This is a genomic window from Flavobacterium supellecticarium (assembly GCF_004801375.1).
In the GTDB taxonomy this organism is placed as follows: domain Bacteria; phylum Bacteroidota; class Bacteroidia; order Flavobacteriales; family Flavobacteriaceae; genus Flavobacterium; species Flavobacterium supellecticarium.
On sequence record NZ_SSNZ01000010.1, the window covers coordinates 57,672 to 115,342 of the forward strand.

Sequence of the window (57,671 nt, forward strand, 5' to 3'; positions counted from 1 at the left end):
GTGATAGCAGCGGTATTGTTTTGAATTGTTTTCATAGGTTTGGGTTACCGCAAACGGGTAACAGGTGATTTATTACTATTATGTTTGATCCTATACATCCGGTTTAAAACCGGGCATAAAACGATCGGAACTAATAATAATTAGTACACAGTAACTTGTAAAAACATCGGGTAAAACAACTTGGAACGGTCATATTTGTAGTGTCTTAAGGAACAGTACAAATGTCCGAATAGGGGAAACGCCAGGCGAGGAGTTAGGTCACCGTTTTTTTGTGAGGTAGATCACACTGTTTAGCTTTTAAGTCGGCTTAGGGTTTCGCGGGTTACGCCCAAATAGGAGGCCAGTAGTTTTTTAGGAACGCGCTGAATGAGTCGGGGTAATTTTTTGATCAGGTTATTATACCGTTCCTCTGCGGTTTCCGTTAGCAATGACATAATACGTTGTTGCAGCGCGATATAGCCATAATTGGCTTTGATTCTGAAAAAATTCGCCATCGCTGGAATCTCATGACAGATTTTTTCCCGGTCTTCCAGTTTCAGACAAAAAAATTCCGAATCTTCGATACAATCCATATACATACAGGCGGGAACCTGATTTTGAAAGGCGTGAAAATCGCTGGTCCAGTATTCTTCCATGGCAAATTGCAGGATATGTTCCTTTCCATCGCAATCGATCGCATAGGTTTTTACCAGGCCTTTAATGATCCAGAATTCGCAGGGAACCATTTCGCCTTTTTGAACCAGAAACTGATGTTTGCGTAGTTTTCGAATTGTAAAATGTTGAGCTACATAGTCCCATTCGCTATCCGAAAGCGGACAAATGGAAGCGATATGCTGGCGTAAAAGGTCGTATTGGGTCATACTAAGGCAATTGTACTACAAAAATAATAGATTTCTGCAGACGATAAACCACTTTAAAATAAAACACCCCGGAATTTTCCGAGGTGTTTTTCCCAAATTTTAATATAGAACGTTATTCGTCTTGTTCTACTTCTTCTATTTGTTGATGGAAAGGGCAACCCTTTGCCATTTTTTTCTCTTTTTGAACCTCTACAGGTGTCGAAACCGGTCGGCGACGGTGCTGATCCTGAATAGTAGGGAATACCGAAGTAAAGAAGTTTGTCCAACCTCCGGTACGTACGCGAAGCAGGTCGTATTGTTCCGGCGAGCCTACTGCATCGGCAAAGGTATCCGGATTAGCAACGGTAATGGTCAAAATGTTAGACGATTGTCCGTTGGCAAATTGTTGCATCACCTGAATCAGTTTTTCGGCCGGGAAGTCTTCATCGATATTATAATCGGTAGGAGCACCATCGCACATCAACTCGGCACCGATACCGTCAAAACCGGCAAGGGATTCTTCGAACCCGGCATATTGATGTTCGATTGGTAAATCGGCAGGGCTAGGCATAGCACTCATATCGGAAGCAACGGTAGTTCCCAGACGACGACCATCGGCACTGGCTCCGTTCCAGGCACCCATTTCCACGTGGTTTTCGAAAGTTCCGACACCCGGCTGAATTTGAAGTCCGAAAGGAAACTCTTCCGTTCCATATCGGGTTGCCATATTTTTCATGGTTTCATACAATTGCGGCCAAGGTTCGGTAAAAGTTGCAATCGATCGACGGGCAATACCCGCTACAATCTCATTTCCAAAGGCATCTATATCGGGATTCCCTCGTCCGTAACGCGGTTGTGCCAGAGCGATTTCTCTCAGACGTTTAAAACGATCGGAACGAGACGCAATGCGCGATTCTCCGGCCAGATCACTAATAAACGGTTCGGTCATTTTATAACCCCAGTCACAGCACAAACATTCCAGTAATTCCGGTAATGTAGTAACCGCATTTTTATCATCAAAAACCATTGTTTTAATTGCATATAGCGAATTAATCGCTGCACTTAACGAGATGTAACAAGGCCCGTAAATATTGTATTTGGTTCCGCCGCTATAAAAATCAAGTCCTCTGGCAAGACAGTCATCCATCAGAACGTTAAGAATAGGAGATGGACAAAATTTGGTATTCGCGCCATATCCCATTAATTGACCGTTAAAAGCTTTACGGTTGAGCCATTCGAAATGTTGGAAGTAAATGTCCACCAGTTCCTGAAACGATTTGATTTGATCTGCCGGTTTGGAATTTAACGAAACTACCTGACCAAATAAATAGGATTCTCCGGCCGATGAATACGTACGTCCCTGGTTTAGCGCGCATTCCAACGGTTGTAAGGTAGAAAATCCACCCAGTGAAAACCAGTTTTCACCCGGGAATTGCGGTTCGTAGCAGCCATCGCAGGCATAATTCTGAGCCGATTCCACGGTTACATTCGAGTTCCATTTTTTGGTTTCGCTTCCCAATTTACCGCCAACGCCATCACCGCTGTGATGAAGTCCTTTAATTATTTTTTCGTCATTTAAAAGAATCGGATGCGCCCCACCGGAAAGCAGCGCGTGAGCAGCATCTTCCAGGATTTCTCTTGGCATATCTTTACGGGTTCGTAACGATAAACAAGGTGCATTAAGTGGTAATCGTCCGGAAGCGTGTATAAACAATCGCGTCATATGGTTATAAGCCGGTTCTGTTTCTTCAAAAACAGGATTGCCATTGACTTTAGTACCGCCAACGGTAATTTGCTGAATCCATTGTCCCAAAGAAGCACCTTGCGGATACGGCCCGGAAGCCCCCCCCATAGCCAGATTTCCAAACGGCTGATGGTCTTCCATAAAAATACGGTTCTGCTGTATCTTCTCGTCCAGTTTAATATAGAACGCATCGATAACTTCCTGTGCTTCGGCTTTTTCGGCCTCGTTACTACTGTCGTAATAAGGCTGTAAAAGCTGGTCCATACGACCAATAGCGGTTGGTTCGCCGTTGAGGTGTAAACAAGTGTGTAGGGTAAAGATAAACTGCACTGCTTCAATTAGTGAGTCTGGTTTTTCGGTAGCTAATTTGGTCATCCGATAAGCAATCGATTCCAGATTTTCCCTTTCCCAGGCTTGTCCGGGATTGTTTTTCATGCTGGCAGCCATTTCGCGCGCCAGTTGGGCATAATTCAAACAATATTCTGAAATTCCTTGTAAAGACAGATAAGCCGATTGGTATAATTCTTTTTTCTCCTTATATGTTTTTGCTTTAGCGGCTTTTTCCTCATCCGTTTTTCCCTTATCTTTAGTGTATTCTTCGGTGATTTTCTTTTCGTACTCCAATATATCCTCCATCAAGGTTTTTAAACCTTTTTTCAGGGCTTTTTCATAATTCGGAATTACGTGTCCCACACCGGAAGCCTCGCTCAGATTGGCCAGGAAGCCATCCAGACGTTCGGATTCCGATAAATAACGCATCACATAACGGCCTTCCCCTAACGATAGATTCGGCATGGCACCTACGATAATTTCCTCCGGAGAAATGCGAAACGTATCTGAACCGTAAACAATTTCGCCTTCTCTTTCACGGAACGAAGAGTAGGGAACCAGCGTACCATCTTTAAGTCGGATCTTACGTCCTCTAAAACCATAATCGGGTGAACTGAATAATTGCAAACTTAAACGGATCGCCCAACCTTTACGAATCATAATGGATTCGTCCATAATATTGGCCGGTTTATCGCTTCCGTTGTAGCGATCAATATAAAAACGAATATCCTCTTTAATTTCTTCCTGTTTCCGGTTAAAGTACCAGTTATCCTGCCAAAGGGAGAAAATGTTTTCCAGAAGGCTTAAAATACGATTTGTCGGTATTGAAAAGTAACGATCTTCCGGCAGCCCGATTCGGGTCGACATGGTAAACAGGAAATTCTGATGGTTGTAATACATCAGTCCGTTTTTAGAAGCGTTTTGGTAATGACGATCCAGACGTGTCCAGTCGACACCTGGGAAACGCGACCAGTCTTTCTCTGTAGCAAAAGAGAAGTCATTTCGGTATTTTTTAGCTACTTCCTCGTCATCTAATCCCAGATCCTGGATACTTGGAATATAGAAAACGCCACCCAGATCCGATCGCAGGTGATTAAACAAACGGTCGTTCATAAAACCACTGTCGGGTCCGATCTGGTTACTCATGATATTTTCCAGAATTCCTACTTCTTTACTAAACCCGGCGAAATAGATTCCTTCCTCGTCCGATAACGTAATTGATTTTGGTGTACGGAATCCGGAATTGCCGTGTTGCTGGTGTTTAGCTCTTCCAAACGGAAGTCCAAGGCGTAATACCGGCGTGGTATTGCCATTCGCATCCTGAATTCTGGCTGATTTGATATGCGAACGCGAATCGCGGTCGGGAATAATAGTATCGTTGGTTTTACGGCCAATAAGGTCTTCAATTTGATCTTCGGTCATCATATTGATCTGATTCCAGTTGATCAGGAAGCGTTGTGCCAATACAAAAGACCCTCCAAAATGCGTCATATCGTCGCAACCGATTAGCGTATGTTTTGCGATAGAAATCGGATCGGAAGGATTGTTGAGGTTCTCGGAGAAACGACAACCCAGTACTTTGCCGCGATGGCCGTCTGCTTCGTTCGATTTGGAAGCGGCTTCCTGTGAATAATGTTCTTCTGTAATACTGTCTAAAGCCTTTATTAATAAGGAATTCACAATTTCACAAGCTTCTTTACTGTCACTCTTAATGTGAAACCAAAGATCGCCATTAGAATCTACAAAGGCGCCGTTTGAGGCCCGGAATACTTTCGATACATAAGGATCATTATGTTCCGGAAATTGTAACGTCATTCCTTTAGGATGTGGTATGCCTTCTTCGTCACAGATTTTAGCCCAGTTTTCAAATGAAACCCCCAGAATAACAGACGTATTACGATCTTTCAGATCTTCGTGAGTGTTAATTTTCGATCGGATCTCTGCCATTACTTTAGCGAACTGTGTTTTATACTCCACCAGCTTTTTACTGTCTGGTTGTTTGTTGGCTTGCCAATTACCTCTTTTTTGGAACCAAAAAGTGGTAAAAATGGCAAAGGGCGACGGGTATACCAATCCTCTTTGACAGTGTTTCCACACTTCGGTAAACCGATTTTCAAAGTTAAGAGAGCTCCCGTTGTTAGACGGGATGTCAGACTTGAGTGTTTTTTCCATGTGAGTTGTTTGTTAGTTACTGTTTGAAAATGTTTGCTGTGATTGTTTTGTTTCCTTTACAGATACAAAGAGTTACCTTCTATAACAATCTGGATGTTATGAAGTTACAATTGAAAAAAAACAGAAGATTTATAGTGGGAAATCGATCTGTATCAAAAATAGTGAAAGGAAAGCAACAGCTTATACGTACAAACACCTGTTTTTAGAGAGGAAAGAGGAAAGAGGAAAGAGGAAAGAATTACGATAGTGGACGTAAACGCTCATTAAGTTCGCGACGGAAGGTAATTCCTAATGGGATTTTTTCTTCGTTGATCACTATATGTTCTTTTTCGTGAGCGTCGATTTTATGAATGGCAATGATATACGATTTGTGTACCCGCATAAACTTGTCCGACGGCAATTCCTGTACCAATTGATTCGTAGTCATTGCGGTTACAAAGGTTTTGGCCTTAGTAAAAATCTTAACGTAATTCCCGTAACTCTGAACATATAGAATATCATCCAGTCGGATATCGATGTTTTTACCGTTTACCTTTACGTTGAGAGAAACCGGAATAGCCGTTTCTTTTTCGATAAATTGTACCGAAAGATAGCGCTCGATCGACTTTAGAAAACGTGGAAAATAGATTGGTTTTAACAAATAGTCGATCACACCGTATTCGTAGCTTTCGAGTGCAAATTCCGAATAGGCGGTTGTTAATATGGTTTTTGGTGGGTTTTTTAGCGTTTGCAACAATTCCAATCCGGTGATTTCCGGCATGTCAATATCCAGAAACATCAGATCCACCACGTTTTCCCGTAAATACTGCAAAGCCTCAATACCGTTATAGCATTGCGCAGCGAGTTCCAACTGCGGATTTTGGCGGATATAATTTGTTAGTACATAATGCGCGGCCGGTTCATCATCGACAATAATGCATTTTTTTGGAGTGATCATCATAATAAATCCATTTCGAGTAACACACGGTATTGTTTGGCTTCCTGCTGTATTTCCAGGTTGTGTTTTTTGGGATAAAGAATGCGCAGTCGTTCCGTTGCATTGCGCAATCCGATTTTGGTGGAAACGATTTTCCGTTTTTTATCCGGAATCGAATTTAAGGTTTCCAGACGTAATTTACCATTATTTACCGAAAGATTGATCTTTACAAAGCAATTTTCGATCGCACAGGTACCGTGTTTAAAGGTGTTTTCCACAAAAGGAATCAACAACATCGGTGCGATCATATAGTTGGAATCGGCATCGGTTTTATAGTCAAACTCAATTTCACAGCGATACCCTACGCGTTCTTTTTCCAGTTCGATATAGCTGGAGATAAAGTCGATCTCATCTTCGAGCGAAACATATTCTTTTTGTGAATTTTCCACCTGATACCGGAGCAATTGGGAAACCCGCATGATCATATCGGAAGTCCGTTCCGGATATTGCAGACTAATACCGTAGAGCGTATTAAACGTATTAAACAGAAAATGCGGATTTAATTGTCCTTTTAGCGCATTTAACTGGATTTGATTGTAGAGTAATTCTTTGTTGGTTTTTTTCTTCTGATCGCGGTAATGTTCGATTAGCTGGATACTTCCCAAGATGCAAATTAAGGTACCGACCAAGGTTCCCAATTGGAAGTGATAGGTCTTTTGCATGGAGGTTTTATATAGGAAGCAATTCTTATAAATGACTTCAATTGCTACTTCATGTAATATTACTGAAAATACTAATATTAATATAATTGAAAATAGAATATAGGTTAGTGGTTGGTGTTTTTTAAGTAGAATAGGCAGTAGAAAAAAGCGGTTGATCTGGGCATGACCGTATAGGAGTAAAAAATATACGATACCCATCCAAAAGCCTTTCCAGCTTAAAATTAAAATCCAGTCGTTTAATGTGAAAAGAACAAACGAAAAGACAAGAATTGCGAATTCCTGAAGCCATTTGTTCTCTAAGATCTTCCTCATATTCATTTCAGATTATAGCATACAAAATACGTATAAAAAAACGAATAAACCGGGAAGTTAAATGATCAATTGAATTGGTCATTTTTTATAGCGAATTAATCATTTTTCATAGGCGCTGCTGCGGATTGTGTTGTAGTTTCGCGTTGTTAAAAAACCTTACCACAATAATGATAGTACGAAAATTGCCATTGCTGTCGCTTTTAATGTGTTTTTCAGGAGCTTTTTCCCAATCGCTCACCCTGAAAGATGCTATTGATCAAGGGATGGCTAACTACGGCACACTTAAAGCCAAAGAGAAGTATGCTTTGGCGGGACAGGAAACCGTCAAGCAAAACAAAAGGGATTATTTGCCCAATCTGACGTTGGCCGCGCAACAGGACTACGGAACCGTAAACGGACAAAATGGTCCGCTCTATGGTTTTGGAGGTCTGGGAGTTGCTTCGTCGGGATTACCCTTGCCGGAACAAAACTGGAACGCTGCTTTCGGCGCCTTGTATCTGGTGAATATGAACTGGGATTTTTATAGTTTCGGTCGTATCCGACAAAAGATCGCTTTGTCTAAAGCCGATGCCGATCGTTTGCAAAAAGATTCCGAGCAGGAACAATTCCAACATAAAATTCGCATTTCTGCGGCCTATCTAAACCTGTTGGCAAGTCAGCGGCTGGAGATTTCCCAAAAGAAAAATCTGGAACGGGCAGAGGTGTTTTTAAAACTGGCTGCTGCACGGGTTAAAAACGGATTGCTGCCGGGCGTCGATTCGACTTTGGCTTCTGCGGAAGTATCGCGCGCGCGTATCGCGCTGAACCAGGTGAAAGATCAGGTAAAGGAACAGAATAACAAACTGATCACTTTAATGGGAATAGATATTTCTGATATTAAAGTAGATACTACTTTGGTAATCAAATCTCCAAATGTGATTGGTAAAAGTGAAGCTTCAGGTATTGAATCCAATCCGGTATTACAATTTTATAAGAGTCGGATGGAATATGGTGCGCAACAATTACGCTTATTTCGGAAAGAATATTACCCGACATTTAGTTTGTTTGGGGTCTACCAGACCCGTGCTTCGGGATTTAATTCAGACTATGCAGTTGATCAATCTTCGTTTACCCATAACTATTGGGATGGCGTAGATCCGACCCGTCAGAATTACCTTTTTGGAGTGGGTGTAAGTTGGAACCTGACGACTCTGGCGCGTACCGCTAAAAAAGTCAGCGCGCAGAAATTTACTTCCGAAGCCCTGGAAGACGAATATAAGGTGATGGAACAGCAGTTTAAAGCACAGTCGGATGCAGCCGATGTTAAAATACAATTGGCCTATGAAAGCGATAAAGAGGCTCCTAAACAAGTAAAAGCAGCTGCTCAGGCGTATTTGCAAAAAATGACACTCTATAAAAACGGACTGACGAATCTGGTGGATGTTACCCAAACCCTATATGCGCTAAACCGAGCGGAAACCGACCGTGATATTGTTCATGTAAACTTATGGCAATCGTTGTTGTTAAAAGCAGCCGCAACCGGCGATTTCAACTTATTTATTAATGAATTATAACCCGTAAAAGATGAATTTAATACGTTTTGCACTTCGTAAACCGATTTCGATTATCGTTTTGGTAATGGGATTGATCATCTTTGGAATCGGTGCTGTAAAAAGCATCAAGGTGGATATTCTTCCAAAAATGAACCTGCCGGTGATTTATCTGGCGCACCCGTTCGGAGGATATACGCCCAACCAGATGGAATCCTATTTTGCCAAAAACTATGTCAACATCATGTTGTTTGCGAATGGCGTTAAATCAATAGAAACAAAGAATATACAAGGGCTTACCTTAATGAAAGTTTCGTATTATGAAGATACGAATATGGCACAGGCTGCGGCCGAATTAAGTGCGCTTTCCAACCGGATTCAGGCAGCTTTCCCTCCAGGATCGCAACCGCCGTTTATCATTCGTTTTGATGCCTCTTCCTTACCGGTAGGGCAATTGGTACTCAGTAGTGCGACCCGTTCAAATAACGAGTTACAGGATTTGGCCAACGTTTATGTGCGGGCTTCGTTTACGTCGATTCCCGGATTATTGTCGCCGCCGCCGTTTGGAGGTAGCCCGAGAACCGTAGAAATTAACGTGGATCCGGATTTATTGCGTTCACATAACCTGACACCCGATCAGATTGTAGAAGCGATCCGACTTAATAACCAGACGGCACCATCCGGAAACGTTCGCGTAGGAGATAAAAACTATATCACGCCGACGAATAATACGATCAAAGAGATTAAAGATTTTGAAAAGATTCCATTGTTTAAAGGTGGTGTACAAAACCTGTATCTGGGCGATGTAGCGACTGTAAAAGATGGAGCCGATATTACGGCCGGCTATGCTTTGGTAAATGGAAAACGTTCGGTATATGTGAGTATTGCCAAGGCCGGAGATGCTTCGACCTGGGATGTGGTACAAAAGTTAAAAGCGGAGTTGCCCAAAATCCAGAGTACGCTACCGGAAGATGTAAAGTTATCGTACGAATTTGACCAGTCGGTTTATGTGATCAACTCTGTTAAAAGTTTGATTACCGAAGGAATCATCGGGGCGATATTAACCGGTTTGATGGTATTATTGTTCCTGGGCGACCGTCGGGCGGCGTTAATTGTAATCCTTACGATTCCGATTTCGATTATATCCGGGGTTTTATTTCTGAAATTATTCGGACAAACGATCAACCTGATGTCGTTGAGCGGATTGGCATTGGCGATCGGTATTTTGGTTGATGAGAGTACGGTTACGATCGAAAACATCCACCAGCATCTCGACATGGGCAAACCCAAGGCACTCGCGATATGGGACGCCTGTAAGGAAATCGCCTTACCGAAATTATTAATTTTATTATGTATTCTGGCAGTATTTGCGCCGGCCTTTACGATGAAAGGAATCCCGGGATCGTTATTCCTTCCATTGGCGTTATCGATAGGATTCTCGATGATTATATCATTCCTGTTATCGCAGACATTTGTGCCGATCATGGCCAACTGGTTGATGAAAGACCATGCTAAAGTGCCACATTCAGCGGAGATTAGTGATGATGAAGCGGTTTTTCTGGCTTCGGGCTTAACGCCGGAATCGGAAAAAGACACGATGGATCAGAAAAAGATACTGGTGGAACGAAAAGATTTTAACGGCGATGGAAAAATCAGTCCGTTTGAACGTTTCCGCAACCGCTTTATGAAGTTGATCAACCGTTTGTTTGTATATAAAAAACCGATCACGATCCTATATCTGGTTGGGGTAACCGCATTGGCTGTTTTATTGCTAAATGTAATCGGGCAGGATGTGTTCCCGAAAGTAAACTCCAGTCAGTTCCAGATGCGATTAAAAGCACCGGATGGAACGCGTTTGGAACGAACGGAAGAAAAAGCCAAAGTAGCTTTAGCCGAACTGGAAAAACTGGTTGGAAAAGAACACCTTTCAATTTCGTCGGTTTATGTAGGACAACACCCGTCGTTGTTTTCAGTATCGCCGATCTATCTTTTTATGGCAGGTCCGCACGAAGCGGTGTTTCAGGTGGCTTTAAAGGAATACCATCGCGATATGGATGATTTTAAAGACGAATTCCGTCAGCGATTGAAAAAAGTATTACCGGATGTTAGCGTTTCGTTCGAACCGATCGAATTGACCGATAAAGTATTGAGTCAGGGATCGCCAACACCAATCGAAGTGCGTATTGCCGGTAAAAACAAAAAGAAAAATGAGGAATACGCGAATAAGCTGATGGCCGAATTGCGTCAGAAACCATATTTTAGAGATATTCAACTGGCACAACCCATCAAATATCCGGCATTGGATATCAATATCGACCGGGTTCGCGCGGCACAATTGGGTGTGGATATGGGCGAGATTTCCCGATCGCTGATTGCTTCGACTTCCTCGTCCCGTTATACGGAAAAGAATACCTGGATCGATGAAAAGGCCGGATTGTCGTATAACGTACAGGTTCAGGTTCCTTTAGACAAAATGACCGATATCAAGCAAATAGGAGAGATTCCGTTGCTGAAAAATACAGCCCGTCCGGTATTGAGCGATGTGGCTACAATTACGCCGTCGTTTACCTATGGTGAAAACGATAACTTAGGTGCGATGCCGTATATTTCGATCACTGCAAATATTGATCATAAAGATTTGGGATCGGCTTCGAAAGATGTACAGCAAGCGATCACTTCGTTGGGTGAATTGCCAAGAGGTTTGTTTATCGAACAGATCGGTTTGGGGAAAGTGTTAAGTGAAACGATGAGCAGTCTGGAATCAGGCTTATTGGTAGCGGTAATCGTAATCTTCCTGATGTTATCGGCTAATTTCCAGTCGTTCCGTATTTCACTGGTTATTTTAACAGCTGTTCCGGCAGTAGTTTTGGGATCGTTGTTGTTATTATTGGCAACCGGATCGACCTTAAACCTACAATCGTATATGGGAATCATCATGTCGGTAGGGGTTTCGATCGCCAATGCCGTGTTATTGATCACCAATGCGGAACAACTGCGGAAACACAATAACGATGCGTTGGTTTCGGCACGGGAAGCCGCTTCGTTGCGATTACGTCCTATTATCATGACCAGTATCGCGATGATTGCCGGAATGTTGCCAATGGCAATCGGACATGGTGAAAGTGGCGAACAGGTTTCCCCATTAGGAAGAGCAGTAATCGGAGGACTTTTATTTTCTACTTTTACAGTATTGGTAATCCTGCCGGTTATTTTTGCCTGGGTGATGGGTAAAACCGGAACCCAATCGGTATCTCTGGATCCGGAAGATAAAGAAAGTAAACATTATATAGCGGCATTAGCACAAACAGATGAGAAATAAAGTAATACAAGCAATTGCATTTTTAGGATCGGCAGCCTTAGTGGTAGGCTGCCAGACCAAAGCAAAGGAAAGTGAGAACCCGGTAACGGAAGCTGCGGCACCGGTATTGGAGACTTTTGTACCGAAAAAAGAAATATTGTCAACCGAATTACGTATGCCGGCCGAAATCAGCGGTTTCCAACAGGTTGATGTTTATGCGAAAGTGAGCAGCTACGTAAAAGAATTAAAAGCCGATATCGGTACGGAGGTTAAAAAAGGCCAGTTGTTAATGGTACTGGAAGCGCCGGAATTGAGCGCACAATTAGCCGCGGCCCAATCCCGTTTAAAATCACAGGAAGCGGTGTATACGGCGAGTAAAAGTACGTACAACCGTCTTTTTGAAACCAGTAAAGTAGAGGGAACCGTTTCCCGTAACGATCTGGAAGTAGCGGAAGCACGTAAAAATTCCGATTTTGCACAATATCAGGCAGCAAAAGCATCGTATAGTGAAATTCAGACCTTATTGGGTTATTTGCAAATCCGCGCTCCGTTTGACGGTGTTGTGGCCACGCGTAACGTCAACCACGGCGCTTATGTAGGACCGGCCGGGAAAGGTTCGGAGCAACCGTTGATGACCATTCAGCAACAAAACAAACTACGTCTTTCGGTATATGTGCCGGAGCAATATTCGGGTTATCTGAAAACCGGAGAAGCTTTGAAATTTACGGTAAAATCGTTACCGGGACAGGATTTTTCGGCTACCATTGCCCGTATGTCGGGCGCCTTGGATAGCCGACTTCGTTCGGAGCGCGTGGAAATGGATGTGATCAACAAAGGAAATAAATTGTTACCGGGTATGGTTGCCGAAGTACAATTACCGTTAACCGCAAAAGACAGTACGTATGTCGTACCGAAATCGGCTGTGGTTACTTCGAGTGAAGGAACGTTTGTCGTATCGGTAAAAGACCATAAAACTAGTCGACTACCGGTTCAGAAAGGGCGTATTTTAGAAGATAAAATCGAAGTATTCGGAGCGATTACACCGGATATGCTTTTGATCAAACAAGCTACTGAAGAAATTCCGGATGGAACACCGGTAAAATAAGTGATACCGAAACTGTAGGAATGCAGCTAAACCTGTCAGGTCTTTAAAACCTGACAGGTTTTTTTATGTTTTATGATTAAATTTGAAAAAGAAAAAATGGCGGTACCAACAGATAAAACAGCTTTAATTGATGCGATACAAATCAATTATGGAAAACTCAAAAAAGAATTGAGTACAATTCCTGTTGAATTAACGGTTAGTAAAGAATTGGAAGGGCATTCCAAAGGAACCCAAATGAGTTTGCATAATCTGGTAGCTTATCTGGTAGGATGGGGCGAACTGGTTTTAAAATGGAATCAGAAAATGGATGCTGGTGAAGCCGTTGATTTCCCGGAAACCGGTTATAAATGGAACGAGTTGGGAAAGCTGGCACAGAAGTTTTATAGTGATTACGAAGAAATTGAATGGACTACATTACTTCAGCGATTGGATCAAACGGTAGATCGGATTTTAGCGCTCATCGAAAGCAAAACCAATGCAGTGCTTTATGAGCAAAGTTGGTACGAAAAATGGACACTTGGTCGGATGATACAATTCAACACAGCATCACCTTATACCAATGCCAGAGGACGAATCCGCAAATGGAAAAAAGAGCGTAAGCTGTCATAAAAAAGGAGGGAGATAACCCAAACTCCCTCCATACTTATGAAATAGAAATTACCCCGCCATCTCGTTTACTTCCTTAGGAAGTGCCGATCTGTGCGTGATGTTGTTATAAATTTTGGTGAACAATTCGGCGATAAACGTCGGACGCGCATATTCCGTATAATCGAGATAAAGGATATTCGGAAAATAACCGTTTGTATTGGGTTGCAAATACGACATAATCCGGCCAAGGTTGCTATCAGGTTCTTTGGCGAACAACCAAACAGCGGTTGGCGGAGTTAACGTCCACGATAGCAAGAAAAGATCACAAGGGGTTTGTGAAAACTCCTGACATTCCCAACTGTCATTTTTTTGTTTGCTACAACATTGACCGTTAAAAGCATTGAATTTTTGCAGCTGATCGGTTTCCATAGTGCTGTAAAACATCGAATTGGAATAAATATCAAAAACGGTCAGATCGCCTAGATTTGCCGTGTTATCCTGCCAGTCACGGTATACCCAGAAGCCCTCTTTTGGTTCATCGGTTACCGCCCAATTATCGTCGATTACCACTAAAATTTGTCCGCTGTCTTTGAGGTAGGTTCCCATCGGAATATCGGCCAATCGTTGGTATCCGTCTGGAATCGAACGAAACAACCACGGCCCGATGGTGTCATTGATCATTGTTTTTAACGTCTCATAAATAGCGGATGTAAACCCATCGAAATGTGAAAATTTCAGTATAGCCAGTTCGCGATGGCCTTCTTTATAAAAAAGCTTTACGTCATCTAAAACTTCCTGTACCGAAGGTCCGGTAAATCCATGATAAATATTCAGATTTTTATCCGGGCGCAAGTCAAAATAGCGTACGCCGGCCTCTAATTGTTGATACAGATTGAGATCCTGTGTTTTGCCAAGAGTTTCCAAACCATGAGTGTACATTCCGGCATCGTGGCTGGCCGGGAAAACCATTTTTTTTAACGGAAGATCCTGTGTTAAGGGGAGTAAATCCCTCATAAAATCGGCGGTATTCATTAATCGGGAAAGGGAATACCACAATCCAAAAGAAAGTCCTTCGCTGGCATGTACCTGTACGGCAACTTGTCCGCTGGATGAAATCGCGGCTTTTGGAGTCGAGCCGGAATCGAAGTTTGTTGCTTTCGACCATAGGATTGACGTGCCGTTTATCACACCCGACATTTGCCATAGTCCTGTAATACCCTGTGATTCGTGTACTTCGATAATACGACCGTCATCGGTAATCGCAATACTCGGATTAATACCATCCTGATACGGAATACTATTGCTCCAATTAATAGAATCGCCATTGATATGGCCCACTCTGTAGTGTAATTTAGCAGGACTTTCCGATTGATGTACTTCGACAACCCATCCGGAGTTGGTAATGGCAACCGAAGGCTTACTGCCTTTTTCGTAGTCATGACTCTTTCCCCAGCTAATGGTTTTGCCATTGAGTTTTCCAACACGGTAATAAAGGACGTCATGCGATTGCGATTTATGCACTTCCACCAGCACGCCATAATCGTTTATCGCAATGCAGGGTTGGACGCCGGTATCGTATTTTTCATCTTTTCCCCACCATTCGATAGTAGAACCGTTTACAAGTCCGACTTTAGCATACATCGAATGCGTAAGGATGTTACTGGTTTCGTGTACTTCGACAACAATGTTCTTATTGTTAATTGCAACCGACGGAGAAAAACCGTCGCTATAAGGAGTGCTTTCGCCCCATTCGATAGTTGCTTTATTGATCAAACCGATATGGTACCACATTTTTCCGGAACTTTCCGAGTTGTGTACTTCGATGCTGATCCGTTCGTTGGTTGCGATGGAGTTATAGCGACCACTATCGTAATTGTTGGCCAATCCGAATTGAATACTTTCCATAATGTTACAAATTAAGTTGAGATAGGTTTGGGACCTTATTTCTCAAAGTTCGGAATAATTTTGTAACGTTGTATGGATGAAATTACCTGTTTTTCAAATAAATAGGTTAAATCATTGGAAGTTCCTCCACACTGATGATGTTATTCTGAATGGCATAAATAACCAGTCCGGCTATATTTTTAGCCCCGGTTTTAACAAAAAGATTGTTTTTATGACCTTCTACGGTTCGGGCGGTAATAAAGAGTGCATCACCGATTTCTTTTGCTGTTTTCTGTTGACTGATCAGGCGTAATACATCGATTTCGCGTTTGGAAAGTTCAGTACCGTTGTCAAAAATTGACTTTTGGTTTGTTTTGGCAGCTGCTTGTTCGCGAATGGCTTCCATCTGATCTTCCATAAAAAAGATCCCTTTCTGGTGTACAATCGGAATAATTTCGGCCAATAAAATAGGGGAAACCCCTTTTGGAAGAAAAGCCGAAGCACCGGTTTTGAGCATAAAGTTCATAAACGACCGCTGGTAATGCGACGACACGATAATCACCTTGATATCCGGGAAGTTAGCTTTAAGATGGCGTGTCACTTCAATACCATCCATACCTTTCATTTTTAAATCCAATAGTAAGACTTCGGGTAAAATCTCGGCTCTTTCGAGGTACGACAGCAAAACGTCACCACTTTCGGCGGTGTAGACCACTTCGAATCCCGGCTGCATGCTCAGGAAGTTTTCCAGTAGTTTTACAATTAAACCATCATCGTCTGTTATGGCAATTCGAATGGTACTCATATCAGGTTTTTATAATCTTCAAGTAATAGTAAGGCCGAGGTTCCTTTGCGGAGCGGTTTGATACTGTGTTTACCGTTTAGGTAAAGCATCCGTAGCTCAATGTTTTGTAGTCCGAGTCCTTTTTTATTCTGATTCGGATCAAAACCTTTACCGTCATCTTTCACCAAAAGGCAAAGCAATCGATCGCTTTGTCGCAGGTGAACAGTAATTACGGAAGCACCGGCATGTTTGTAAATATTGGTAATCAATTCCTGTAAAACACGGGTAAACTGAATTTTAATACTATTGGGTAACGCAACATCAGTACGTACATCATGATAAAAGTCGACCGCAATGTTTTTTTTCCAGGGGGTAATAATTCCGTCAATTAATTCATACAAAGATATGAATTCTAACATAGGTGGACTCAAATCGTGTGAAATTCTTCGCGCATCGGCTATGCTTTCACTTAATAAATAGTCCATTTCGTCACTATTGTAATCCAGTTGGTGCTTTAATTTAAGCGAAGTGAGTTTTCCGATAAGCGAATCATGCAAATCGGCAGCAATACGCGTACGTTCCTGTTCCTGAACCAAAATACCGTTTTCAAGTAGTTTTTTTTGATGCTCCAGCTTTAAACGGGATTCTTCCAACTGGGCTTCCGCCATTTGCTTAAAGTTGAGATAGGCAAGCCGTATAAACGAAAAAACCAGTATGAAAACCACCGTAATGGCAATGATAATCCATAGCATAATGGTTTTGGGATCTAGCCATTTTTCCATATTTCCCAGTTTATAAAAGCATAAAAAATAAGTGTAACGACCAGATTAGCCATCCAGAAATAAAACTTAAGTCCGGAACTTACATTGATCAGGAAGTTAATGGGCAGAAAAAACAAAAGGTGTAATGAAAAAAAGAGTAAAATGGCGGCATTAAGCCGTAATTCTTCCTTTTGCGTGGTTTTGTATTTTCCTACTTTCTGGAAAAAATAAGCCAGTGCAAATAATATGATCACAAAGGCATCCATAACTTTGGAATAGGACTGGAATTGTTGAGGAGCGATGGTACGTAATGAAAAAAGCTCCCAGACAATAAATCCACTGGCAACAAACGTAAGCGAAAAAAGAGTTCTGCTTTTCTTTTCAAAAAAGCAGAACTGGTATAAAATTGTAAAAATGATCAGTTCCAATAAACTGAACATAATGATGAATATCAGGTTGTTTCCAAACAAATGACCATAAAGGCGGCTGCTAAGATCCGTGCAGAGTGCCACACCGATATAGAGCAACAGCATTTTATGAGAAAGGGCGAGCGATTTGTAACGATACATGCCAATCCCAATCCCGGTGAGCAGAAGCGCCGGTGATAAATACGTCAGATAGTCCAGAAACTGATAAAACGTCATATATTAGTTTTCGGCCAATTGTAATAAATAGAAATCACCTTCCAAAGGAGCAAATGGTGGAACCGGTCGTACCGTATCATAGTACACCGATTTTTTAAGTTCTTTATCCACGATAACCAAATCGGCTACATAACCGGAAACAGCTGCAGTACTGGCTCTAAGTGCAAAATCCGCATCATATGGAATCGCTACTTTTTCTTTGATATAATCGGTTGGAATGGCAAAAGCCTGGAAAATACCTTCCGGTGCATCGATTTGTACCGAAACCCATTCTTTTACGTTATTATCCCAGTTGTCAATTCGTTCTTGTGCCTCTTTTTCAGGAAGCTCCTGACCTCCGTTGCCCATTCCAATATTTACCGGAGTAGCGTTAATATGCGCATCGATATCGGCAACCGCTTTCGAATCCGGGGAATCAAATTCCGAAGGGATCAAAAAGAAATATAAGTGGTTCTCGTAGATACCCGGATACGCATGCAGGTATTTTGAAGTCCCTTTGTCGGCACATTCAAAAGAGAAATAACGAGCGGTACTTAAATAGAAAGTTGCTAATTCACGGTCTTTACGGACTTTGTTCCACTCACGGATTCCATCCAGAATGTCTTGTAGAGGTAATTTCATAATTCAGGCTTTTTTGAGTTAATATCAAATGATTGATTCGTTCAAAATTAGATTTTTGACACTAAAAAAACAAATAATATCGCGGGTAAGTTAGAATACTTTAACAAGATAATTTTTAAGATAAAGTAAAGAAGGGATAACCGCTTTAACACCAACCGCTAAAGCAACCGTTACAATTTTATTTTTGTCTTCCGGAAAGGCTGAAAACACTAGTAAATACAGCTTTTTTTTAAGACGATTAGGCAAATCCTTTTTGAATTTTGCCGGATTGTCGCTACTTTGCAGTAGGAATCTTTTTAAAAAATAATGTCCATGCTCATTTATTCTTTTCCTTCCGTATCGGAAACTAACGCCCGGATATTGATTTTGGGAACCATACCCGGTGTTGCTTCTTTAATGGCAAAAGAATATTATGGCAATGCCCGGAATCATTTTTGGAAATTGATGTTTACCATTTTTGAAGCTTCTTTTTCTAATGATTATGCCACCAAAAAAGCATTGTTGTTACAAAATAAAGTTGCGCTATGGGATGTATTGCAGGCTTGTAAAAGAGAAGGAAGTCTGGATAGTGCGATCGAACAGGAAGTACCTAATGATTTTAATGATTTTTTAGAAAAACATCCCGAAATCACGCATATTTTCTTTAACGGACAAAAAGCAGCGGCATATTTTAAAAAATATGTAAAAACAACCAAAGCCTATCATTTACAGGTATTGCCATCGACAAGCCCTGCGAATGCCGGTAAAGGTTTTGAAGCCAAATTAACCGAATGGAAAGGGATACGAATACCGTTGGAATTATAAAAACAACATACGACACAATCAAAAAAGACTGCCTATTCTGGCAGTCTTTTTTAGTATAAATATAAATTGTAAGATTAATTTCTTCGGCTCATCAGGATGCGTAATACATACCAGAATAAAAGCATTACGGATGAAAATAATTGTAATGCAGCACCTACATATTGTTGCGTACCATACTGATTTTTAATTTGATGTGTTTGGTATAGGATACTGACAGAAGCCAGGATTACCATTCCGACAGAAAACCATAATCCGAGATTAAATCCGAATAAGGCTCCGGCAACGATTAATCCCAGTGAAATAAAACCACCAATAATAATGGCCGTTCTAAGGAACGAGAAATCGGCTCGGGTAAAAAATACCACAGCGGTCAATCCGGAAAACATAAACAGGGTAATGATTGCAGCCTGAGTGATCAACTCGGCACTATTAGTAAGCGCTACAGCAATAACAATCATCGGTAGGAAAATAATAGCTTCCAGAATTACATACAATCCCAGTCCTAAATATTGTTGTTCGCGCGACGGGTTAAAACTCATTTTTTCGGATAGGGTGGTACCCAACCAAAAAAGTCCGATGATAAACAACCATACGAATTTTCCACCAACCATTGCAGCTATCCATTCCATGGGAACGGTATGAATTAAAATCGTTTCTACAATAATAAAAGCAAGAATGGCAATTGCCACGTGTAGATAAGTTTTTTTGTAGAAAGTAGCTTTTTCCAGTTCGGAAGCGTAAGCTACAATAGTGTTTTCGGATTGCATATTTAGGTATTAAGGTTTTACAAAACAAATATAATCTTTTTTTTAAATTATCCCGATTATAGGAAATATCCCGCCCCTTTTAAAGGCGTCGCTTCCAAAACGGCGAATCGGTCCAACGTTGTTCCTGTCGGTATTGGTTGTGTAACATGGCAACCGATTTATTAAAAAGTACCATTTGTTTCGAGAGGTAATCGCTGGCAGCAGTTCCGTCACCATTGCGTAAACCGGTAATGGCTTTGGCAGCGGCATAACCGGCTGTCAGTGCATTGGTAATACCAAATGAGGTCAGTGGATCATAGGAACACAACGCATCACCAGCCGCGAGCCATCGGTCGCCACCGGGAACTTCCAACAGGGAAGTAGAAGCAGTTTTAATTCCGGAATGCATCAGGTTATCAAAAGCATTTTCTGAAACTAAAGCCGAAAAATGCCGCGTTTGTTGTATTTTCTGTCGCAACCAGTCTTTGAGTAGTTCTGGTTTGACCATATGCAGGTCACTGTCCGACATAAAATTGACTACAGTTTTACCATCGTTGACTGGGGCCATGTACCACCAGCCATCAGCAACCGATTCGATATAGGTCATTCCTTTTAAAACGGTTTCCGGTTTTGGAATCATAAAATGATAGGAAACCAGATTATCCAATGTTGTTCTTTTTACACCGGATTTTTTGGCTACAATACTGGCTCTTCCACTGCAATCGAGAATAAAATCGGTTTCGATTACGGTAAAATTTCCGGCAGGAGAAAGACATTCCAGAAACATCTTGTCGGGAGTTTCTGTAATATTTTTGATCTGATAATTAAGAAATAAAGAAATACCGCGTTCAATGGCCGTTTCGAGTAACTGATTTTCAAAGACCACACGGTTTAGGTGTAATCCGTTACCATAGGGTTCATTTAAGAAATAACGTTGGCGGGGCATAGTATCGCCCCACACAACGTTATTACCTACATATGTATTGTGAAAACCGGAAGCTGGTATCTTGTGAAGTCCGAGTTTGTCCAGGATAAAGTTGGCACCCGGCGCTAAAGATTCCCCAGGTTTAAAAACGTTTTCCCGACGATAGTCGATAACAGCACAGGTTACGGATTCTTTTTGTAAGGTCAATGCTGCGGCCAATCCGGCCGGGCCAGCTCCCACAATAACAACGGGTATGTAATATCGGTTTTTTATAATTCGTGACGTTTTAACGGTTGACTTTCACGTGGTGCTTCTTCTGCCATTAATCCTCTTGCGGTAACGATCGGATCTTGTTCGGCATGACGTACCTGTACCAATGTCGGATCAGTACCAGTCGGACCTTTGCGATCGGTTTCCACCCATAAGGCTTCCGGAAGGAATTGGGACGGATTTTCCAGATCATGTCTGGTAATGATTCCCAGTTGATGCCATTTGGCAACCATATTGTTGATACGGGTTACATAGGTAGTGGTGAAATCACGCATCCAGTCCACACGGTAGGAGAAATGTTTTAATTTTTGACCGTCGCTGGTTGTGGAAACATTCAAACGATCAAAACTATCTTTCGAAAGTACGGTATTCGGAACCCTAACCGACCAGAATGACGGTAACGGAAGGTATAAGGTTAGGTCATATCCGGAAAGGCAACTCGCTTCGTCGGTTTGCCACGGAACACCCAACCAACGGGTTACTGATCCCGGACCACTTCCGTCCAGCGGACCATTAGGCGACAGTGCAATTTCGGAGGTTAGCATACCACCGTAGTCGTCGCGAACACCGGAATCTTCCGGAAGGACTTTTAATCGGTATGGCTCACTCCACATCATCAGGTGACGGAATGGCCATGTAATTTCAATTCCCGGATGGAAAGGTCCGCCCAGGCATTCTTCCAACGGAGCTTTTAATAACGCCAATACTTGTGAACGCACGGGTAATTCGTCAAAAACAACCGGTTTCCGGAGTTCTCCGGTTGTAAAATCCCCTTCGGCCCAACGGCGCAGCATGTCGTATTGCGTATCGGTTACCGCCAGATCTACAGCGGGAAGATCGTTGTAGTCGCCAAATAAATCGCCATAGTGCGGTGGAATTTTGGCCGGTTCGTATACCGTCGAATTCCGGTCGCGGAACCATTCGAAAACACGTCTGCGTTCGGCTTCACGAGCCGGGTCCGGACTTTCCAGCTGGGCAATAAATTCCGGATTTTCAAAATCGCTAGGCGAATTGGTTCCAAACAACATAAAAAAGCCTTCGTTTACCCATTGCGTACTACTCATACGGGATAGTATCGGATAAATATCCCGGTAAAAGATAATCTTTTCTTTAGGAGGGAACCAGCCTTCGCGGATGTATAAATCGTCAACCACATCCAGCATACTCACTACCGGAAACAAACCTTGTCCGAAGTTGGGAGGCGTACAAACCACAATAGAAGGTTTCGCCTCGAAGGTTTGTCCGCCAATGGTAACGGTTGCTCTTACGGTACCGTCGGAAGTATCGTCGTGCCAGTCGTCGTTATTGGCAAATGTAATGGCTTTTATTCCCAATCGGGATTCGCTTTTTCCATCACCACCAAAAAACAACAAACGTCCTTTATCGTCGGTACGGATTTCGCCCAGGGATACTTTTTTATCGTAGAATTTCCCGGAGTCAAAGTGATATTTTGGTCCGGATATGTTTTTTCCGCTAATGGTTCGCGGTCCGGGATCGATCACCAGTTGATTCCGATCCGGATCGGGAACAGCGCCGTTACGTTTGGTACTCGGAATGCTGTATTTGCCCAAATCCAGGGCATTATTAAACTGATACCAGGCGGCTTTTCGGTTGGCCACGTGTACGCGCCATTCAATATTCACATTGTCAGTATCGGTATTGATTTCGCCCAAGGGTTCGTTATTTTCGTCCAGGGCATAAATACGAAATCGCGGCACCTGTTTTTTGAACAAGTTGTCGTTATCTTTAAAACCGCCTTCCGCTACGGGAGCCACACCCGGTAAATCGGAAGCCAGATAATATTCTTTTGAATTTCCGATGCGCGCCACACCGATGGCCGGGTAGATTGCTACACTTTTTATTGAGTTGATATCCATAGCACTATTTTATTTAAGGTTAAGGGGTCTTGGTGTATTCGGTTCGATAGCCGGAACACCATTTTTAAAACGTCTCAATTCGGCACCGGCTTCATATACTACTTTACGGGCAGCACTGATACTACCTTGCGGTTCGTGTACTTTTAAAGTACGCCACGGGTTAAATGACAGGTTTTCGCCATATTCGGCCTGTCCCTGATTGGTAATGTCCTGTTTTTGAATTACAAGAGTGGCGATATGTACCGGTTTGGATTCCGTTTCGCTCCAGGGTGTCATGGCTTTATCCAAAGGCATTGTTTCCGGGTTGGTTTGAAACTGTACCATAAAATTAAATTGCGCTTCACCCATATTGAGGCGGGCTTGTAAATCGGCCTGTAGGTAATCGGAAGTATTTTGCGATGGCGGCACACCGAATGGTGGTCCGATCGGTTCCAGTTTGTATTTTACAAAGCGATCGCCAAAAGCATAGGGTAGTCCGCTCCAGTAAGGAGTTGTCAGGCAGCTATCTACGGTTTTAGCCATTTCGTCCAGAATTTTTTGTGTTTCCGGGTGGTCTTTCAGATAGAGATCATAATTGTGATCCACCACACCGGCTTTCGTGAATTTGCACATTTCGGTGGCATTGTCTACAAAAAAGACGTTCATGTTTTGCAATAGAAAATCGGCAGTGGTTGCGTGTTTACTGGATTCCAGCAATTTTTCACCCGGAACATCAAAAAGTTTGATTCCGATTCCGACTGTCGATTTCATATCCGGAGCATGCGGCTGAGTATCGCTCGAAAAGCGAACCCAGGCACTAAAACGCTCGTGCGCAAAAATCCCAACTTTATACTGTTCCGGTAATCCCGGTACCATAATAAAATCGGCTTTGGCCACACCATGAGGTTTTAAAAATACAGCACGTCGCACCGGACATTGCCCGGCCATAATACGGTTGCCCATAGTACTGTCGATAAACATTTTCTTGAGGGAAGCAGTCGGATTAGTTTCGCAATCCATAGCCGCTTTGTGGGGTAGGTCATTTTGCATGGTAGTTTGTTTGGTGGTTTATTATTGCAATTTAAAAAACCAGAATTGTTAAAATTCAGGTAGTACTACGTGATTTTCAGATAAAAAAAATAAAATGTTATACTTTGAAAAAAGCAATTGTTTTTAATGTAGAATTGTTTGAAATAAATAGTGTACTAAAAAAATATAAATAAAGCTTGTATTTATGTGTTTTTTATGTACATTTACGATAATTACAATTCACGTGATTACTACCAATATTATTACAGTTACAGTTAGTAGCATTATCGCAGTTAGCGCTGATGCAGGAAGGGTATAGTAGTAATATAAAAGATGAATCATACAAAGCCGTTCCGATTTTGGGGCGGCTTTTTTTATTTTTAAATGTATACTAAATGAAACCGGAAGTTACACATACAATTTCAAACACTATTATACTTTTACTATCGTGAGTAGGAAGCTATACATCATATTGGTATATGATTCAGGCCCTTCTCACATCGGGAGGGGCTTTTTTTTGAACTAAATTTAAAAGTATTTACTATGTATTATGACAACGACACCATTATCTATTTCGACGGAAACTTTGTAAAAGCCACAGAAGCTAAAACCGATCTTTACGGACAATCGCTTCATTACGGATATGCTGTATTCGAAGGTATAAAATCGTATAAAACCCCAAATGGGACACAGATTTTTAAAGTTGCGGAGCATTACGACCGTTTGCGGTTTTCGGCCGAAACGATGCACATTCCGTTTTCGTATACTATTCCGGAATTGATTGAATTATCCTATGAAGTACTCAAACGGAACAATCTTAGCGATGCTTATATACGCCCTTTGGTAATCAGCTCACCCAATATGGGCCTTTCAAAAGCAAAAGAAAGTCAGCTGGTTATTGAAGCATGGGAATGGAATAATGGCTATCTGACCAACCAGTTACGGGTAATGACCTCATCGTATCGCCGACCTAATCCGGAAGCTTTTCATGTCAAAGCCAAAGTAAGTGGTCATTATGTTAATTCAATATTAGCTTGTCAGGAAGCCCGGGATAAGGGATTCGATGAAGCCTTATTGCTCGATAGCAATGGAAATGTCGCGGAAAGTTCCGGAGCGAACGTGTTTTTCGAAAGAAGCGGAATATTATTCACACCGCCCAAAGACAATATTCTTCCGGGAATAACCCGTGCTGTGGTTATTGAAATCTGTAAAAAACTGGAAATTCCGGTAGTGGAAAAATTTTTTAAACCGGAAATGATGAAAGGTGCTGATGCTGCTTTTTTTTGCGGTACGGCAGCCGAAATAGTCACGTTGGCTTCTTTAGATGCTGTTCCGTTTTGCAAAAAATGGGTTGATACTTATAGTAATCAGATACAAAAAGCATACAGCAGTCTGGTTTTAGGGAAAAGCATGGATTCGATTGGAAATAAACTAAAATGAAAAAAAATAAATATTCAGCGCTATTAACGCAAGGTGACAATTATCCGGCAGCCAAAGCCATGTTATACGGGATCGGTTTTACCGATGCTGATATGGCCAAAGCACAGGTAGGGATTGTCAGTATGGGATATGATGGAAATCCATGTAACAAGCACCTGAATGATCTGGCGCAACTCGTAAAAAAAGGAAGCTGGGAGGAAGGATTGGCCGGATTGGTTTTTAATACGATTGGTGTGAGTGACGGTATAAGCAACGGTACCGACGGCATGCGTTATTCACTGGTAAGTCGGGAAGTAATTGCCGACAGTATCGAAGCGGTATGTGGTGCTCAATATTACGATGGTTTGATCGCATTACCGGGTTGTGATAAAAACATGCCGGGGAGTATTATCGCCATGGGACGACTTAACCGACCGTCTTTGATGGTTTATGGCGGAACCATAGCACCGGGTTATTATAACGGAGAAAAACTAAATATTGTTTCGGCCTTTGAAGCGTTTGGAAAAAAAATAGCCGGTCAATTAAGTGAAGCAACGTATAATGGTATTATCAAGAATGCTTGCCCCGGACCCGGAGCCTGTGGTGGAATGTATACGGCCAATACGATGGCTTCAGCAATAGAAGCACTGGGCATGAGTCTGCCGTATTCGGCTTCCAATCCGGCGATGAGTTTCGAAAAGCGACAGGAATGTCTGGATGCCGGATGGTATTTAAAAAGGCTCCTGGAACAGGATATTAAGCCAACGGATATTATGACCCGTAAAGCCTTTGAAAATGCAATGCGCCTAACGATCATTCTCGGCGGAAGTACCAATGCTGTATTGCATCTGATAGCCATGGCCAAAAGTGTAGGGATATTATTGACTCCGTATGATTTTCAGAAGATGAGCGATAAAACACCGGTTCTTGCCGACTTAAAACCTAGTGGGACATATCTCATGCAGGATATACACGAACAGGGAGGGATACCGGCAGTAATGAAATATCTACTACAGGAAGGTTTGCTTCATGGGGATTGTCTTACCGTAACCGGAAAAACGGTAGCCGAAAATTTGGAACAGGTTAAAGGACTCGATTTTACCCGACAATCGATCATAAAACCGTTAACAGATCCGATTAAGGCCACCGGGCATTTAAGAATTTTATACGGCAATCTGGCCCAAAACGGAAGTGTTGCCAAAATCAGTGGAAAAGAAGGTACTTTTTTTAACGGTCCGGCACGGGTTTTCGAAAGCGAAAAAGAACTGATTGCCAGTATTCAAAATGGAAAAATACACCATGGTGATGTGATTGTGATTCGCAATGAAGGACCAAAAGGTGCGCCGGGTATGCCGGAAATGCTAAAACCAACCAGTGCCTTAATCGGAGCCGGTTTCGGAAAAAGTGTTGCATTATTAACAGATGGACGGTTTAGCGGTGGGACCCACGGTTTTGTTGTAGGACATATTACCCCCGAAGCTTATGAAGGTGGATTGATCGCTTTTATTCAGGATGGCGACCGTATTGCTATCGATGCGGTTAACAATACACTGGAATTACAGGTTTCAGATAAAGAAATCGAAATCCGGAAACAACAATGGAAAAAACCGAAATTAAAAGTCACAAAAGGATTGTTGTATAAATACGCATTAACGGTATCATCGGCCTCGGAGGGTTGTGTGACAGATGCATAAATTGTGATTGATATGATGGAAAAACGACATATAGAGTCGGATGAGGTAAGCTTATCGGTAAATAGAACCGGTAGCCAGGTTATACTCGAAATATTTCGGAATGAAGGAGTTACAACCCTTTTTGGTTATCCGGGTGGTGCTATTATGCCATTATATGATGCTTTGTACGATTATAAAGGAAAATTAGAACACATACTGGTACGCCATGAACAAGGAGCTATTCACGCAGCTCAGGGCTATGCACGGGTATCCGGAAAAGTTGGTGTCGTATTGGCAACCAGCGGACCGGGTGCAACTAATCTGGTTACCGGGCTTGCCGATGCCTTGTTAGACAGTACACCTGTAGTTTGTATTACCGGTCAGGTGTATGCCCATCTTTTAGGAACTGATGCTTTTCAGGAAATCGATGTGATTGGGATTACCACACCGGTAACCAAATGGAATTGTCAGGTAACCGATGCCGAAGAACTTCCGGTAGTATTAGCCAGGGCATTTTATATAGCCCGATCCGGAAGGCCGGGACCCGTTGTAATTGATGTTACCAAGAATGCCCAATTACAAAAAATAGTTTTTGATCACTATACACCATGCAATTTTCTCAGAAGTTATAAACCAATAGCCGTTCCGAATATAGAATGTATCGCGCAGGCAGCTATGTTAATCAACATGTCAAAGCGTCCTTTTGCAATTATCGGACAAGGGGTTTTACTGGGAAAAGCAGAAATTGAGTTGCGGCATTTTATTGAGAAAACCGGTATTCCGGTAGCGTGGACAATACTGGGGATGAGTGCGATTCCAACGGATCATCCACTGGCGGTAGGGATGGTTGGGATGCATGGAAATTATGGCCCCAATTTGTTAACGAATGAATGTGATGTGTTGATTGCGATCGGGATGCGTTTTGACGATCGCGTGACAGGCCGTCTGGATCGGTATGCCACCCAGGCAAAAGTAATTCATCTGGATATTGATCGTGCCGAAATCCATAAAAATGTAAAAGCTGATATTCCGGTGTGTGGTGACTGTAAAGAGACGCTATCATTACTAAGCGGACTTGTTATTTCCAATACACACAAGGATTGGTATAAACGCTTTAAAGATTGTGCCGTGATAGAAAATAAAAAAGTAATCCAAAATGAAATTTACCCTTCCGGGGATGTGCTAACAATGGGAGAGGTAATTCACAATCTTAATAAACTAACCAAAGGTGAAGCGATTATGGTTACCGATGTCGGACAGCATCAGATGATAACCTGTCGTTATGCGCATTACAAACACTCGAAAAGCAACATCACCAGTGGCGGACTCGGAACGATGGGATTTGCTATTCCTGCTGCTATCGGGGCTTATTACGGAGCTATGACACGTCAGGTGATCGCGATTATGGGGGATGGAGGTATTCAGATGAGCATACAGGAACTGGGAACAATCATGCAATTTAAGCCCAATGTAAAGTTACTAATCCTGAACAATAACTTTTTAGGGATGGTACGGCAATGGCAGGAGCTTTTTAACGAAAGTCGCTATTCCTGCGTGGCTATTGAAAGTCCGGATTATGTTCAGGTAGCCCGAGGGTATAAAATTCCGGGAAAACGGGTGGAAAAAAGAGAAGACTTGCAAAATTCATTAGAACAAATGCTTCATCATAAAGGGAGTTACCTGTTGGAAGTCGTAGTAGGAAGAGAACATAACATCTTCCCGATGGTACCACAGGGAAAAAGTGTATCGGAGGTTGTATTCAATAAAAATGAAATTTAAAATGCTATAGAAATGAATCGAAAACAGGAATTTACGATCACAATTTATACCGAAAATGCTAACGGACTTATCAATCGTATTGCGTTGTTATTTTTTAAAATGAAAATCAATATCAATAGTATCAATGCCGGACCAACCGAAGTTTCCGATATTCAGCGGTTTACGATTGTTGTTGTGGATACCGATGATACTATCCGCAAACTAGCTTATTTATTAGAAAAACAGGTAGATGTTTTAAAAGTCTATTACTATACCAATGAGGAACTTATCTGGCAGGAAATGGCTTTATATAAAGTACCGACAAAAATAATGGTTTCCAGGACACAGGGGATACAGATTTTACGGGAATACAAGATCAGTATACTGGTCATACGTAAGGATTATACAGTATTTGAAGTCACCGGACACCGGGATGAAATTAACGAGCTTATGGAAGTTTTAAAACCATTGGGACTGGAAGAATTTTCAATAAGTTCCCGGATTGCAGTAGCTAAAAATGGATATGGATTACATCGGATAATGGGGAAATAAACAAAGAAAATAACAATCTAAAAAGGGAATTAATATGGCAACATTGTATTTTGGAGGCGTAGCAGAGCAGGTCGTTACACGGGAAGAGTTTACTTTGGAACATGCCCGTGAAGTATTAAAAGATGAGGTGGTAGCAATAATTGGGTATGGTGTACAGGGACCCGGTCAGGCACTGAATCTGCGGGACAACGGGATAACGGTTATCGTTGGGCAACGGAAGAATTCAAAATCCTGGGATAAAGCGATACACGACGGATTTGTGCCCGGAAAAACCCTGTTTGAGATTGAAGCCGCATTGATTCTGGGGACGATTATTTGTTATCTGTTAAGTGATGCCGCCCAAATTGAATACTGGCCAAAAGTAAAAAAACACCTCACATCGGGTAAAGCCTTATACTTTTCACATGGTTTTGGTATAACTTTTAATACCCATACCGGAATTGTTCCACCGTCGGATGTAGATGTTTTTCTGGTGGCACCAAAAGGTTCGGGAACGTCATTACGCCGAATGTTTTTAGAAAACCGGGGATTAAACAGTAGTTATGCGCTCTATCAGGACGCCACCGGAAGGGGAAGGGAGCGGGTTGTAGCTTTGGGTATTGCGATTGGAAGTGGCTACCTGTTTGAAACAGATTTTAAAAAAGAAGTCTATAGCGATCTGGTGGGTGAACGGGGCACTTTAATGGGAGCGATTCTGGGACTTTTTGCGGCACAATATGAAGTATTGCGAAAAAACGGGCATAGTCCATCGGAGGCATTTAATGAAACCATCGAAGAACTGACTCAGTCGTTAATGCCGTTGGTGTCCGAAAACGGAATGGACTGGATGTATGCCAATTGCAGTACAACGGCCCAAAGAGGAGCGTTGGACTGGTGGAAACGTTTCCGGGATGTGAACCTGCCACTTTTTGAAGCCTTGTACGAGAGTGTAACCACCGGACAAGAGGCACAGCAGGTTATTGACAGTAATAGTAAATCTGATTACAGAATCCGACTTGAAGCGGAATTATCAGCGTTACGGGAAAGTGAAATGTGGCAGGCAGGAAAAACGGTTCGCAGCCTGAGACCAGAAAACAATTAGTTATGAAAAGCAATGCGTATTTTCCAAAACTTGAGGCTATTCGTATGGCAGCGGGTAATTTAAAAAAAGAAATCCACAAAACACCATTGCAGTATCATACGAATTTATCGACGGCATTAAAAGCCAGGGTAAGTCTGAAACGGGAAGACTTACAACCGGTACGTTCCTATAAAATAAGAGGTGCTTATAATAAGATGATTTCGCTTACGGCGGAGGAGTTGCAAAAGGGAATCGTATGTGCCAGTGCTGGCAATCATGCTCAGGGAGTGGCGCTGGCTTGTAAGAAAATGAGAGCCAAAGGAACCATTTTTATGCCGCTAACGACTCCAAAACAAAAACTGGAGCAGGTAAAAATGTTTGGAGAAGAGTATGTCACGATACTTTTATCGGGAGATATTTTTGATGAAGCCAAAGAAGCCGCACTGACTTTTTGCAAGGAACACGACGCTGTTTTTATTCATCCTTTTGATGATCCGGCTGTTATCGAGGGACAAGCGACCATAGCATTGGAACTACTCGAACAAGCTAAGGAACCGATCGACTATGTTTTTGTGCCAATAGGAGGCGGTGGACTGGCAGCGGGTATCAGTGCCATATTTCAAATGCTTTCGCCGGAAACCCGAGTGGTGGGTGTCGAACCGGAAGGAGCAGCCAGTATGTTAAAAGCCGTCGAAAGCGGCAAACCGGTACGCTTAAATACGATTAGTCATTTTATAGACGGAGCGGCCGTGCAACAGGTCGGTAATTATACATTCGGAATATGTAAGAATACCTTACACGACATTATAACCGTTCCGGAAGGATTGGTTTGCGAAACGATACTTTCGCTTTACAATAAAGATGCGATTGTAGTGGAACCGGCGGGTGCTTTATCGGTTGCGGCACTTAAAAGTTATGATACGGAAGAACTGGCCGGTAAAAATATTGTATGTATTGTTAGCGGAAGCAATAATGACATCACCCGTATGGAAGAAATCAAGGAAAAAGCGTTGTTATACAAACAGTTGAAACATTATTTTCTGGTGAAATTTCCGCAGCGACCGGGGGCTTTACGTCATTTTGTAATGGATGTACTGGGACCGGACGACGACATTACTCATTTTGAATATACCAAGAAAAACTCAAAAGAAAAAGGAATAGCGATAGTTGGGATTGTGGTCAAACAGTATGAAGATTTTGAACCGTTACGATCTAAAATGAAAGAATATGGCTTTTATGCCAATTATTTAAACGATAAGCCTTTATTAATGAATTTGCTGGTTTAAATTTGTCTAAATAAACAATCCTGATTTTTTACGATCAGGATTTTGAGTTTAAAATAGTATATGGAAACAAATTATGGCCCCATTTTTTTAACATCCGGGTAAGAGTAACGATTTGTGTTTTTCCGAATCAAATAATCTGAGGTAAAAATAACCGGTTCCGGCAATTCCCATCATCAACCCCGGTGTATATTGACCACTATTGACACCCGTTGGCCACGGAAGCCGGTTTGTTTTGTATTTATAAATTCCCGCTGTTCCTACCGTTTCTGCCAGTTGATTGCATTCCGGACTGCAGTCCAGCAGTATTTCGGCATTTCCGGCAATACCATGACATAACGAATAATTGGTATGGTGGAGATTATCCATAAGATTGTGGTAGACATTGTCTTTTGTGGTCGTCAGTGCGACAAACATTTCCTGTTCAAAAGTACTATCCGGTTTTATCTGATTTGCTTTTAATCGGGATAAAGCAATACCCGGCGCGCCATGACACCAGGCCAAACCGCAAACCGTATTGTAGGTTGTCGATACGCCATCCCTAAAATCCGGCCAGTTGTGTTGCGTGGCATCAAACGATTGTCTTTCGTAATTGAAACCACCTGTCGCAGCTTCCAGAAATTGCGGGTTTTCTGTTGCTTCATATAATTGAAGCAGTGCCAGTGCAATACCTGACGATCCGTGTGAAAAACCGGTAAGGCTCTTTTGCGACGGAACGGTACGCCAGGACCATACGTCCTTATTTTTTTCAGCGGAATGATAGAGCAAATCACCAAGTGCGATGGCCTTATTCAGAAGTACAGGATTAGTATAAGTCTTGTAAACATCCAATAATACAGGGATCGTACCGGCAGCACCGCTAATCACGTCTATTTCATATGATTGTAATGCAGTGGTTGGAATACTTTCGAGTAATTTGATCCCCGCGGCAACAATTTCGCTTCGCTCCAGTTGACTTCCAATTTTGATCAATGCGGCTGCAATACCCGGTTTCCCGGAATAAAAACCGTGATCGGGTGCGGTATGCATCAATGATGTCATCTGCGACAAACAACCTTCGATCGTTTTTAAAAGTATGGGATCTTTCTTTTCCGAATACAAAGCGGCTAAAAACAATGCGATACCGGAAGTTCCGGAATAGATATCGGCACCGAATGTCCGTAAAATGCCTTCGTATTTTCCGTTAACGGCTTCCATCGAATAACCTTGCCAGGTACAGGAATCGCCCTGCCATATACTGCTTTTGATAAGTTCACAGGCAATGTCCCAGGCGGTTTCCAGAAAAATGGTTTTATCGGTTGTATTCATGCTCTTTGTTTTTAATTGAACAGGATTTTGGATCCTTTATTAAGGTGAGTTGTCAATGGATTAATCCCTTTTTTCTGAAAAGCAATTGCTATTTCGCGAAGGATGGCCTCAGACGGTAATTTTTTTGATGCGGTTTTAAGTAATGTTTCCGCCACGATAGTCATGCGATTCATACCAAAGCTTTCCTGTGCGCTTGGGTTTTCGGCTATACCTACGCCTTTACTGTGGCGATAGGAAAAAAGCGGAACATCTTCTTCAAGATACGGTTCCATAGCGGTAACCAGTTCAGGCAGTACCCGTTCCAGAAGCGGCATAAGACTGTCGTCGATATATAAAACGGCGGCATCACGACGAAAATAATGTTCCGGATGACTCAGGCATTTAAAAAGAAAAGGAATGTTATACTGATTCAACCGGGTTGTCAGAATGTCAAGCAATACGGGAGCACCTTCACACGTACAATTCCAGTAAATGCGAACCAGTTTTGTGATCGTATCCATAGGCGCATTACTAAAAGCATAATAAAAAGTTGGTTGCCGGTAACGGTCTTCTTTTGGGAAAAGCACCGAAACGGTTTGTTCTCCGGGAGCAAGCTTTTTTATAGCGGACGCATTTACGATTTGTTTTTCATTGTTTCGGACGATCCCGACATAGCCGTTTGTATAGGTTTGTTGCACTTCCCAACCCTGTTCCAGTTTTTCTTTGGTATGGTTGTTTTGGGAAAGAAGATGCATAAAACCACTGGCATCCTTTTGTAGAAGATCAAAATTTTGTAGCGGTTGTAACTGATAGCGTTCTTTTAACATATAGCATTCTGAATAAAGCAAACTGGTTAGTACGATAACAGCGTTTTCAGACGTAACCGGAAAAGATTTTCCATTGTAATGGATAAGCATAGCTTCGATTTTGATTTGATCAATAATCCGGGTTAGCTCTTTAAGTATTGTTTTATCTTTAAACATGATGAAATGATTTTATAGTAAAAAGTTCGTCCAGTGCAGTCATTGGATCTTTCATAATGTTATAAGCCAGTTGGATACAACGCATATAATTGGCTTCAATCTTACTGTTAAAAGTAGTTGCTTCCACGCTGGTTTGAATAATCCTTGCGGCAGTGAGTCGCATAACTTTGTCGTAAAAATAAGGGTGGTATTCGGTTGGATAGCCTTGTAAGGTTATATATTCCTTTAGAAAAGCCTCTGCCGAAGGTTGCAATTCCCGCATATCAAAAGGTTTCATATAATCGGGTAGTGTATTCGAGTAAGGATTGGCATTGTCAAAACCCAACACCCATATGGAAATATAGGACTGCAGAAGACCGGCAACATCCCAAAGCGGATCGCCAATATCGGCCAGTTCCCAGTCGATCAGTTTTTGAGTCAGTTGATTGGTATCATTTGTTGTTACCAAAAAATTGATCCATTTGATATCCCCGTGAATCAGATGGGTATATTGCCAGGAATTGGCCAGATCGATAAGAGCATTTTGTAAAACGCTGTTGTCTTTGATCAATTGTATTATTTCGGTACTAGCCTGGTTTCCGACAAAAAAGTCAGTGGCTCTAAATTGATGTAGCCGGAGTACCCAGGGTAATATTTTGGGAAATCCGGAAGTGTCGGTTTTGACATCGGGTACAACATGACATGCCGATAGTATATGGGCTTGCTCGCGCGGAAGCGCAAGATCGAAATTTTTAGTGAGCATATAATACTCGGATAGATTTTTAGCGTCGGGTAGCAGCCTTGTAATCAGAATGTTGTTTTCATCATCATAATCGAGCATATCCGGAACAAGATGGGCCAGCGTCGAAAATTCGGTATTGTTTTTAAATAGGGCATAGGCGTTTATTTCCCGTTGAAACTGACTTACAGATACCGGATCTTTTTCCATTTGTTTGGCAAACAGAGAGTTGTCTTTTTCAATCATTATTTTTAAAATCGTATTGCGGGTATTGGCGGGAATTACCATAAAATTTCCTTTTACAACGGCATCATTATCAATAAGCTGTCGTTTGTGTAAAAAGCGGTATATATTTTCGGGTGTTAGTTGCATAAGTGGGGACATTTAAGTAAAAGGGTATAATACCGCGGAGCAAAGCTCCGCGGTAAGAAAGCAAAAGTGTATTAACAAACAATTGGAATTCCGGTACAGCTCATTGTTGGAACACAAGGCAATGACGGAACACAACCTGCTGTATTTACACAGGAACTAACGGGTAAGGTTGGTAAGGCGCCAGTATTTACGTCGCCTGACTGACAACCCGGGATTAGTGTTGTAGGGTGCAAACATCCTGGTATCAGAGTTGTTACATGCTGGCAACCCGGTAGTAAAGTAGTTGGGAAACCACCTTGCTGGGCACCGTTACAAATAAACGGGATACCGGTTACACACGAAGTGATGGTAGGTACACACTGTCTGGTTGGGATACAAGACGCTACGGGAATCGTAGGAACGTTGGCTGTACCTTGTACACCACCTGACTGACAGCCTGGTAGTAAAGTCGTAACGTGCTGGCAATTTGGAAGCAATGTTGTTGGGAAACTTCCCTGTAAAGCACTGTTACAAATAAACGGGATACCGGTTACACAGGAAGTGATTGTAGGAACACATTGTCTTGTAGGAATGCAGGATGCTACCGGAAGGGTAGGAACAGCGGCATCGGCTACGTTTGATTTGGACAACATTACCTGCGAATCGTCCGACTGACAACCTGGTAGTAATGTTGTAGGATGCTGACAACCCGGTAATAGCGTAGTAACGTGCTGGCATCCCGGAAGTAATGTCGTCGGATAGCCTTGTACGGCACTGTTACAAATAAACGGGATACCGGTTACACACGAAGTGATCGTAGGCACGCACTGTCTTGTTGGAATACAAGAAGCTACCGGAAGTGTTGGTACCGATGCATCTACACCACCACATACCAATGGCGGTAGGGTTGGCATACAAGGTCTGGTTGGTCCGCATACCGGAGGAATGGTAAAGATATTCCCCTGATTCAGGTAATTGTTGTAAATATCCCCTTTTAATAAAGAAGAACCACTTGCTTCATCGAAACCATTTCCGGAATGGAAGGCCAGAATGCTGGCAAATTGACTGTCGTCGATATCATTTTGGATACCTGTAAGTACTAGTGGCACTTCAAAATGATGGCTAAACATAAAACATTTCCATCCCATAATCGGAACTTCCACACATGGGTTTGCGCCCAGATCAAAACTAAAAACACCACCGGCTTCGTTAAAGTTGGTGATGCTTATCGTTAGTTTAAAGCGGCTTAAAGGCTGCCAGGTGTAGCTAACATTTGAATTAAAATTAAACGTTTTGCTAACATTTCCAAAAGGCGTATTAAATCCAACGGAAATGGTAACCATTCCTTTAACGGCACTGGCGCTTACACAGACGCTACAGCCTAAAAAGGAAGGTGAACACCACTGAATGGCGTTTATGCTGTCGTATCCTTCATATACGGCACCATTTTCTACGATTGCTATTTTTGACATGATTTGTTGGTTATATAGTTGCCTACTCTTTTTTAGGGTTTTTCGGCATACTTCCCTGTACGTTATTTCGGTTGACTTAGTAGAAGATGCTTCCTGTGAGCTGGCATAAACGGGTTAATTATATGCAGAATGGACAGGAATAACATTGTTTCATACCAGTTCGGAACACAAAATCTGCTAGCTTTCTTTTGTTTTCGATACTAAAATTACGGTTGCGGGATAGCGCTTTTTAAAGAAATGATATGAGGACGGGAATTATTGACATGAAAGCCGGAAATCACTGTATGGAAAATCGAGCCATAAAAAAACGCCTCCGGTTTGGGAAGCGTTATCGATATAGCGTCGTAGTGTTTATTTCAGGATGTTGAATTTTCTAAGGAAATCCTTGTGCTTATCGCTAAGGGTTACTTTGTGGTTCCCTTGCAGAATCAGCAGGTTTTCGGGAAGTACGATCTCTTCAATCTTACTTGTATTTACAATATAATTCCGATGCGTGCGTACAAATTTGCTGCTTTCCAACAGTTCGCTTAACTTGGTGAGCGAAATCATAATAACAAACTTTTCGTGTTCGGTAATGATATTGCAATAGCGTTCTTCGACTTCAATATAGATAATAGTGTCAATGCGTACTTTTTTGAGTGTGTTTTTCTTTTTTATAAAAAGTGAATCAGTACTCACCACCGTATCCTGATCGTCACTAAGAAAAACATTGGTTTGCCCGTAAAATTTTTCGATGGCAATTTCCAGGGCATATAAGATTTCCAGTTCGTTAAAAGGCTTTAGTAAAAAACTAAAAGGCTTGGTCAGTTTGGCGCGATCAAAGATTTGCCGGTCGTTCGAGCTCGTCAGAAACACAAACGGTCGGACGGCATCAGGCGTAATGTTTATCGTTTCGGCAAAGGCGATACCGTCGGGATTTCCGTTTAGGAAAACATCAATGATCACAATATCGACCGTCTGTTGATAAAACAACGCTAAAGCCTCACTAAAAGTTCGGGCCACACCGGCAATGGTATAGTTGTTTTCGGTCAGTACCTGTACCAGTGCCTCGCTTTCCGCCGGAGTATCTTCTATAATAAGGACGCTTACATTATTCATTTGGATTCACTTTTTGTAACTGTATACGGATGGTAGTTCCTTTATTTTCGGTGCTTTCAATTAGCATTTTTCCATCGTTTTTACGGATCATATCGCTACAAAGCTGCATTCCCAGACCGGTACCGGTTTTTTCATGCGTTCCTTTTTTAGCAGCACTAAAGGTTTCATTATTCAAATGATTCAATAGTTCTAGAGGTATTCCCACACCGGAATCTTCGATACAAAGGATACAATGATCCGCTGTAACCTCAGCCGTAATAAAGATACGACCCTTTTCGGGAGTAAACTTTATCGCATTATCCAAAAGATTTCGCAATACGATTTTTAACGAACTTGGATCGGCCAAAACAAAAGCACTTTTTGGGACCTGATTTTCAAAATGAATGTTTTTATCGGTCAGCAGCGGCTTATAATTAAAAGCAACCTGTTGTACGATCGAAAGTAGGTGTACCGATTCCTTATGGAAATAAAACTGTTTGGTTTGCAACATGGCCCAATGAAGCAGATTGTCCAGTAAGTTATAGGAACCGTTGGCGATGGCACTGTTGTGATGTAAGAGTTTATCCAGTTCGTGATACTCTTTATTTTCGAGGCTTTTTAATAATTTGTCATTGCTGTTTTTTAAGGCATTTACCGACGAACGCAAATCATGACTAACAATGGAAAATAGTTGGTCTTTTGAGGCATTTAGTGCATCCAGTTCATTCTTTTGCGATAAAATGATTTTATTGGTTTTACTCTTCTGACGGTAAAAGTAGATACCCGTTCCAAATAGGATCAGCAATAGTACGGAAGAATAAAAAAAGCCATTCCTTTCGGCAATTTTAAGCTTGTTTTCGGCTTCAAGTACGTCGATTTCTTTTTCTTTTTGACGAACGGTAAACCGCTTTTCCAGATCGGCTATCGCCCATATTTTATTTTGATCATTAAGCGAATCCCGCCAGTTTTCATATTCCTTCCGATAGGTTAGTGCCGTATTAAAATGCTTATTGTTTTCGGCTACCACAGCCATATTGAGCGCCGCATTCATTTTGAGCTGCGGATCTTTAATCTTTTTGGATAGCGCGTAGGCTTTTTCAAAATAGGGAATTGCCAGATTGTCTTTATATTGTTCGTAATAGAGGTTGGCAATGTTCATATACGCAACGATAAGCGATACGGTGTCTTTCTCTTTTTGCAATAAAGCAAACCCCTCGGAAAGGTAGGTATCCGCATCTTTAAAATCGTTGAGGTGCAAATAGGAGAGACCAATATTATGGTATACGACACCTTTTTTAAAATCGTAACCGTTGGCCGGTGGCAGTTTGTTAATTTCAGTAAAATAAGCAATCGCTTTTTTATAATTGCCTTCTTCAAGGGCGATTTCACCAAGATAAAGATTGACTTTATAATAGAATTGAAACGCTTTGGAGATGGTTTCAAATTCCTTTCGCGCTTCATGATTCAGTACTTTATTTTTAAAACTGAATCCCCTGAAATAATGACAATAGTCCGCAACTTCGGTAGTGTTTGGCAAAGCGAGTTGCTTCATCGAATAGACCAAAGTGGAATCCCAGTTTTTCTCAAGAAAAAACTGAAGCGCTTTATAAAAATAGCGTTGGTCCTGATACTGCTTTGCTTTCTCTTGGATTACAGCATTCAGGGAAGACTGTTTTTGCGAAAAAAGAAAGGAGGGCACTAAAAGGAACAGGAAAAAAAATACGGATTTGTTGTTGGAAATCATAGGGTGTCTTTAGGAAACACAGATTGATTTTCGGTTTGCTGTTTAACTTTGTAATACCTGTGTTACGGTTCCTCTGGACGTTCTCGGATTGGCGTCATCCGGGATAAGATCTTCAATACGGGTTGTGATAATTTCTATTTTATCACTTTCAGAAAGCGGATGCAGGTAATTAACATACCAAGGGTAATATTCCGGAGCGACCAGTTCGTTACTATTCGATTTTACAACCAGTTTTAATTCGTTTTTCGGGGGATTATCCAGATCCTGATAAAGTGTAATCGGTTCTTGTCCTAACAAGGTTTGCGGAATTAAAACAACGATTTTGATATTGATCACTCTTCCGTTGACGTTATTCTGAATTTCAGCGGATACCATAGGTTCCAGATGATCGGCAGTTCTCACAATACCGGAAAGTCCCATACTTTTAGTATTGATCTGTGTTATTTGTAGAGGCTTTAACCGATTGAGGTTTTTGCTTGCTTTTTGTGTTGGTGCATCCATAATAGTAAGGTTTAGTTTGGTCGAAAGTGGTAATTTATACGGCGTATAAAGATAATTGATTTATTTAACAAATTTGTTTTTGGTATTGGGTATTTAAGTAAAGAATTTTGCGGAATAAAACGTTGTATTTGTTAAATAGAAAATCTTAAAATATTACATGAAAAGCATGAGTATTCAAATGTTGTTTTTTTGAATGTATTTGAATCATAAGATATTTTTTGGATAAAATCGAAGAATATTATTTTTTGTCACAATACTCAAAAATAAAGACGGTGTTTTTACTTATGTTCTGATATTGATTTATTTATTATTTTTCCATTTTTAAATAAAGAGTGTATGGAAAAAAAAAATAGTTGCATATTCACCTCAAATGAAAGGTGATTTAGATGATGATTATACATTATTTGAGGATGGTCAAATTCTCCATGAATATGATGCAAACAGATATCCGGGAGGGTACAATTTAAAAAGATATTTAACCGCAAAGGAATTAAAATATGGAGTAAAAGAGAGATTATTTAATGCGGCTTCAAAAAGTGACAAGGAATTAGTTCGTAAACTACTAGATTTTAACGAATAGTTATTTTATTTGACATGTCAAGATTTGATTTAAACGCTGAAGAAGTGTATGAAATTTTACAGAAGAAGGGAATAAAAAAATTATATCATGCAAATACAGTAGCGACATCTCGTTTGTATTTAGAAAAAGAATACCTTCTTTCAAGACAATATGTTGAAGACAATAAGTTATATCAAACGTCTCAATATACTGATGATAAAGATAAATTATTAGGAATATATGATGATATCTTTCTAGATATGGTCGATATACACGATTATTTACGCAAGCCGAACTTCTATGGACCATTTTTATTTGTCTTTTCAAGTGAGATATTGCGATCTAATCTATTTTCAACTGTTAGAATAACCAAGAAAAACCCTGCTAGTTGGAGTTTAAGTGAGAATGAAGATAATTGGTATTATTCTGAAATTAAAGATTTTGAGATAGACTATATGTCCGGGAATAAAGTACTTGATGTAGGGAAAATGATAATCATTAAAAAGACTAATAGTAAATTGTCATTAATTCCTCATTGTGTAGAATTTATATTGGATAATCCTAATATTGTTGTTGTTGATCATGAAGGTAAAGAATCTTATATAGTTGATGTGGTGAAAAAATATTTTTATGAAGTTTTTCCTGTAAATAAATATGATCATATAATAAAAAGTATTAGGCATAAAAATGTATTATTAAAGTGCTCATGTTGGAGGAAATATAACTATAAATTTAAGACTGATATAAATGATTTTAGAAGATTGTTTCATAAAACTCCATAATGATAGAATGGTTATGACTTATAATCATAACACATAATATTAGGGTACAATAATTGAAAAAAAACACGCTTTCTGATTACAGGAAGCGTGTTTTTAATTAGGAATAAATAATAGTTGTTAACAAATTTTTTTGCGACCTTTTTTCTCAAATTATTTTTGTATTTATGCATTTTCCCAATTGACACTATGAATACCCAACCCTATCCCATCCCTGAAAACGAACTGGAACGCTTAGCAGCACTAAAACGCTATAATATCCTGGATACGTTGCCGGATAATGCTTTTGACGATGCTACCAAATTGGTTTCGTATATCTGTGGCGTACCCATCGCTCATATTTCTTTTATCGATGCAAGCCGACAATGGTTTAAATCGGAAATTGGAATCGGCGTATCGGAAGTACCAAGGGAGATTTCGTTTTGTCAGTATACCATTATGGAAACTAAAATGGTGGAAATCAACGATACCTTTTTAAACGAACAGTTTAAAGATGATCCGAATGTGACCGGAGGCTTTAAAATTCGGTTTTATGCCGGAATTCCACTTACCACACCCGATGGATACAATATTGGAACGCTTTGTGCGATCGATCACGAGACCAAAGAACTCGATGAAAACCAGCGAAATGCGCTTTCAATCGTAGCAAAACACGTGATCAACCAATTGGAATTACGAACCAAAAATATCGAACTGGCGGCTCAGAAAAAAATTGCCGATAGAGCAGTTTTGGCAAAAGACAGTTTCCTGGCCAATATGAGTCATGAAATCCGAACGCCCTTAAATGCCATAATCGGTTTTACCGATCTTTTGGCGCAGACAAAACTAGATACCGTGCAGCACGATTATATCGATAGCGTACAAATAGCAGGTGAAAATTTATTATTGATCATTAATGATATTCTGGATCTTTCCAAAATCGAATCCGGTAATTTAACCATTGAATCCGAACCGTTTAATTTAAAAAAGACACTAAAACAGGTCTATAAGCTGTTAAAGGTTAAAGTTTCTAACGACATTGAGTTCAATCTCTTTTTAGATGCCGATATGCCGGAACACGTCATTGGTGATCAGGGTCGACTAAACCAGATTTTGGTAAACCTTGTCGGAAATGCACTTAAGTTTACTGAGGAAGGTGACGTAACCGTTTCGGTAAAAATGCTGGAAGAAACGGAAGACTATTATTCACTTAAATTTTCGGTAAAAGATACAGGAATTGGTATTCCCGAAGAAAAACTAAAAACGATTTTCGAACGTTTTACACAGGCGGAAGAAAGTACCACACGACGATTTGGCGGTACGGGATTGGGTCTTAGTATTGTAAAACAGTTAATCGAACTACAACATGGCGAATTACAGGTAAAAAGTAAAGTTGGACGAGGTTCCGAGTTTTTCTTTGTACTGAACTATAAAAAATCGGATTATATCGAAACCAAAACCGAAGCGGCAGCCGGAGAAAGTCTTGGTAAACTTAGAATATTGCTTTGCGAAGACAATGTTTTAAACCAGAAACTGGCCAAAAGCGTGATTCATAATTTTGGTTTTGATTTGGATATAGCCGAAAATGGCGAAATAGGAATCGAACTACTGTCAAAAAAGAGCTACGATGTGGTACTGATGGATCTTCAGATGCCGGTTAAAGACGGATATCAGACCACAGAATACATTCGAAATGAAATGAAATTGACCCTTCCAATTATAGCCATGACAGCCCATTCGCTTATTGGCGAACAAGAGCGTTGCTATGAAGCGGGAATGAATGCCTATGTTCCGAAACCGTTTAAACAGGCGATGCTTCTGGATGCGATTAAAACGGCTTTAAATCCGGAAAATATACCAACACGCCGAAGAAAAGTTGATTTGTCTTTTATTGACGAAACAGCCTGTGGCGATCAGAATTTTAAAAAGGAAATCATCAATCTGTTCATCGAAAAAATTCCGGTTGACGTAGCAAACCTTAAGGAAGCTTTTTCCAGAGATGACTATGATGCGGTAAAACGACTCACACATAATATGAAATCCAGCCTGGATATGTTTATGCTGGCCGATCTTAGTAATTGTTTGTCCGTTATCGAAGCAGAAGCCTTACTGGAACGTTTTACAGCAATGGGAGAAGATGAAATCAACACCCTGGAAAGCGGAATTGTTGACGTAGTTAAATATTTAATAGAAGTACAATAAAAGAACGATAAGAGACCGCTTGGTCTCATTTATAAACGCTCGCTCCAAAATAAATATAAAATCGATGAGAATAGTTTTAGCGGAAGACAATGACATCCTACGCAAATCATTATCCTTTTTCTTAGAATCGAAAGGGTATGAGGTCGATCAGTTTTCAGATGGTAAAGAAGCATTGGAAGCCATTGAAACCAATAATTACGATTTGGTACTAACCGATATCAATATGCCGGGTAGTAGCGGAATGGAAATTACACAATACATCCGCCAACGGATTCAATCGGATATTCCGGTAATCATACTCACTTCTTCCGGTGTAGAACAAACCGAATTGGATTCTTTCGACATAGGAGCCAACGAATTTATTGCCAAACCGGTTAGCCCGGCGGTGCTTTTAGTGCGTATAAATAAGTTATTGGGTATTCGTATTTAATACAATTTATAATATACGCAGCTACAATGAAACACCTTTGGGAACTTTACACACATGGTACATGGAATGAACCTTTTTTAATCGGATCCATTTGCCTTTTTATGGCAGCTTCCGTTATCTTGTATGTATTGATCATTAGTAGTCGGAATAGCCATATAAAAAATGAAAGACTTCGTACGGAATACGGTTTACTAATCGACAAGCTACTGTTTATGGTGGTTTTTGAAGACCTTCCGTTTTCGGAAATCATTCAGAATGAAAACTATAAAAAACTAAAGGACAACCGCTTTTTTAGAGAATTCACCACAGAATCGGTTATCAATCTTCATAAAAATTACGAGGGCGTTTATGCGCGCAAGCTGGAACAGTTTTATAAGGATTCCGGATTAAAAAACGACTCCTTAAAAAAACTTAAAAGTTCGAAATGGAATGTTCGTTGCAAAGGCATTACCGAACTGGCTGAAATGAATGTTCACGAAGTTTTTGATACCCTACTGATCAGTTCCAAAGCGCGGAACAAAACCCTGCAAATTACAGCCATCAGCGCTTGTATTAAACTGGAAGGTACAAAAGGAATCATACACCTGACCAAACATCCGTATCCGATCGACGACTGGACGCAGGTCAATATCATAGCGGCGTTTAAAAAGCACGATGTTGGCGATACGCAGGGCATTGAAGAGCTGTTGGAATCCAAAAATACTACTGTAGTGGCGTTGGGATTAAAATTGATCAAAGAGCTAAAACTGACGCAAAAAGTACCGTTTGTCGAACAATTGGCAACACAGGCACCAAACACTTTTCTAAAATATGAAGCGCAAAGCGTATTGCAGCAATTAACCGATTAACCCTGGGCAGATGACTTTTTTAAGTGATGAACTACTATTTTTTATCGATCTTTATTTAAACCTTATTCTGGGTTATGCAATATTGATCATGTCTTCCTACCTGATATTGGCCTACTTGTCCGCAAAAGAATTGCGAAGCTATCTTAGAAAGAACAGTTTTGTCGATTATGATGTATTGTTAACGAGTGAATTTGCACCCAAACTGTCCTTAATTGCACCAGCCTATAACGAAGGGTTTACGATTGAAGAAAATGTAAAATCCTTATTATCATTAAATTACAACAACTATCAGGTGATTGTAGTGAACGATGGAAGTAAAGACGACTCGATGGAAATTCTGATCAATACCTACGATCTGGTACTGACAGATTTGGAGGTACATTCCAAAATTGAAACAAAGAAAATCAAAGGTTTGTACCGCTCCCGAAATGCAGCGTTTAAAAAACTCATTGTAGTCGACAAAGAGAACGGTGGTAAAGCCGATGCACTAAATGCAGGACTCAACATCGCCGAATATCCCTATGTGGTTTGTATTGACGTCGATTGTATTCTGGATAAAGATTCCTTACTCAAATTGGCAAAACCCTTTTTGGAATCCTACGGCAAGCGGATTATTGCCACCGGAGGGGTGGTTCGGATTGCGAACCAATGTGTGATTAAAAACGGCCGTATGGTCGAAGTCAACGTTCCGGATCGTATGCTATCCCGAATTCAGGTTTTGGAATATTTACGCGCCTTTCTTTTGGGAAGAATGGCATGGGGAAGACTGGATGGTTTATTATTGATCAGTGGTGCTTTTGGTGCGTTTGATAAAGAAATCGCCTTACTGGCGGGAGGCTATAGCACCAAAACCGTAGGCGAGGACATGGAGCTGGTCGTACGAATGCGTCGTTATATGCTCGAAAACAAATTGCCGTATTCGGTGAGTTATATTCCCGATCCGCTATGCTGGACCGAAGCACCGGAAGATTTTAAGATCTTTAAAAAACAGCGAAGCCGCTGGATGCGTGGCACCATTGAAACGCTTAGTTTCCATAAAAAAATGTGCCTGAACCCGAAATACAAACTTTTGGGTATGATCAGTATTCCGTATTGGACGTTATTTGAATTTCTGGCGCCCGGTATCGAATTTATCGGCGTGGTCACGACACTAGTATTTTTAGTATTAGGCTTACTTAACTGGCATTTTTTCTTTTTATTGGTTTTGTTTGTCTATACTTTTTCGATTTTCTTTTCGGTTATCGCCTTATACTGCGAAGAACGTACCTACCATAAATACCCCAAACAAGCCGATTTTTTAAAACTCTTGTTGGCAGCTTTTATAGAACCGTTCTATTTCCATCCGTTAACGGTATATGCCGCTTTAGTGGGCTATAAAGACAAAATAAAAGGTACCAGTGGTTGGGGCGAAATGACCCGGAAGGGGTTTACGAAGAAGTAGGGAAATGAATTTCGAAATAGTTTTTTTTGTTTAATCCCGTAGTATTGGGTATTAGTCGTAAACAACTCAAAAAGAACATTATTGCTTTAAAAAGACTGGAATTGTCATAATTACTACTGAAAAATACCCTGTTTTTATTTCGTATCTTTGAGAAAGGTTGATTTTTTAGCATCTATAATTTTCAAAGCGAAGTATGTATTTAACTTTTGATGAAATTGCTGATGGTGATCATTTTGAGGATTTGGTAGCAGATTTTTTTAGAGCGTTAACAAGTGACAACGAAAATAATATTACTAATGTTGAAATCTTTCCAACAGGAACAGGTACAGATGGCGGTAGGGATATTTTAATTGAATTTGATTTATCAGACGACATAAAAATTTTTAAGCGGAAATGGGTTGTACAATGTAAATTTCATGATGCAACGATTTCACCGGCAGCAATTCAAACCGTCAATATTCCAACACTAATCCATTCGTATGGTGCTTCAGGATATTTGCTTATCTGTAAGAAGCGGCCTACTTCAGGATTGACTAGTTTGTTTGAAAGATTAAATACGGAATGTAAAAACAGTTATAAATACGAATGTTGGAATGGCAATCTGTTTTTGAGCAAATTAATTATGAAAAAGAATTTGCATCCCTTGTATTTTCCAAGATATAATGACTATATCAATTCATTTAAAACAAACTTATAATGAAAGTTTTTTTATCCTATTCCTTAAACAATAAGGATCAGTTTATATTGACATTATTAGCCGAAGAATTGACTTCCCGAGGGTTTTCGATTACTCAGAGTAGTGATTTTAATACGGAATTGAGCTCGATAACGAAGAACAATATTACTAAATCTAATTTTTTTATTGGTCTGATATCAGGAAAAGGACATGAAATAAAAAGAGTGGAAAAGGAATGGCGATTAGCTAATAGTGCTACTATTCCCGGTGTTTTGATTGTAGAGGACACGGTTCCCATTACGATGTATCTTAAATCGCATTGTATTTTTTTTAATAGAAATAATCCGTATCAGACAATTGAGGAATTGAATCGGAAGATTGAAAATATGAAAAGCAGTATTAATAACGATTCAAATGCCTGGCCATGGATATTAGGAGGTGCGGCTCTAATAAGTCTTATAGGTTTATTAAATAAAGACGAAAAGAAAATATCATGACATCAGGTTACAATAAAACCTATAAATTCATTGTAATCCCGATAACACGAATTAGAAATTCGCATATATAAAAGTAAATCCCACCATTTGGTTGGGATTTTGTATTTTTAAATACTAGTATAAGTAAGTAAAAATGGAAGAAATTAAAACATATATCGAATATGTCGCCAAAGGAATCGAAATTGCAGGGATTATAACCATAATTATAGGAGTTATAATCGCGATGGGGAAGTTTATTTTTACGTTACAGGGAACCGTTCCGCGTTCGTATAAAATACTCCGACAGGAACTCGGTAAAGGAATCTTACTTGGTTTGGAAATCTTAGTAGCGGGTGATATCATCGGAACGGTGGTCACCGAACCAACCATGGATCGTGTGTTATCATTAGCTATAATTGTATTAATCCGAACTTTTTTAAGTTTATCGCTCGAAGTTGAAATCGAAGGTAAATTTCCCTGGCAAAAAAAGGATATAGAGGAATAAGAAAAAACGGTATCGTTGTAGGGCGCAGAATAAACAGTATTCCGCTTTTCTATTCGAATAACAGCTGTGAGATTATTGCGTTGGTTTTCGATCGGAAACATGAAAATAATCGAATCCGGACCTTTAATCCTAAATAACAGTAATAATACTGCTTGTTACAGGCAAAAATGCCGATTCTTCAAGGGTTATATTCTATTTATTTCAAATACTCTTTTAAACTCCATTCATCATTTGGCTCTAAATAACGCGCTACTTTTACAGGTTTACCCAAACTATGCAAACGTAAGCTTTTGTCTTCATCACCATCTACATGTTTCCATTCTTTAGCATCTGAACTCACTATAAAATCAGAAACAATTTTTAATTCATCATTAATTGAAGCGACTAAAAAACATTCGTTTATTTTTTTTATTGATTCATTTGGGTTTGAAAAAGAAACATAGCATGCCCATACGGTACCATATTTTTCATTATTATGTTCACTTATTTTAAACAAATAGCGAGGTGCTACTGATAAATTTGCATTCTCTTTTATCGACATTTCTAAAATCATAGATAAGGGCTCAAACTTCTTTTCTGCCAGAAACAAATCTTCACCACTAATTTCTAAAATTTTATCTACTAAAATATTATGTTCAATTAAATTTCTATTTCGTAATAAAACTTCAATTTTTTCTTCAGTATCAATAAAATATTCTATAATTTCTTTTACTTCTTTCATGGTTATTATATGTTAAATAAATCCCGATAGCGCGGATTTGTAATCCGTAAATTTAAAAAAAGAATTCCAGTAAATAACGAGCCGGTAATTTTACAAAAAAATAACACCTGAGAGATGTCGATGATCATGCGTCAAACTATTATAAGTAACTTATGTACTATGTTCAATTATGTAAAGTGCGTTTGATATTCTTTCGGCAAATTCGTTGTCAATAGTTTCATAATAGAAAAATCTCTGCTCTAGTAACTCTTTTTTGTTGGTCAGCCACATTTGAAGTGTGGTAATAGCAGCTTGGTCAAGTCCTTCCGACTTGTTGCTTATTTTTATCAGGTCGTAGTAATAGGAGTCGAGCAAGTCGATCAGGTTTTTAAAACTGTTGTTGTCAAAAGTGATGGGCCAGTTATCGAGAAGAGGATTTATAGTCTCAAACAATTTGTAAATTTCTATAAAAAGATCATTGTCAAAGTAATTTTGGTGTTTTATACTATCGATCCACCAGGCCATTAAAAAATCGTTAATCGCTTTTTGCTCTTCTGCTGGCCAGGTTTTCCATTTAGCATAGTGAAGTTTTCCTAAAACAACAAAGGTGTCAACGATGAAATCGGTTGTTGATAGTAACTCAAAAATCCGGGGTAAATAATGTTTAAAATCATTAGTGTTTCCCCAGGTTGTCATGGCCTTAAAAGCATACCTCGAAAGATCATCACTATCTAATTGCCGAAGCTCTTTTGTGTGTATTTTTTCCTTATCGGTAGAAGAAAGACAACAGGGACAACCTTCCATTGTTCCATTAGATGGATAGTATGAAAAGGTCGCGTAAAGTCTTTCGATTGCTGTTTTTAATTTGTCTGTCACTGTTTTTGACGGTTACTATTTAAGGTTGACACTAACCTGTTTGAGTTTGTTTAGACTATTTCCCAATACAAAAATTCGCAAAAATATTTCCAAGCAATTCATCATTCGTCACCTGACCGGTAATTTCACCAAAATAGAATAACGCCTGACGGATATCAATCGCCATAAGGTCGCTGGAAAGATTCGATTGCAATCCCCATTGTACTTTTTGGATTTCTTCCAACGCTTTTAATAACGAATCGTAATGACGGGTATTGGTCACAATAGTCTCATTGTTACGCAACGCTCCGGTGTTGACAAACGACAAGAGTTGTTCCTTTAACGTCTCAACGCCCCGGTTTTCTTTGGCGCTGATCAATAAAATTCCCGGGATTTCCGTTTCGATAACGGCTTTATCCGCTTCGCTAATTTTATCTGCTTTATTTCCGATAACCAATAACGGTTTTAACGGAAACTGGTTTTTGATCTTTTCGATTTCCACCTGAACAGCTTTTAGATTACCGGTAATGGAAGAACTATCAACCAGGTAAACAACCACCTGAGCCTGTTCCATTTTTTCAAAGGTTTTTTTAATTCCGATACTTTCCACATAATCGGCCGTATCGCGAATCCCGGCGGTGTCGATAAAACGAAATCCAATTCCATTGATCACTAATTCATCTTCGATCGTATCCCGCGTCGTTCCGGCGATATCCGACACAATGGCGCGCTCTTCGTTTAACAACGAGTTTAATAAAGTCGATTTACCAACATTTGGTTCACCTACAATGGCTACCGGAATTCCGTTTTTGATCACGTTTCCTACGGCAAATGAATCGATCAGTCGTTTTAAGACAAATTCAATGCGGTTTAGCAGTTCATAGAATTGTGTTCGATCAGCAAATTCAACATCTTCCTCTGCAAAATCCAGTTCGAGTTCGATTAATGAGGCGAAATTCAATAGTTCTTCGCGCAATTTCGCAATTTCGTTACTAAAACCACCACGCATCTGTTGCATTGCGATCTGATGCGACGCTTCGTTATCCGAGGCAATCAAGTCGGCTACAGCTTCGGCTTGCGATAAATCCATCTTTCCGTTTAAAAACGAGCGTAAGGTAAATTCCCCGGCATTCGCCATTCGTGCGCCTTTACGAAGTAGTAATTGTATGATTTGCTGCTGTATAAAAGTCGACCCGTGACAGGAGATTTCAACAGTATTCTCACCGGTATAGGAATTTGTTCCTTTAAACAACGATACCAAAACCTGATCCAATACCTTATCGCCATCCACAATATGCCCCAGATGTAAGGTATGGGTACGCTGTTTGGTCAGATCTTTTCCGGAAACCGATTGGAAAACCGATGCCGCAAGTGTAAGGGCCTCTTTTCCCGAAATACGGATTACAGCAATGGCACCAGCTCCCGAAGGTGTCGCCAACGCAACTATAGTATCGTGTGAAATCATATGGATCAAGCTAAATGATGGCAAAGGTACAAAAGAAATACGGTTTAAAACAAAGCGGTTTTAGGAGGGTTAAATAATTGTGAAACTGATTTTTGTAATATGTTTTTTATAATTCTTTTACTAACTTTATAGAAACTATAAATCAAAGCATAAATCATGAAAAAGATACTTTTCCCTACCGATTTTTCAGAAACAGCCAACAATGCATTTGTGTACGCCTTAAAATTTGCTAACAAACTACAGGCGGAAGTACTCGTTTTGCATGTTTATGATTTACCACCGATTTCCTATGAAGGACACGCAACGGCCATAGTGGAGGTTTTTGAAACAATAGAACTCGACAAATTTGAAAATTTTAAAGATCAGATTCCGTATTTGCGAAAAATTGCAGTGGATAACGATCTGGAATATATCAAAATGAACCATATCCTGATGCAGGGTGACCTGATTCACTCGATTAAAGAAGTCGTTAAAGACGAAACAATCGATTTGGTAGTGATGGGAACTACCGGTGCGTCCGGATGGCAGGAAACCTTTTTCGGTTCCAACACCGGAAGTGCGATTACCAATGTTCATAAAAATATACTGAGTGTACCAAACGAAGCCAAATTTGATGTGATCCGGAATATTGCCTTTACAACACGATTCCGCGATCAGGACAAAAAAGCACTGTATGAAGTGATTCAGTTTGCCAAAATGTTTAACGCGAAAATTAAATGCCTGGCAGTAAAGACCAAAAATTTTGAAGGAGATGATGAAGAAATTATTGCCTGGAAAAAAGAATTCGAAAAACAGCCGGTGGAGTTTTTTATCGTTCCCGACGACGATGTAAAACAAACCATTTACGACTTCCTGGATAACCAGCACATCGATATTCTGGCAATGGTTACCTACAAACGTTCCTTCTTTGAAGAATTGTTCAAACAGAGTTTGACTCAGAAATTGTCGTATCATTCTAAAATTCCGATTCTGGTATTGCATGAATAATGGCACTTACAATGGCCGGAATAATGTAATTATCGGATAAATTGTACAATGATGAAGTAAAACGACTAGGATTAATTGGATATGGGAAATTTAGAAATTAAAAATGAGCTTCACAGAATCATCGATACGAGTGATGCCAATTCGGCAAGTGATTTTTTTATGTTGGTAACCGACTATATGGCGCAAACTGAAAAATGCATCATTACCGTTGCAGAAGAAAATATTAGCGATGCCAAAATCAATTGCCATCAGTATTTAAAAGACATTGTATCCGGCTGGGAAGGCTGGTCAAATCTGTTCTTTTAAAGAATAACGAGTATAAACCCAATAATTAAAGGACTTTCTGAAATCAGAGAGTCCTTTTTTATTGCCCTTTTACAGCAAACAGGTATTTTGTATTTTTGAAAACTTAAATCCGACTTTTTGAGAACAACGATACTAAAAAAAATACCCGATCCGATTGCTTTTAAAGAAAAACTCTTGTTTTGGGCACAACAATTCCGGGAAATCGCATGGCTCGACAGTAACGAATATCCGCAGCACTATGGCAGTTATGACGTTTTACTGGCCGTAGATGCTTTTACCGCAATTCAAACCGATACTAAAAATGCTTTCGACGATCTGAATCAGTACCAATCGCAGGCAAAAGACTGGCTTTTTGGCTATTTGTCCTATGATCTGAAAAACGATACGGAAATCTTACAATCGGAGAATTATGACGGTTTGGAATTTCCGGATTTGTTCTTTTTTCAGCCTAAAAAGATAATTCTGTTAAAAGGTGATAAAGTGGAATTACACTATTTGGTGATGTGTGATGATGAAATGGAAAGTGACTGGAATGAAATACTATCACAACAAATACCGGTTATCGAAATAGCAGATTCCATTCGCATTCAACAACGTATTAGTAAGTCGGAATACCTGTTTAAAGTCGGCAAAATGTTGGAGTATATTCATCGTGGCGATTGCTACGAAGCCAACTTTTGTATGGAGTTTTTCGCAGAAAATGCCAAAATAAACCCGTATCAGGTTTACAAACAACTAAATGCAATTTCGGAACCGCCATTTGCGACTTTTTTCAAGCATAACAAACACTATTTATTATCGGCTTCTCCGGAGCGTTATTTGCGAAAAGAAGGTACCAAAATCATATCACAACCGATAAAAGGAACGGCAAAACGCCATAAAGACCTGGCAGAAGACAACCAAATCAAAGCCGCATTAGCCGAAAACCCAAAAGAGCGTTCCGAAAATATTATGATCGTTGACCTCGTTCGCAACGATTTGTCGCACACTGCCCAAAAAGGGAGTGTACAGGTTGAGGAATTGTGCGGCATTTATACTTTTAAACAGGTACATCAAATGATATCTACCGTAATATCGGAAGTAAAAGAAGGGATTACACCGGTAGAAGTTATCAAAACAACCTTTCCGATGGGAAGTATGACCGGTGCGCCCAAAATAGCCGCTATGCAACGAATTGAAGAACTGGAAGAAACCAAAAGAGGCCTATATAGCGGTGCGATGGGCTATTTTACCCCGGAAGGCGATTTCGATTTTAATGTGGTAATCCGTAGTATTCTATATAATGCGGCGACGCAATATGTCTCTTTTTCCGTAGGAAGCGCGATTACAGCCGCGGCTTTACCGGAACAGGAGTACGACGAATGTCTGTTAAAGGCCAAAGCCATGCGGGAAGTACTTGAAATAACAACGGGTTAATGTACATTTTGTAAATTTGTATCACATCTGAATAGGACAGAACTTAAATAAAAATGCGACAACAGTTACAGCAACACCTCAACGACAATTTTGCTTTCCTCCAAGGAAAACAATTGCTACTCGCTATCAGTGGTGGTATCGATAGTATGGTGTTGTTAGAATTGTTTCGAAATTTACCCTATACGATTGCCGTAGCGCATTGTAATTTTGGTCTTCGTGCTGCTGAAAGCGATGGCGATGAAGACTTTGTAAAACAATGGTGTGCCAAAAATAACATCCGTTTTTTTACAACCCGTTTTGCGACTCAGGAATATGCCGAAACCGAAAAATGCTCCATACAACTGGCCGCACGGGAATTGCGCTACAACTGGTTTTCCGCATTATTGGAAAACGAAGGTTTTGATTATTTGCTAACGGCGCATCATCTCGATGATACGTTGGAAACCTTTTTGATTAACCTTACCCGCGGAACCGGATTGGATGGGTTAACCGGAATTCCGGCACAAAACGGTACCGTTATCCGACCTTTATTGCCGTTTGGACGCGATGAAATCGAAGCCTATGCCGTGGCTAATTCCATTGCATGGCGAGAAGATAGTAGCAATGCATCCGATAAGTACCTGCGAAATCGCATACGCCATCAGGTCGTTCCGATTTTAAAAGAATTGAATCCGAATTTTTTAAACGGTTTTCAGGATACGCTCGTACATCTGCAACAAACGGAATCGTTGGTACAGGATGCCGTTACGGAATTATATTCGAAAATAGTAACCGAAAAAGAAGAGCAGTTGCATATCGCGATTGAAAAGCTCAAACTGATCCCCAATTATAAAGCCTATTTGTACCAATGGTTAAAACCCTACGGGTTTACGGCCTGGGACGATATTTATAATCTGATCAATGCTCAGTCGGGGAAACAGGTGTTCTCCGAAAACTACCGACTCTTAAAAGATCGTGACTATTTACTGTTGGAAAAGCAACAGGTACATAGGACGCAATCGATCGAAATAACCGAAAATCAGGAAGTAACATTAGAGCAGGGACGGTTAACGCTATACTCCGTAACAAATGTTACAGAAGACCGGGGCGGTAAGGTTATCTTTGTTGATAAAGATAAGTTAAAATTACCACTGATCTTACGAAAATGGAAAGAAGGTGATTACTTTTACCCATCCGGAATGACAGGCCGAAAAAAAATCAGTAAATACTTTAAAGACGAAAAGTTTTCGCTGATCGATAAAGAAAATTGCTGGCTGTTGTGTTCTGGGGATGAAATCGTATGGGTAGTAGGAAAACGCTCCGACCGCCGGTTTGAAATTGAACAAGAAACCAATAACATTATAAAAATAGAATTACAGCTTTTGTAATTCGATGACCAATACAGTACATGAAAAAGTTAAATGCCCTATTATTTCTGTTTTTTGCTTTTATAAGCACGCAGGCCCAAATGCTGGATCCTGTAAAATGGAAAACTTCCGTAGAAAAAAAATCCGATAACGAAGTAGTTTTAGTATTCGAAGCCACAATAGACAACGAATGGCATATGTATTCCCAGTTTACGCCCGAAGGTGGTGTCATACCAACGGAATTTACCTATAAAGACCAGAAAGGAAATTTCGAACTGGTTGGAAAAACCAAAGAAAGTGAATATAAAAAGGTTTTCAATGATGTTTTTGAAGTCGACGAATACTATTTTGCCAACAAAGCACGGTTCACGCAAACGGTTAAGGTAACCAATCCAAACCTAAAAGCGCTTAAAGTAGCGATTTCGTATCAGGTGTGTAAAGAAGCGTGTATCCAACAGGATAAAGTATTCGATTTTACACTTCCGGCGTTAAAAATAGAGGCTTCCGAAGTAGTTCCGACAACTACGGGCGATTCGGCATCGGTAGCACCTGCGGCTGACAGTACTAATTTTGTGACGGCAGGAACAACAACGTCAACCACACAACCGGTTGGTAAAAAAGAAGAACAAAAAGGATTGTTTACGATCTTTATCATTGCGTTTCTCTCCGGGTTTGCCGCTTTGTTAACACCATGTGTTTTCCCGATGATTCCAATGACGGTAAGTTTCTTTACCAAACAAAGTAAAAACAGAGCGCAGGGAATCCGTAATGCGGTGTTCTATGGTGCTTCCATCATTATAATCTATGTACTATTAGGATCCTTTGTAACCGCTGTTTTTGGAGCCGATGCGCTAAATGCATTGTCCACAAACGTATGGTTTAACATTATTTTCTTTGTACTATTAGTTGTATTCGCATCATCATTCTTAGGGGCATTCGAAATTATGCTACCCAATTCATGGGCGAATAAAGTAGACCGTCAGGCGGATAGAGGCGGAATCATCGGAATATTGTTTATGGCTTTGGCACTGGCAATTGTTTCCTTCTCTTGTACCGGTCCGATTGTAGGAACCTTATTGGTAGAAGCGGCTTCTAAAGGTGGTATTGCGCCAATCGTGGGAATGCTAGGGTTTTCAACGGCATTGGCGTTGCCGTTTATGTTGTTTGCCATGTTCCCGGGCTGGTTAAATTCGTTACCAAAATCCGGTGGATGGTTAAATACTGTAAAAGTATTTTTAGGATTCCTGGAATTGGCTTTAGCTTTTAAATTCCTGTCAAATGCCGATTTGGTATTGCAAACACATTTATTAGAAAGAGAAATATTCCTGGCGATCTGGATTGCGATTTTCGGAACCTTAGCGTTATACCTGTTTGGGAAGATTACCTTACCGCACGATAGTCCGCTATCACATATTTCCGTAGGACGATTGGGATTAGGACTTTTAGTGTTGTCTTTTACCATTTATATGATTCCGGGCTTATGGGGCGCGCCGTTAAAATTAATTTCCGGATTCCCGCCACCAATGACGTATAGCGAAAGCCCGTATGGCGTAGGATATACCAAAGGAGGTGCTGCTGCTGCGACAGAAACGTTGCCGGACGGAGCCAAATTTGGACCTCATGATATTATAGCTTTTACCGATTATCAGAAAGGAATGGTGTATGCGAAATCGGTTAACAAACCCGTATTATTGGATTTTACCGGATTTGCCTGTGTCAACTGTCGTAAAATGGAAGATTTCGTTTGGTCGAAACCGGAAATTATTTCGATCCTGAAAAAAGATGTGGTATTGATTTCATTATATGTAGACGACAAACGCGAATTACCAAAGCATGAGCAATATGTTTCCAAAGAAACCGGAAAAGAAATCGTAACGATAGGAAACAAATGGAGCGATTTCCAGATTACGCATTATAAAGCGAATGCACAACCGTATTATATCATATTGGACAATCAGGAAAACCGATTGTCAGAACCGGTAGGCTATACGCCAGATGTAGAAGAATATAAAATCTGGTTGGAAACGGCCATTGCAAAATATAAAAAGTAACAAAAAACCTCCGCATTGCGGAGGTTTTTTTATTTTAGAATATGCTGACTTAAAATTTTATAAACCGCATTGATGTTATCGTTTTTACCGAACTGCTTTTTAATTGGAGCGGCTTCACCGGTAATCCAGATTTTCAAATCGGCATCCAGATCCATAAGACCGGCACTTTCTTTCGAAAATTTCTTGATACTGGTATACGGTATCGATTGATAGTCTACTTTCGATCCGGTTAATCCCTGTTTGTCAACCAGGATCAGACGTTTGTTGGTAAAGACAAACATATCACGAATCACTTTAAAAGCGATTTCAATATGTTCTCCGTCAATTAAAATAGGCTCAAATTCTTTGGCTATTTTTTCGGTGCTTACTTCAGAAGCATTGCCCATGATGGCGTTAAATAATCCCATAATTATGTTTGAATAAAAACAGGCCAAAAGTAGAAATTTGGTTTGATGTTTTTACTTTTTTGTAAAAAATCTTTACGGATTTAGTTGATAGAATATTTTGAGTCCTGAAATCAGTAATAAAGAAATTATGGACATTCGTATCGGATAGAAATCGAAATAAGGAAAATACTAGTATTTTTAATTTATATATTGATCAATGAATACTTTGTTTTTATTTTTTCTAAAAATGTAACAATGAAGAAAATAATTTTATTTTTCGGATTAGTTGGAACACTAGTTTCCGGGATGGCGCAGGAGCAATCTATAAAAACGTTGGCGCAGGAACTCCGAATCATCGGAGCGAACGATCAGAAAGATCGCGCGCAAATTGAATATATTCAAAATAAATACGGTAGCCAATCGCCCGAAATGAATGCCTTATGGAAATCGATAGGAACAAACGATTCGATCAATATTATAAAAGTCAGTGCCATTTTGGATCGTTAT

The 57,671-nt window shown here is 40.4% G+C and carries 51 protein-coding genes (2 of these 51 cut by a window edge); 26 read left to right on the forward strand and 25 right to left on the reverse strand.

Translation table 11 applies throughout. From position 1 onward, the window contains the following. The 5 genes from E6C50_RS15780 to E6C50_RS15800 all read right to left on the reverse strand — a co-directional run. A protein-coding gene (locus E6C50_RS15780; RefSeq protein WP_136404206.1) for an MFS transporter crosses the window boundary here: on the reverse strand, positions 1–35 show its 5' end (the start). Its footprint begins 1,183 nt before the window's first position; 35 of the gene's 1,218 nt are visible here — the first part of the coding sequence; the start codon lies at positions 33–35; the stop codon falls past the left edge of the window. Positions 36–290: 255 nt separating this feature from the next. After that, positions 291–860, reverse strand: coding sequence for a Crp/Fnr family transcriptional regulator (locus E6C50_RS15785; RefSeq protein ID WP_136404207.1), 570 nt, complete (start codon positions 858–860; stop codon positions 291–293). A gap of 112 nt (positions 861–972) precedes the next feature. Then, complete coding sequence (locus E6C50_RS15790) at positions 973–5,085, reverse strand: Dyp-type peroxidase (protein ID WP_136404208.1); 4,113 nt, start codon at positions 5,083–5,085, stop codon at positions 973–975. 238 nt (positions 5,086–5,323) lie between these two features. Next, entirely contained in the window at positions 5,324–6,025 is a 702-nt protein-coding gene (locus E6C50_RS15795; protein ID WP_317128635.1) for a LytR/AlgR family response regulator transcription factor, read from the reverse strand. Next, a complete protein-coding gene (locus E6C50_RS15800) occupies positions 6,022–7,035 on the reverse strand; it encodes a sensor histidine kinase (RefSeq protein WP_230979024.1) in 1,014 nt (337 codons plus the stop codon). The genes E6C50_RS15795 and E6C50_RS15800 overlap by 4 nt, the downstream gene beginning before the upstream one ends. Positions 7,036–7,202: 167 nt before the next feature. Here E6C50_RS15800 and E6C50_RS15805 point away from each other — a divergent pair, with 167 nt between their 5' ends. The 4 genes from E6C50_RS15805 to E6C50_RS15820 all read left to right on the forward strand — a co-directional run bounded on the left by E6C50_RS15805 (position 7,203) and on the right by E6C50_RS15820 (position 13,576). Next, positions 7,203–8,588, forward strand: a complete 1,386-nt coding sequence (locus E6C50_RS15805) for a TolC family protein (RefSeq protein ID WP_136404210.1) — start codon at positions 7,203–7,205, stop codon at positions 8,586–8,588. Positions 8,589–8,598: 10 nt separating this feature from the next. Beyond that, the gene (locus E6C50_RS15810) at positions 8,599–11,883 is read left to right on the forward strand and encodes an efflux RND transporter permease subunit (protein WP_136404211.1); all 3,285 of its coding nucleotides are present in this window, start codon (positions 8,599–8,601) and stop codon (positions 11,881–11,883) included. Further along, positions 11,873–12,967: an efflux RND transporter periplasmic adaptor subunit gene (locus tag E6C50_RS15815; protein WP_136404212.1), complete on the forward strand. Its 1,095-nt coding sequence runs from the start codon at positions 11,873–11,875 to the stop codon at positions 12,965–12,967. Before E6C50_RS15810 ends, E6C50_RS15815 begins: the two co-directional genes overlap by 11 nt. 72 nt (positions 12,968–13,039) lie before the next feature. Next, entirely contained in the window at positions 13,040–13,576 is a 537-nt protein-coding gene (locus E6C50_RS15820) for a ClbS/DfsB family four-helix bundle protein (RefSeq protein ID WP_317128636.1), read from the forward strand. A 48-nt stretch (positions 13,577–13,624) separates the two neighbouring features. On the opposite strand, the gene E6C50_RS15825 is transcribed toward E6C50_RS15820, so the two are convergent. From E6C50_RS15825 to E6C50_RS15845, 5 genes are all read right to left on the reverse strand, one after another. After that, complete coding sequence (locus E6C50_RS15825; RefSeq protein WP_136404213.1) at positions 13,625–15,460, reverse strand: PI-PLC domain-containing protein; 1,836 nt, start codon at positions 15,458–15,460, stop codon at positions 13,625–13,627. Positions 15,461–15,566: 106 nt separating this feature from the next. Next, positions 15,567–16,244, reverse strand: coding sequence for a response regulator transcription factor (locus E6C50_RS15830; RefSeq protein ID WP_136404214.1), 678 nt, complete (start codon positions 16,242–16,244; stop codon positions 15,567–15,569). Then, complete coding sequence (locus E6C50_RS15835) at positions 16,241–17,005, reverse strand: sensor histidine kinase (RefSeq protein WP_136404215.1); 765 nt, start codon at positions 17,003–17,005, stop codon at positions 16,241–16,243. The genes E6C50_RS15830 and E6C50_RS15835 overlap by 4 nt, the downstream gene beginning before the upstream one ends. Further along, complete coding sequence (locus E6C50_RS15840; protein WP_136404216.1) at positions 16,990–17,628, reverse strand: hypothetical protein; 639 nt, start codon at positions 17,626–17,628, stop codon at positions 16,990–16,992. The genes E6C50_RS15835 and E6C50_RS15840 overlap by 16 nt, the downstream gene beginning before the upstream one ends. 3 nt (positions 17,629–17,631) lie before the next feature. After that, positions 17,632–18,249 carry a hypothetical protein gene (locus E6C50_RS15845; protein ID WP_136404217.1) on the reverse strand — a complete coding sequence of 206 codons (618 nt, stop codon included), beginning with the start codon at positions 18,247–18,249 and terminating at the stop codon, positions 17,632–17,634. 312 nt (positions 18,250–18,561) lie between these two features. Between E6C50_RS15845 and E6C50_RS15850 the strand changes: the two genes are divergently transcribed. Then, positions 18,562–19,053 (forward strand): DNA-deoxyinosine glycosylase, encoded by a 492-nt coding sequence (locus tag E6C50_RS15850; protein WP_136404218.1) that lies wholly within the window; start codon positions 18,562–18,564, stop codon positions 19,051–19,053. A 74-nt stretch (positions 19,054–19,127) separates the two neighbouring features. Here the strand turns inward: E6C50_RS15850 and E6C50_RS15855 are convergent, their stop codons facing one another. From E6C50_RS15855 to E6C50_RS15870, 4 genes are all read right to left on the reverse strand, one after another. Further along, positions 19,128–19,820 carry a Bax inhibitor-1/YccA family protein gene (locus E6C50_RS15855; protein ID WP_136404219.1) on the reverse strand — a complete coding sequence of 231 codons (693 nt, stop codon included), beginning with the start codon at positions 19,818–19,820 and terminating at the stop codon, positions 19,128–19,130. Between the two features lie 79 nt (positions 19,821–19,899). Next, positions 19,900–21,000 (reverse strand): FAD-dependent monooxygenase, encoded by a 1,101-nt coding sequence (locus E6C50_RS15860; protein ID WP_136404220.1) that lies wholly within the window; start codon positions 20,998–21,000, stop codon positions 19,900–19,902. After that, entirely contained in the window at positions 20,994–22,871 is a 1,878-nt protein-coding gene (locus E6C50_RS15865; RefSeq protein WP_136404221.1) for a LodA/GoxA family CTQ-dependent oxidase, read from the reverse strand. Before E6C50_RS15865 ends, E6C50_RS15860 begins: the two co-directional genes overlap by 7 nt. Positions 22,872–22,880: 9 nt before the next feature. Continuing rightward, complete coding sequence (locus E6C50_RS15870) at positions 22,881–23,900, reverse strand: catalase family protein (RefSeq protein ID WP_136404222.1); 1,020 nt, start codon at positions 23,898–23,900, stop codon at positions 22,881–22,883. 522 nt (positions 23,901–24,422) lie between these two features. Between E6C50_RS15870 and E6C50_RS15875 the strand changes: the two genes are divergently transcribed. Genes E6C50_RS15875 through ilvA form a run of 6 tightly spaced genes read left to right on the forward strand, consistent with a single transcriptional unit; the run spans position 24,423 to position 31,627 of the window. Then, positions 24,423–25,319, forward strand: coding sequence for a branched-chain amino acid transaminase (locus E6C50_RS15875; protein ID WP_136404223.1), 897 nt, complete (start codon positions 24,423–24,425; stop codon positions 25,317–25,319). Further along, complete coding sequence (gene ilvD / locus E6C50_RS15880; RefSeq protein ID WP_136404224.1) at positions 25,316–26,992, forward strand: dihydroxy-acid dehydratase; 1,677 nt, start codon at positions 25,316–25,318, stop codon at positions 26,990–26,992. The genes E6C50_RS15875 and ilvD overlap by 4 nt, the downstream gene beginning before the upstream one ends. Positions 26,993–27,004: 12 nt before the next feature. Beyond that, positions 27,005–28,750 (forward strand): biosynthetic-type acetolactate synthase large subunit, encoded by a 1,746-nt coding sequence (gene ilvB / locus E6C50_RS15885; protein WP_136404225.1) that lies wholly within the window; start codon positions 27,005–27,007, stop codon positions 28,748–28,750. A 12-nt stretch (positions 28,751–28,762) separates the two neighbouring features. Further along, entirely contained in the window at positions 28,763–29,281 is a 519-nt protein-coding gene (gene ilvN, locus E6C50_RS15890; RefSeq protein WP_136404226.1) for an acetolactate synthase small subunit, read from the forward strand. A gap of 34 nt (positions 29,282–29,315) precedes the next feature. Then, positions 29,316–30,362: a ketol-acid reductoisomerase gene (gene ilvC, locus E6C50_RS15895; RefSeq protein WP_136404227.1), complete on the forward strand. Its 1,047-nt coding sequence runs from the start codon at positions 29,316–29,318 to the stop codon at positions 30,360–30,362. A 2-nt stretch (positions 30,363–30,364) separates the two neighbouring features. Further along, positions 30,365–31,627 carry a threonine ammonia-lyase IlvA gene (gene ilvA / locus E6C50_RS15900; RefSeq protein WP_136404228.1) on the forward strand — a complete coding sequence of 421 codons (1,263 nt, stop codon included), beginning with the start codon at positions 30,365–30,367 and terminating at the stop codon, positions 31,625–31,627. A gap of 87 nt (positions 31,628–31,714) precedes the next feature. Here the strand turns inward: ilvA and E6C50_RS15905 are convergent, their stop codons facing one another. The 7 genes from E6C50_RS15905 to E6C50_RS15935 form a co-directional block, all read right to left on the reverse strand. After that, positions 31,715–32,932, reverse strand: a complete 1,218-nt coding sequence (locus E6C50_RS15905; RefSeq protein WP_136404229.1) for a lanthionine synthetase LanC family protein — start codon at positions 32,930–32,932, stop codon at positions 31,715–31,717. 11 nt (positions 32,933–32,943) lie between these two features. Further along, positions 32,944–33,894 (reverse strand): T3SS effector HopA1 family protein, encoded by a 951-nt coding sequence (locus E6C50_RS15910; RefSeq protein WP_136404230.1) that lies wholly within the window; start codon positions 33,892–33,894, stop codon positions 32,944–32,946. After that, complete coding sequence (locus E6C50_RS15915; RefSeq protein WP_168732843.1) at positions 33,887–34,984, reverse strand: phosphotransferase; 1,098 nt, start codon at positions 34,982–34,984, stop codon at positions 33,887–33,889. The genes E6C50_RS15910 and E6C50_RS15915 overlap by 8 nt, the downstream gene beginning before the upstream one ends. Before the next feature lie 71 nt (positions 34,985–35,055). Next, complete coding sequence (locus E6C50_RS15920) at positions 35,056–36,435, reverse strand: hypothetical protein (RefSeq protein WP_136404232.1); 1,380 nt, start codon at positions 36,433–36,435, stop codon at positions 35,056–35,058. Positions 36,436–36,786: 351 nt separating this feature from the next. Next, a complete protein-coding gene (locus E6C50_RS15925) occupies positions 36,787–37,533 on the reverse strand; it encodes a LytR/AlgR family response regulator transcription factor (RefSeq protein WP_136404233.1) in 747 nt (248 codons plus the stop codon). Continuing rightward, positions 37,526–39,256: a tetratricopeptide repeat-containing sensor histidine kinase gene (locus E6C50_RS15930; protein WP_136404234.1), complete on the reverse strand. Its 1,731-nt coding sequence runs from the start codon at positions 39,254–39,256 to the stop codon at positions 37,526–37,528. The genes E6C50_RS15925 and E6C50_RS15930 overlap by 8 nt, the downstream gene beginning before the upstream one ends. Before the next feature lie 42 nt (positions 39,257–39,298). Next, complete coding sequence (locus E6C50_RS15935; protein ID WP_136404235.1) at positions 39,299–39,757, reverse strand: hypothetical protein; 459 nt, start codon at positions 39,755–39,757, stop codon at positions 39,299–39,301. Between the two features lie 370 nt (positions 39,758–40,127). Here E6C50_RS15935 and E6C50_RS15940 point away from each other — a divergent pair, with 370 nt between their 5' ends. The 9 genes from E6C50_RS15940 to E6C50_RS15980 all read left to right on the forward strand — a co-directional run bounded on the left by E6C50_RS15940 (position 40,128) and on the right by E6C50_RS15980 (position 47,652). Further along, positions 40,128–40,337, forward strand: coding sequence for a hypothetical protein (locus tag E6C50_RS15940; RefSeq protein WP_136404236.1), 210 nt, complete (start codon positions 40,128–40,130; stop codon positions 40,335–40,337). A gap of 14 nt (positions 40,338–40,351) precedes the next feature. Then, positions 40,352–41,098 (forward strand): hypothetical protein, encoded by a 747-nt coding sequence (locus E6C50_RS15945; protein ID WP_136404237.1) that lies wholly within the window; start codon positions 40,352–40,354, stop codon positions 41,096–41,098. Between the two features lie 186 nt (positions 41,099–41,284). After that, positions 41,285–43,276: a GAF domain-containing hybrid sensor histidine kinase/response regulator gene (locus E6C50_RS15950; RefSeq protein ID WP_136404238.1), complete on the forward strand. Its 1,992-nt coding sequence runs from the start codon at positions 41,285–41,287 to the stop codon at positions 43,274–43,276. A 64-nt stretch (positions 43,277–43,340) separates the two neighbouring features. After that, positions 43,341–43,706 carry a response regulator transcription factor gene (locus E6C50_RS15955; RefSeq protein WP_136404239.1) on the forward strand — a complete coding sequence of 122 codons (366 nt, stop codon included), beginning with the start codon at positions 43,341–43,343 and terminating at the stop codon, positions 43,704–43,706. 26 nt (positions 43,707–43,732) lie between these two features. Then, positions 43,733–44,554: a hypothetical protein gene (locus E6C50_RS15960; protein WP_136404240.1), complete on the forward strand. Its 822-nt coding sequence runs from the start codon at positions 43,733–43,735 to the stop codon at positions 44,552–44,554. 10 nt (positions 44,555–44,564) lie between these two features. Continuing rightward, the gene (locus tag E6C50_RS15965; RefSeq protein ID WP_136404241.1) at positions 44,565–45,995 is read left to right on the forward strand and encodes a glycosyltransferase family 2 protein; all 1,431 of its coding nucleotides are present in this window, start codon (positions 44,565–44,567) and stop codon (positions 45,993–45,995) included. Positions 45,996–46,188: 193 nt separating this feature from the next. Beyond that, positions 46,189–46,692 carry a restriction endonuclease gene (locus tag E6C50_RS15970; protein WP_136404242.1) on the forward strand — a complete coding sequence of 168 codons (504 nt, stop codon included), beginning with the start codon at positions 46,189–46,191 and terminating at the stop codon, positions 46,690–46,692. Next, complete coding sequence (locus tag E6C50_RS15975) at positions 46,692–47,168, forward strand: TIR domain-containing protein (protein WP_136404243.1); 477 nt, start codon at positions 46,692–46,694, stop codon at positions 47,166–47,168. The genes E6C50_RS15970 and E6C50_RS15975 overlap by 1 nt, the downstream gene beginning before the upstream one ends. A gap of 133 nt (positions 47,169–47,301) precedes the next feature. Continuing rightward, positions 47,302–47,652, forward strand: coding sequence for a DUF1622 domain-containing protein (locus tag E6C50_RS15980; protein ID WP_136404244.1), 351 nt, complete (start codon positions 47,302–47,304; stop codon positions 47,650–47,652). 196 nt (positions 47,653–47,848) lie between these two features. Here E6C50_RS15980 and E6C50_RS15985 read toward each other — a convergent pair whose 3' ends face one another. From E6C50_RS15985 to mnmE, 3 genes are all read right to left on the reverse strand, one after another. Next, on the reverse strand, positions 47,849–48,373 hold the full coding sequence (locus tag E6C50_RS15985) for a hypothetical protein (protein ID WP_136404245.1): 525 nt from the start codon (positions 48,371–48,373) through the stop codon (positions 47,849–47,851). 150 nt (positions 48,374–48,523) lie between these two features. Then, positions 48,524–49,228: a hypothetical protein gene (locus E6C50_RS15990; RefSeq protein ID WP_136404246.1), complete on the reverse strand. Its 705-nt coding sequence runs from the start codon at positions 49,226–49,228 to the stop codon at positions 48,524–48,526. 55 nt (positions 49,229–49,283) lie between these two features. Next, on the reverse strand, positions 49,284–50,672 hold the full coding sequence (gene mnmE, locus E6C50_RS15995) for a tRNA uridine-5-carboxymethylaminomethyl(34) synthesis GTPase MnmE (protein WP_136404247.1): 1,389 nt from the start codon (positions 50,670–50,672) through the stop codon (positions 49,284–49,286). 156 nt (positions 50,673–50,828) lie between these two features. Here mnmE and E6C50_RS16000 point away from each other — a divergent pair, with 156 nt between their 5' ends. From E6C50_RS16000 to E6C50_RS16020, 5 genes are all read left to right on the forward strand, one after another. Beyond that, positions 50,829–51,659 (forward strand): universal stress protein, encoded by an 831-nt coding sequence (locus tag E6C50_RS16000; protein WP_136404248.1) that lies wholly within the window; start codon positions 50,829–50,831, stop codon positions 51,657–51,659. 81 nt (positions 51,660–51,740) lie between these two features. Then, on the forward strand, positions 51,741–51,965 hold the full coding sequence (locus tag E6C50_RS16005; protein ID WP_136404249.1) for a hypothetical protein: 225 nt from the start codon (positions 51,741–51,743) through the stop codon (positions 51,963–51,965). A 117-nt stretch (positions 51,966–52,082) separates the two neighbouring features. Next, a complete protein-coding gene (locus E6C50_RS16010; protein ID WP_136404250.1) occupies positions 52,083–53,381 on the forward strand; it encodes an anthranilate synthase component I family protein in 1,299 nt (432 codons plus the stop codon). Positions 53,382–53,434: 53 nt separating this feature from the next. Continuing rightward, positions 53,435–54,748 carry a tRNA lysidine(34) synthetase TilS gene (gene tilS, locus E6C50_RS16015; RefSeq protein WP_136404251.1) on the forward strand — a complete coding sequence of 438 codons (1,314 nt, stop codon included), beginning with the start codon at positions 53,435–53,437 and terminating at the stop codon, positions 54,746–54,748. A 20-nt stretch (positions 54,749–54,768) separates the two neighbouring features. Next, a complete protein-coding gene (locus E6C50_RS16020) occupies positions 54,769–56,778 on the forward strand; it encodes a protein-disulfide reductase DsbD family protein (protein ID WP_136404252.1) in 2,010 nt (669 codons plus the stop codon). Between the two features lie 29 nt (positions 56,779–56,807). Here E6C50_RS16020 and E6C50_RS16025 read toward each other — a convergent pair whose 3' ends face one another. Then, positions 56,808–57,185, reverse strand: a complete 378-nt coding sequence (locus E6C50_RS16025; RefSeq protein WP_211089559.1) for a PH domain-containing protein — start codon at positions 57,183–57,185, stop codon at positions 56,808–56,810. Between the two features lie 234 nt (positions 57,186–57,419). Here E6C50_RS16025 and E6C50_RS16030 point away from each other — a divergent pair, with 234 nt between their 5' ends. Continuing rightward, positions 57,420–57,671, forward strand: partial view of a DUF6624 domain-containing protein gene (locus E6C50_RS16030; protein WP_136404253.1) — the 5' portion only. Its footprint extends 435 nt past the window's final position; the window shows 252 of its 687 coding nt (coding positions 1–252); it begins with the start codon at positions 57,420–57,422; its stop codon lies beyond the right edge, outside the window.

Bases quoted from the DNA above. Each gene is read 5' to 3' on its own strand.
- E6C50_RS15785 (WP_136404207.1), bottom strand. From the start codon at position 860: ATGACCCAATACGACCTTTTACGCCAGCATATCGCTTCCATTTGTCCG.
- E6C50_RS15790 (WP_136404208.1), bottom strand. From the start codon at position 5,085: ATGGAAAAAACACTCAAGTCTGACATCCCGTCTAACAACGGGAGCTCT.
- E6C50_RS15795 (WP_317128635.1), bottom strand. From the start codon at position 6,025: ATGATGATCACTCCAAAAAAATGCATTATTGTCGATGATGAACCGGCC.
- E6C50_RS15800 (WP_230979024.1), bottom strand. From the start codon at position 7,035: ATGAGGAAGATCTTAGAGAACAAATGGCTTCAGGAATTCGCAATTCTT.
- E6C50_RS15805 (WP_136404210.1), top strand. From the start codon at position 7,203: ATGATAGTACGAAAATTGCCATTGCTGTCGCTTTTAATGTGTTTTTCA.
- E6C50_RS15810 (WP_136404211.1), top strand. From the start codon at position 8,599: ATGAATTTAATACGTTTTGCACTTCGTAAACCGATTTCGATTATCGTT.
- E6C50_RS15815 (WP_136404212.1), top strand. From the start codon at position 11,873: ATGAGAAATAAAGTAATACAAGCAATTGCATTTTTAGGATCGGCAGCC.
- E6C50_RS15820 (WP_317128636.1), top strand. From the start codon at position 13,040: ATGATTAAATTTGAAAAAGAAAAAATGGCGGTACCAACAGATAAAACA.
- E6C50_RS15825 (WP_136404213.1), bottom strand. From the start codon at position 15,460: ATGGAAAGTATTCAATTCGGATTGGCCAACAATTACGATAGTGGTCGC.
- E6C50_RS15830 (WP_136404214.1), bottom strand. From the start codon at position 16,244: ATGAGTACCATTCGAATTGCCATAACAGACGATGATGGTTTAATTGTA.
- E6C50_RS15835 (WP_136404215.1), bottom strand. From the start codon at position 17,005: ATGGAAAAATGGCTAGATCCCAAAACCATTATGCTATGGATTATCATT.
- E6C50_RS15840 (WP_136404216.1), bottom strand. From the start codon at position 17,628: ATGACGTTTTATCAGTTTCTGGACTATCTGACGTATTTATCACCGGCG.
- E6C50_RS15845 (WP_136404217.1), bottom strand. From the start codon at position 18,249: ATGAAATTACCTCTACAAGACATTCTGGATGGAATCCGTGAGTGGAAC.
- E6C50_RS15850 (WP_136404218.1), top strand. From the start codon at position 18,562: ATGCTCATTTATTCTTTTCCTTCCGTATCGGAAACTAACGCCCGGATA.
- E6C50_RS15855 (WP_136404219.1), bottom strand. From the start codon at position 19,820: ATGCAATCCGAAAACACTATTGTAGCTTACGCTTCCGAACTGGAAAAA.
- E6C50_RS15865 (WP_136404221.1), bottom strand. From the start codon at position 22,871: ATGGATATCAACTCAATAAAAAGTGTAGCAATCTACCCGGCCATCGGT.
- E6C50_RS15870 (WP_136404222.1), bottom strand. From the start codon at position 23,900: ATGCAAAATGACCTACCCCACAAAGCGGCTATGGATTGCGAAACTAAT.
- E6C50_RS15875 (WP_136404223.1), top strand. From the start codon at position 24,423: ATGTATTATGACAACGACACCATTATCTATTTCGACGGAAACTTTGTA.
- ilvD (WP_136404224.1), top strand. From the start codon at position 25,316: ATGAAAAAAAATAAATATTCAGCGCTATTAACGCAAGGTGACAATTAT.
- ilvB (WP_136404225.1), top strand. From the start codon at position 27,005: ATGATGGAAAAACGACATATAGAGTCGGATGAGGTAAGCTTATCGGTA.
- ilvN (WP_136404226.1), top strand. From the start codon at position 28,763: ATGAATCGAAAACAGGAATTTACGATCACAATTTATACCGAAAATGCT.
- ilvC (WP_136404227.1), top strand. From the start codon at position 29,316: ATGGCAACATTGTATTTTGGAGGCGTAGCAGAGCAGGTCGTTACACGG.
- ilvA (WP_136404228.1), top strand. From the start codon at position 30,365: ATGAAAAGCAATGCGTATTTTCCAAAACTTGAGGCTATTCGTATGGCA.
- E6C50_RS15905 (WP_136404229.1), bottom strand. From the start codon at position 32,932: ATGAATACAACCGATAAAACCATTTTTCTGGAAACCGCCTGGGACATT.
- E6C50_RS15910 (WP_136404230.1), bottom strand. From the start codon at position 33,894: ATGTTTAAAGATAAAACAATACTTAAAGAGCTAACCCGGATTATTGAT.
- E6C50_RS15915 (WP_168732843.1), bottom strand. From the start codon at position 34,984: ATGCAACTAACACCCGAAAATATATACCGCTTTTTACACAAACGACAG.
- E6C50_RS15920 (WP_136404232.1), bottom strand. From the start codon at position 36,435: ATGTCAAAAATAGCAATCGTAGAAAATGGTGCCGTATATGAAGGATAC.
- E6C50_RS15925 (WP_136404233.1), bottom strand. From the start codon at position 37,533: ATGAATAATGTAAGCGTCCTTATTATAGAAGATACTCCGGCGGAAAGC.
- E6C50_RS15930 (WP_136404234.1), bottom strand. From the start codon at position 39,256: ATGATTTCCAACAACAAATCCGTATTTTTTTTCCTGTTCCTTTTAGTG.
- E6C50_RS15935 (WP_136404235.1), bottom strand. From the start codon at position 39,757: ATGGATGCACCAACACAAAAAGCAAGCAAAAACCTCAATCGGTTAAAG.
- E6C50_RS15940 (WP_136404236.1), top strand. From the start codon at position 40,128: ATGAAAGGTGATTTAGATGATGATTATACATTATTTGAGGATGGTCAA.
- E6C50_RS15945 (WP_136404237.1), top strand. From the start codon at position 40,352: ATGTCAAGATTTGATTTAAACGCTGAAGAAGTGTATGAAATTTTACAG.
- E6C50_RS15950 (WP_136404238.1), top strand. From the start codon at position 41,285: ATGAATACCCAACCCTATCCCATCCCTGAAAACGAACTGGAACGCTTA.
- E6C50_RS15955 (WP_136404239.1), top strand. From the start codon at position 43,341: ATGAGAATAGTTTTAGCGGAAGACAATGACATCCTACGCAAATCATTA.
- E6C50_RS15960 (WP_136404240.1), top strand. From the start codon at position 43,733: ATGAAACACCTTTGGGAACTTTACACACATGGTACATGGAATGAACCT.
- E6C50_RS15965 (WP_136404241.1), top strand. From the start codon at position 44,565: ATGACTTTTTTAAGTGATGAACTACTATTTTTTATCGATCTTTATTTA.
- E6C50_RS15970 (WP_136404242.1), top strand. From the start codon at position 46,189: ATGTATTTAACTTTTGATGAAATTGCTGATGGTGATCATTTTGAGGAT.
- E6C50_RS15975 (WP_136404243.1), top strand. From the start codon at position 46,692: ATGAAAGTTTTTTTATCCTATTCCTTAAACAATAAGGATCAGTTTATA.
- E6C50_RS15980 (WP_136404244.1), top strand. From the start codon at position 47,302: ATGGAAGAAATTAAAACATATATCGAATATGTCGCCAAAGGAATCGAA.
- E6C50_RS15985 (WP_136404245.1), bottom strand. From the start codon at position 48,373: ATGAAAGAAGTAAAAGAAATTATAGAATATTTTATTGATACTGAAGAA.
- mnmE (WP_136404247.1), bottom strand. From the start codon at position 50,672: ATGATTTCACACGATACTATAGTTGCGTTGGCGACACCTTCGGGAGCT.
- E6C50_RS16000 (WP_136404248.1), top strand. From the start codon at position 50,829: ATGAAAAAGATACTTTTCCCTACCGATTTTTCAGAAACAGCCAACAAT.
- E6C50_RS16005 (WP_136404249.1), top strand. From the start codon at position 51,741: ATGGGAAATTTAGAAATTAAAAATGAGCTTCACAGAATCATCGATACG.
- tilS (WP_136404251.1), top strand. From the start codon at position 53,435: ATGCGACAACAGTTACAGCAACACCTCAACGACAATTTTGCTTTCCTC.
- E6C50_RS16020 (WP_136404252.1), top strand. From the start codon at position 54,769: ATGAAAAAGTTAAATGCCCTATTATTTCTGTTTTTTGCTTTTATAAGC.
- E6C50_RS16025 (WP_211089559.1), bottom strand. From the start codon at position 57,185: ATGGGATTATTTAACGCCATCATGGGCAATGCTTCTGAAGTAAGCACC.